The sequence below is a fragment of the Pseudomonas hydrolytica genome (assembly GCF_021495345.1).
GTDB lineage: Bacteria > Pseudomonadota > Gammaproteobacteria > Pseudomonadales > Pseudomonadaceae > Aquipseudomonas > Aquipseudomonas hydrolytica.
In genome coordinates this window covers 3,450,650-3,505,330 of the sequence record NZ_CP099397.1, presented here as the reverse complement: position 1 = coordinate 3,505,330, position 54,681 = coordinate 3,450,650, and the positions used below count along the sequence as shown (strand labels likewise).

The following is a 54,681-nucleotide window of genomic DNA, read 5'->3' as shown; positions in this document are numbered from 1 at the left end:
GGCCCGCCTCATACCGGGGTCCTGATGACCCCAGCAAGGATTCCACCATGGACCTTAAACTGCTCGACATTCTCGCCTGCCCGATCTGCAAGGGCCCGCTGCAGCTCTCCGAAGACAAGACCGAACTGATCAGCAGGGGTGCCGGTGTGGCCTATCCGATTCGCGATGGCATCCCGGTGATGCTGGAAAGCGAAGCGCGCACTTTGACCACCGACGAGCGTCTGGACAAGTAAATGAGCGCAGCCTTCACCGTCGTCATTCCCGCCCGTTACGCCTCCACCCGCCTGCCCGGCAAACCGCTGCAGGACATCGCCGGCAAGCCCATGGTGCAGCACGTCTGGGAGCAGGCGAAGAAAAGTTCGGCCAGCCGCGTGGTGGTCGCCACCGACGATGCGCGCATCGTCGAGGCCTGCAAGGTCTTCGGCGCCGAGGTGCTGCTGACCCGCGAGGATCATAACTCCGGCACCGACCGTCTCGCCGAAGTGGCCACCCAGCTCGGCCTGGCGGCCGATGCCATCGTGGTCAACGTGCAGGGTGACGAGCCGCTGATTCCCCCATCGATCATCGATCAGGTGGCGGCCAATCTGGCGGCCAACCCGCAGGCCGGTATCGCCACCCTGGCCGAGCCCATCGAAGACGTCACCGCGCTATTCAATCCCAATGTGGTCAAGGTGGTGGCCGACAAGAGCGGTCTGGCCCTGACCTTCAGCCGTGCACCACTGGCCTGGGCGCGCGACGCCTTTGCCAAGAGCCGCGATGTGCTGCCGGCCGGCGTGCCTTATCGCCGCCATATCGGCATCTACGCGTACCGCGCGGGCTTCCTGCATGACTTCGTCGCCTGGGGCCCTTGCTGGCTGGAAGACACCGAGTGCCTGGAGCAGCTGCGTGCGCTGTACAACGGTGTGCGTATCCATGTCGCCGATGCCCTAGAAGCACCGGCCGCCGGTGTCGATACCGCCGAAGACCTGGAGCGGGTGCGCCGCCTGCTGGGGGCCTGATGAAGGTCCTGTTCGTTTGTCTGGGCAACATCTGCCGTTCGCCCACGGCTGAAGGCGTTTTCCGTCACAAGCTGCGTGCGGCAGGGCTGGACGACCGGGTGCAGGTGGATTCCGCCGGCACCGGCGACTGGCATGTCGGCAAGGCGCCGGACAGTCGCACGCGCCAGGCGGCGCTGCGCCGTGGCTATGATCTGTCCGCGCAGCGCGCGCGCCAGGTCGAGGCCGCCGATTTCCAGCGCTTCGACCTGATCCTGGCCATGGATCAGAGCAATTTGCGCAACCTCAAGGCGCTGCGCCCGGCCGATGCCCGCGCCGATCTGGATCTGTACCTGCGCCGTTATGAACTAGCGCTGGATGAGGTGCCCGACCCGTACTACGGCGGCGAGGAAGGCTTCGAGCAGGTGCTGGACCTGATCGAGCAGGCCAGCGACGCCCTGCTCAACGAGATCAAGGGGCGCCTGTGAGCCTGAATCTGCAGAGCGACGTTTCGCTCAAGGCCTTCAACAGCTTTGGCGTCGATGTACACGCAAAGTGTTTCGCTGAAGCCCACAACGATGACGATGTGCGCGAGGCGCTGAGCCTGGCCGAGCAGCAGGGCTTGCCGCTGCTGGTGATCGGCGGTGGCAGCAACCTGCTGCTGACCCGCGATGTCGAGGCGCTGGTGCTGCGCATGGCCAGTCGCGGCATTCGCATTGTCGAAGAGGATGGCGAGCAGGTGCTGGTGGAGGCCGAAGCCGGCGAGCCCTGGCATCCGTTCGTGCAGTGGAGCCTGGCGCAGGGCCTGAACGGCCTGGAAAACCTCAGCCTGATTCCCGGCACCGTCGGCGCGGCGCCGATGCAGAACATCGGCGCCTACGGTGTGGAGATCAAGGATCTGTTCGCCGGCCTGACTGCGCTGGATCGGCATACCGGCGAGCTGCGCGATTTTGCTCTGGAGGAATGCGCCTTCGCCTATCGCGACAGCCTGTTCAAGCGCGAAGCCGGGCGCTGGCTGATCCTGCGCGTGCGCTTTCGCTTGAGTCGCCTGGCTTCGCTGCGCCTGGACTACGGCCCGGTGCGCCAGCGTCTCGCCGAGATGGGCGTGGAGGCGCCGACCGCCAGCGACGTCAGCCAGGCCATCTGCGCCATTCGCAGCGAAAAGCTGCCCAATCCCGCCGAGCTGGGCAATGCCGGCAGTTTCTTCAAGAACCCGGTGGTGTCGTTCGAGCTGGCCGAGCGCATCCGTGCCGAGCATGCCGATCTGGTCAGCTATCCGGCGGGTGATGGTCTGGTCAAGCTGGCCGCCGGCTGGCTGATCGAGCGGGCAGGGTGGAAGGGGGCGCGCGAGGGTGATGCCGGCGTGCACCGCCTGCAGGCGCTGGTGCTGGTCAACTACGGCCAAGCGACGGGGGCGCAGTTGCTGCAGCTGGCGCAGCGCATCCAGAGCGATATCCTGCAGCGTTTTGGCGTAGCGCTGGAAATCGAACCCAACGTACTTTGAGCTGTGAGCCGTGCGTGATCCGGTGACTGTCGTTCCCGGATTGCATCCGGGCTAAATGTGATGGACATGAAAAAGGGGATGCCTAGGCATCCCCTTTTTCGTTAGCGCCGGAAGAATCAAACCTGAGGTTTGACCTCTTCCTTGTCGTCTTGCGGCTCAGCCTCAGGCTGCGCCGGCTCTACCGCTTCGCCCGCCTCTTGCTCGCTGGCGATCGGATCAGCTTGCGCTTCAGTGACCGGCTCGGCTACAGGCGCTGTTTCGACCACGGCGGCTTCGGCTTCTGCCGGGGCGCTTGCTTCCACGGCAGGAGCGGCTTCGACAGCCGGAGCAGCGGCAGCCGCTTCGGCTGCTTCGCGCGCCAGGCGCTCGGCTTCACGCTGACGACGACGCACTTCGCGCGGGTCGTTCGGGGCGCGGCCAGTGGCATTGGCCGGAACCGCTGCGGCAGCAGGTGCTTGCTCGACCGGTGCCGGAGCAGGCTCCTGGGCAACTTCGACAGTCGGCTCAGCTTGAGCGACCGGTTCGGTAACTAGCGCTTCAACGGCAGCAGGGGTTTCGACTGCGGCCGGTTCTGCCTCAACTGCTTTCTCTGTGATCGGAGCGGCTTCGACCACTTCACTCACAGCAGCCTCGGCTTGCGCCTCGACCGGTTGAGCAGCAGGGGCTTCTTCAACCTGAACAGACGGTGCTTCGACGGCCGGGGCTTCGCTGACCGGAGCCTCGCTGGCGACGTTCTCGCTGCTGTCGACGCTTTCTGCAATCACGGCGGCGGCAGTAGCCACGGCAACCGGGGTGACGGCCTGAGCGTCGTTACCGGCAGCTTCGCTGTTCTCGGCGCTCTCGATCAGGTTGCCATCGGCATCACGCTGACGCTCACGGCGGTTGCTGCGACGACGCTGACCACGGGAGCGGCGGCGCGGGCGCTCACCGTCATTGTTGTCCTGCTCGTCATCCTGCAGCTGCTCTTCGTTCGGCAGCGCTTCGTCCTGTAGGGCCTCGGCCTGCTCGGCACGCGGCTGGCGCTCTTCGCGCGGCGGACGCTGACGTTCCTGGCGCTCGGCACGCGGCTGACGCTCGGTACGCTCTTCGCGTTGCTCGTTGCCAGCAGCATCCAGCGGCTCGCGCAGTTCACGTACGCGCTCTTCACGCGGGGCACGCTCTTCGCGCGGTTTGCGCTCGCGACGGTTTTCCTGGCCTTCGCGCGGCTCGCGTGGGGCGCGTTCTTCACGCGGAGCACGCTCTTCGCGCGGTTGGCGCTCTTCACGCGGCTCACGGGCCTGACGCTCTTCACGCGGGGCGCGTTCTTCGCGGGGCTTGCGCTCGTCATCGCGGCGACCGCCACGGTTACGGCTCTGCTGACGACCGTTGCGGCGCTCTTCGCGCGGCGGACGCTCGTTGTTCTTCTTCTCGGTGACCGCAGGCTGGGCTTCTTCTTCCTTGCCGGCGAAGAGGCTGACCAGGGACTTCACCAGGCCCTTGAACAGGCTCGGCTCAGGTGCCTTGGTCGGAGTCAGCGGAGCCGGTTGCGGCTCTGCGGCGACCGGAGCGCTGCTGCGCGGCGCAGCCTTGATCGCGGCTTCCTGGCGAACCAGGGTGCGCGTGGCGGCGGCCGGATGAGCGGCAGCTTCTTCGTTTTCCGCGGTGGCGGCGATTTCGTAGCTGGTCTGGCCGCTCAGGGCTTCCGGGCTGTCGTCACGCAGACGCTGCACTTCGAAATGCGGGGTTTCCAGGTGATCGTTGGGCAGGATCACGATGCGCGCACGGGTACGCAGTTCGATCTTGGTGATCGAGTTGCGCTTCTCGTTGAGCAGGAAGGCGGCGACCGGGATCGGCACCTGGGCGCGGACTTCGGCGGTGCGATCCTTCAGCGCTTCTTCTTCGATCAGGCGCAGGATGGCCAGCGACAGGGATTCGACGTCACGGATGATGCCTTGGCCGTTGCAGCGCGGGCAGACGATGCCGCTGGTCTCGCCCAGGGACGGGCGCAGGCGCTGACGGGACATTTCCAGCAGGCCGAAGCGCGAGATGCGGCCGACCTGCACGCGGGCGCGGTCGGCTTCCAGGGCTTCACGCACCTTCTCTTCGACGGCGCGCTGGTTCTTGGCCGGGGTCATGTCGATGAAGTCGATGACGATCAGGCCGCCGATGTCGCGCAGGCGCAGCTGGCGGGCGATTTCCTCGGCCGCTTCCAGGTTGGTCTGCAGGGCGGTTTCCTCGATGTCGCTGCCCTTGGTGGCGCGCGCCGAGTTGATATCGATGGAAACCAGGGCTTCGGTCGGGTCGATGACGATGGAGCCGCCGGACGGCAGCTTCACTTCACGCTGGAAGGCGGTTTCGATCTGGCTTTCGATCTGGAAACGGTTGAACAGCGGCACGCTGTCTTCGTACAGCTTGATCTTGCTGGCGTACTGCGGCATCACCTGCTGGATGAAGCTCAGGGCTTCTTCCTGGGCTTCGACACTGTCGACCAGCACTTCGCCGATGTCCTGGCGCAGGTAGTCGCGGATGGCGCGGATGATGACGTTGGATTCCTGGTAGATCAGGAACGGGGCAGGGCGGCTGGTGGAGGCTTCCTTGATCGCGCTCCACAGCTGCAGCAGGTAGTCAAGGTCCCACTGCATTTCTTCGCTGGAGCGGCCCAGGCCTGCGGTGCGCACGATCAGGCCCATGTCGGCCGGAGCGTTGAGGCCGTTCAGCGCCTCGCGCAGTTCGTTGCGCTCTTCGCCTTCGATGCGGCGGGAGATGCCACCGGCACGCGGGTTGTTCGGCATCAGCACCAGGTAACGGCCGGCCAGGCTGATAAAGGTGGTCAGGGCTGCGCCCTTGTTGCCGCGCTCTTCCTTCTCGACCTGGACGATGACTTCCTGGCCTTCCTTGAGCACGTCCTTGATATTGATGCGGCCGCCTTCAGGGGCTTTGGAGAAGTATTCGCGGGAGATTTCTTTGAGGGGGAGGAAGCCGTGGCGTTCTGAGCCGAAGTCGACGAAGGCGGCTTCGAGGCTGGGTTCTACGCGGGTGATGCGGCCTTTGTAGATATTGGCCTTCTTCTGTTCGCGGGCGCCGGACTCGATGTCCAGATCGTAGAGTTTTTGGCCATCTACCAGGGCAACACGCAACTCTTCAGGCTGAGTCGCGTTAATTAGCATTCTTTTCATGTGGTACCAATGGGTTCCGGGGCTAGCGGAAGCCACGTTAGGCACACACGACTCTCAGGGTCGGTGTCAGGCGCGTCAGAAACGGTCGTAAGTCGTTCCACTGTCGAGCGACGGCCTGCCATCAGAGGCTGCGGTCGCGACGGACGTCTCCTGCTTGCTGTGGTGACAGAAAGCACTCAGTCAGGAGGAGGAATCAACTGGCGGTAGCGGACGAGATGAGGCGTCTTTGATCAAGCGATATGCTGCGCAGTCCGACAGTTGTACATCTCCACCCTACACGTATCGCTGAAAATCGGGTGCCGCGCGCGGATTCCGCAGCGGTTGTCAGTTACCGCGACCGCCCAGCGGGCGAATCGCGCATCATACTCAAGGCTTTATTTCCGAAGTCTTCGTGGCCTTTTGCGGCTTTCCAAGCCGAAGAATCCGTCGGACGGCCTCACGTCCAAAAAGGTTTGCGCGGGCAGGGGATGGCAAGTTTGGCGATCATCCACAAGCCAGGCCGCTTTTGGCGGCGTTCGCGACTATAGCAGTAATGATTAAGTGCTTCAATTCCATAAAAAATTGTTATGATTGCGCGATGACTACTCCCGCCTCTCCAACCTCCGGCGTCCAGCTGATCGAGGTTGCACCGGATTTCGCCGGCCAACGCATCGACAATTTCCTCAGGACACAGCTCAAGGGCGTGCCCAAGACCCTGATTTACCGCATTCTGCGCAAAGGCGAGGTGCGGGTGAACAAGGGTCGGATCAAGCCCGAGTACAAGCTGCAGGCCGGTGACATCGTGCGCGTGCCGCCGTTGCGCCTGGCCGAGCGCGACGAGCCCGAGCCGGTCGCCCAGGGGCTGCTCGAGCGGCTCGAGGCGGCCATCGTCTACGAAGACAAGGCACTGATCGTGCTGAACAAGCCGGCCGGCATCGCCGTGCACGGCGGCAGCGGCCTGAATTACGGGGTGATCGAGGCCTTCCGTCAGTTGCGTCCCGATGCCAAGGATCTGGAGCTGGTGCACCGCCTGGATCGCGACACGTCCGGCCTTTTGATGATCGCCAAGAAGCGCAGCATGCTGCGTCACCTGCACGAGGCATTGCGCGGCGACGGCGTGGACAAACGCTACATGGCGCTGGTTCGCGGCCACTGGGCGACCGCCAAGAAGCAGGTCAACGCGCCGCTGCAGAAGAGTAACCTGCGCTCCGGCGAGCGCATGGTCGAGGTTGACGGCGAGGGCAAGGAGGCGCTGACGCTGTTTCGCGTGCTGCGCCGCTTCGGCGACTTCGCCACGCTGGTCGAGGCCAAGCCGGTGACCGGTCGCACCCATCAGATTCGTGTGCACGCCAAGCATGCCGGGCACTGCATCGCCGGCGACTCCAAGTACGGCGATGACGACTTTACCCGCGAGATTCGCGAGCTGGGCGGCAAGCGCCTGTTCCTGCACGCCTACGAGTTGCATGTGCCGCTGCCTGAGGGCGGCGTGCTGAAGCTCGAGGCGCCGGTGGACGAGATGTGGGCCAAGACCCTGGAGCGGCTGAGTGCCTGACTATCAACTGCTGATCTTCGACTGGGACGGCACGCTGGTGGACTCCATCGGCCGTATCGTCGAGGCCATGCATCGCGCGGCCGATGTGGCGGGCGTGCCGCGCTGCACGGATGTCGCGGTGCGCGGCATCATTGGGCTGGAGCTGGGAGTGGCGATTCGTACGCTGTACCCGGAACTCGATGAACCGCTGCGAATCGAAACCATCCGGCGCGCCTACAGCGAACAGTATCTGGCTCTGGAAACCGAGCCTTCGCCGCTGTTCGAGGGTGTGCGGGAGTCGCTCGAGGCATTTCGCGAGCAGGGCTATGGTCTGGCGGTTGCGACCGGCAAGGGGCGCAACGGGCTGCAGCGGGTGCTGGCGGACAAGGGCTGGCTGGATTATTTCGATGTCACCCGCTGCGCCGACGAGACGGCGAGCAAGCCGGATCCGCGTATGCTGCACGAGATTCTCGCGCATTGCGGTGTGCACCCTGAGCGGGCATTGATGGTGGGCGATTCTACCTTCGATCTGCTGATGGCGCGCAATGCCGGGATGGATTCGGTTGCCGTGGGGTTCGGTGCGCAGCCGCTGTCGGTGTTGCGTGAATGTTCGCCGCGTCTGGCGATCAACGATTTCAATGAGCTGCGCGCCTGGCTGGATGGGCGGGGCGCGCAGCGTTCTGTAGGGGTGAGTGAACATGTCGGATGAGTGGAAGTCATCGGCGAAGTCCGAGGGTGAGGATGCCAAAAGCTGGAAGCTGCTGGAGAAGGCGCTGCTGTCCAGTGTGCAGGAGCAGCGTCGTTCGCGGCGTTGGGGGATTTTCTTCAAGCTGCTGACGTTTCTTTATCTGTTCGGGGCGTTGGCGCTGTTCTTGCCGGCGCTCGATCTGAAGAAGGGTGCGTCGACCGGTGCGCATACGGCCCTGATCGAGATTCGCGGGATGATCGCCGATCAGGAGCAGGCCAGTGCCGACAAGGTGGTAGGCAGTCTGCGTGCAGCCTTCGAGGACGCCAACACCAAGGGTGTGATCCTGCGTATCAATAGCCCTGGCGGCAGTCCGGTGCAGTCCGGCTATATCTATGACGAGATTCGCCGCTTGCGCGGCGAGCATCCGCAGATCAAGGTCTACGCGGTGATTACCGATCTAGGCGCTTCCGGGGCCTACTACATCGCCAGTGCGGCCGACGAGATCTACGCGGACAAGGCCAGTCTGGTCGGCTCCATCGGTGTTACGGCGGCCAGCTTCGGCTTCGTCGAAACCATGGAGAAGCTCGGTGTCGAGCGTCGCGTCTACACCTCGGGTGAGCACAAGGCGTTTCTCGATCCGTTCCAGCCGCAGAAGGAAGAGGAAACCCGCTTCTGGAAAGGGGTGCTGGATACCACTCACCGCCAGTTCATCGAAAGCGTGAAGCAGGGGCGCGGTGATCGTCTCAAGGCAGATGCGCATCCCGAGCTGTTCTCGGGGTTGGTCTGGTCGGGCGAGCAGGCGCTGCAGCTGGGGCTGGTCGATGCGCTGGGAAGTGCCAGTTACGTTGCTCGCGAGGTGATTGGCGAGAAGGAGATGGTCGACTTCACCGTGCGAGACACGCCGTTCGATCGCTTCGCCAAGCGCCTGGGTACCAGCGTGGCTGATCGCATTGCGTTGTGGATGGGCTTCCAGGGGCCGACGCTGCGCTGACAGTTAAAAGGAAGGCCCGCTGAGCGGGCCTTCTTCTTTTTATGGGTGACTCAAGGGACTGCGATTCCCTCGTTCAGCAGCATGTCCACCAGGCGAATCAGTGGCAGGCCGATCAGGCTGGTGGTGTCTTCGCCTTCGGTGCTGCGAAACAGGCTGATGCCCAGGCCTTCCGATTTGAAGCTGCCAGCGCAGTCGAATGGCTGCTCGCGTTGCAGATAGCGCAGGATCTGCTCGTCGCTAAGTTGGCGGAAGTGCACGGTGAAGGGCACGCAGTCCACCTGGCACCTGCCGCTGCTGGTGTTGAGCAGCGCCAGGCCGGTCAGGAAGGTGACGCTGCTGCCACTGGCGGCGCGCAGCTGCTGCTGGGCTCTTGGCAGGTCGTGGGGTTTGCCCAGTATCTGCCCGTCGTCGAGTACGGCGACCTGATCCGAGCCAATGATCAAATGGTCAGGATGGCTGCTGGCGAGGGCGCGGGCCTTTTCTTCGGCCAGGCGTTTGACCAGGTCGATGGCGGCTTCGCCTTCGCGGCGGCTTTCATCGATGCTGGGTGACTGCCAGGTAAAGGGTAGTTGCAGGCGGTCGAGCAGCTCGCGGCGATAGGGTGAGCTGGAGGCGAGCAGCAGCGCGGGCATGTTCTCTTCCTTTATATAAGTGGGCGAAGAATTCTACTGATCGCCACCGCTTGAAGACAGGCCGAATTTCCTTTGACACGGGCAGGGTGCATCCCTAGAATGCTGCGCCTATGTTGAATGGGCCGATTCCACCTCACGTTGATCCGCGCAAGCTCGCCGACCGCGAAGCTACCCTCGAAGGGCAGCTCGAGCTGGCCAGCCTGCCGCGTCTCTGCGACCCGCTTGCCGATACGGCGGGCACGGTGCAGGCGAAATTTCATTTCGGGCGTGACGAGCAGAAAACTGTGGTGATCCGCAGTGAGCTCGAGGTTGAGGTCAAAATGGTCTGCCAGCGTTGTCTGGAGCTGGTCGCGCTACCCATCCGCAGCGAATGTGAATACGCCGTGGTTCGGGTTGGAGCGAACACTCAGTCCTTGCCGAAGGGCTACGACGTGCTGGAAGTGGGTGAAGAGCCGCTGGAGCTGCTCGGTCTGGTCGAGGATGAATTGCTTCTCGCCCTGCCGATCGTTCCTGCTCATGCCCCAGGTGATTGCCAGCAGCCGGACGGTCTCGATGAGCCCGAGCCGGGCGAGGACGAGGTATCGCGGTCCAACCCGTTCAGTGTATTGGCGCAGTTAAAGCGTGACCCAAACGTTTAGGAGTTAATGAGTTATGGCTGTTCAGCAGAACAAAAAATCCCGTTCCGCCCGCGACATGCGTCGTTCGCACGATGCTCTCGAGGCCAGCACCCTGTCCGTAGAGAAGAGCACCGGTGAAGTTCACCTGCGCCACCACGTTTCTCCGGAAGGCGTGTACCGCGGTCGCAAAGTGATCGACAAGGGCGCTGACGAGTAATCCTTGTCCGCCTCGATCATCGCGATTGATGCAATGGGTGGGGACTTCGGTCCCCACTGCATTGTTCCGGCCTGCATTTCTGCGCTGGCCGAATTCCCCTCGCTGCACCTGGCCCTCGTCGGCCAAGCCCCTCTTATCGAAGAACAGCTCGCTCGCCAGTCCGGCGTCGATCGCTCGCGCCTGCAGGTTCATCACGCCAGCGAAGTGATCGCCATGGACGAGCGCCCGGCTCAGGCCTTGCGCGGCAAGCCCGATGCCTCGATGCGCGTGGCGCTGGAACTGGTGCGTCAGCGCCAGGCGCATGCCTGCGTCAGTGCCGGCAATACCGGTGCGCTGATGGCGCTGTCGCGTTACGTGGTCAAGACGCTGCCGGGTATCGACCGGCCGGCCATGGTCAGCCCGATTCCGACCGAGCGTGGCCACTGCTACCTGCTGGATCTGGGCGCCAATGTCGACTGCAGTGCCGAGCATCTCTACCAGTTCGCGATCATGGGAGCAGTCGCGGCCGAGACGCTGGGTGTGTCTCGGCCGCGCGTGGCGCTGCTGAATGTCGGCACCGAAGACATCAAGGGCAATCAGCAGGTCAAGCTGGCCGCCAGCCTGCTGCAGCAGGCACGTGGGCTGAACTTCATCGGCTATATAGAAGGCGACGGGGTGTACCGTGGCGAAGCCGATGTCGTGGTGTGCGATGGTTTCGTCGGCAACATCCTGCTCAAGTCCAGCGAAGGCCTGGCGAAGATGATCACTGGCCGGGTCGAGACGCTGTTCAATGAGGGGTTGTTCGCCCAGGCGGTCGGTGCTTTGGCGATGCCGCTGCTGCGCCGCCTCAAGGCCGACCTGGCGCCGGCCAGGCACAATGGCGCGAGCTTTCTCGGGCTGCAGGGCATCGTGGTCAAAAGCCATGGCGCGGCCGGTCAGGAGAGCTTCCAGAGTGCCATTCGCTGTGCGCTGCGCGAGGTGCAGGAAAATTTGCCGCAGCGACTGCATGGTCGCCTCGAGGACTTGTTGCTGTAGACTCGTCGCGTTTTCAGGTGTGACCAGCGGCGGAATGTGACCGCGGCACGCGGCCTGTCATCCAACTGTCAGTTTGCTGCGCCAGGCTCGCCTGGCGTTGGTTTTTCGACTCAAGGGACTTATTCATGTCTGCATCCCTCGCATTCGTCTTTCCCGGTCAGGGTTCGCAAGCCCTGGCCATGCTCGCCGAGCACGGTGCCCAGCAGCAGCTGGTGCTCGATACCTTCGGCGAAGCCTCCGAAGCGCTCGGTTACGATCTCTGGGCGTTGACCCAGCAAGGTCCGGAAGAGCAGCTGAACCAGACCGACAAGACCCAGCCGGCCATCCTCACCGCCTCCATCGCCCTGTGGCGTCTGTGGCTGGCCGAGGGTGGCGCCAAGCCGGCGTTCGTCGCCGGTCACAGCCTGGGTGAGTACTCCGCGCTGGTCGCCGCGGGCAGCATCGGCTTCGCCGACGCCGTGAAGCTGGTGGAGCGCCGCGGTCAACTGATGCAGCAGGCCGTTCCGGCCGGGCAGGGCGGCATGGCCGCCATCCTCGGTCTGGAAGATGCCGACGTGCTGGCTGCCTGCGCCGAAGCCGCGCAGGGTGATGTGGTCAGTGCGGTGAACTTCAATGCCCCTGGTCAGGTGGTGATCGCCGGTAGCGCGGCTGCCGTCGAACGCGCCATCGAGGCGTGCAAGGCGCGCGGCGCCAAGCGCGCCATGGCGCTGCCGGTCAGCGTGCCGTCGCACTGCGCGCTGATGAAGCCTGCTGCCGAGCGTTTCGCCGAGTCGGTCGAGGCATTGAACTGGCAGGCGCCGCAGATCCCGCTGGTGCAGAACGTCAGCGCCGCCGTGGTGTCCGACCTGGCCACCCTGAAGGCCGACCTGCTGGCGCAGCTGTACAGCCCGGTTCGCTGGGTAGAGTCCATGGTGCGTCTGTCCGAGCAGGGCGTAACCGATCTGGTCGAGTGCGGCCCCGGCAAGGTGCTCAGCGGCCTGAACAAGCGCTGCGTCAAAGGCATCAACACCCACAATCTGGATACCCCCGATGCTTTCGCCGCTGCTCGTGCTGCGTTGGCTTGAGAAAGGAGAACGAACATGAGTCTGCAAGGTAAGGTCGCGCTGGTCACTGGCGCCAGCCGTGGTATCGGCCAGGCAATTGCTCTGGAGCTGGGCCGTCAGGGCGCCATCGTCATCGGCACTGCCACTTCGGCATCCGGTGCCGAGCGCATCGCTGCCACGCTGAAAGAACACGGCATCAGCGGTACCGGCATGGAACTGAACGTGACCAGCGCCGAGTCCGTCGAGGCCGTGCTGGGTGCTATCGCCGAGCAGTTCGGTGCGCCGGCCATTCTGGTCAACAACGCCGGTATCACCCGCGACAACCTGATGCTGCGCATGAAAGACGACGAGTGGTTCGACGTCATCGACACCAACCTCAACAGTCTCTATCGCCTGTCCAAGGGCGTGCTGCGCGGCATGACCAAGGCGCGCTTCGGCCGGATCATCAACATCGGTTCCGTGGTTGGTGCCATGGGCAATGCCGGACAGGCCAACTACGCTGCCGCCAAGGCCGGTCTGGAAGGTTTCAGCCGCGCTCTGGCGCGTGAAGTCGGTTCGCGCGGCATTACCGTCAACTCGGTAGCCCCGGGTTTCATCGACACCGACATGACCCGCGAGCTGCCGGAAGCACAGCGCGACGCGCTGCTGACGCAGATTCCGCTGGGCCGTCTGGGCCAGGCCGAAGAGATCGCCAAGGTCGTCGGTTTCCTGGCTTCCGATGGCGCAGGCTACGTCACTGGGGCTACTATTCCGGTGAACGGCGGTATGTACATGAGCTAAAAAGGGCGCCTCCGACTGTCCGGAGGTTCTCGAATGTGACGCGAGCCATCAGAAAACTGTCATAGTGGCTGTCTAAAATCCGTTATAAAGCTGCAACAGGTTTATAGACAGATCGTTGAAGTGTTCCTGGGGGCTCCCCGGCATTCAGCTTGAAATGCTAAAAACCCTTTCTATACACTTGGCCGCTACCAGCTGCCTGGATTTGTCCAATAGGAGTGAAAACAAGGTATGAGCACCATCGAAGAACGCGTCAAGAAAATCGTTGCTGAGCAACTTGGCGTCAAGGAAGAGGAAGTAACCAACAGCGCTTCCTTCGTTGAAGACCTGGGTGCCGACTCTCTTGACACCGTTGAGCTGGTGATGGCTCTCGAGGAGGAATTCGAGACCGAGATCCCGGACGAGCAAGCTGAGAAGATCACCACCGTTCAGGAAGCCATCGACTACGTGACTGCCCACGCGCAATAAGTCACAGTCAGCTTTCTGACCGAGAAAAGCCGCACTCCCTAATCAGGCGTGCGGCTTTTCTTTACGTGCAAGGCGCATGTGGCGCCTGAGTAGAACAAGAGGAGATTGCTGTGTCGCGTAGACGCGTCGTGGTTACCGGTATGGGCATGTTGTCGCCGCTGGGTAACGATGTGCCGAGCAGCTGGCAGGGCATTTTGGCCGGGCGCAGTGGCATCGGTCTGATCGAGCACATGGACCTGTCCGCCTACTCCACCCGTTTTGGCGGGTCGGTCAAGGGTTTCAACGTCGAGGAGTACCTCTCCGCCAAGGAGGCGCGCAAGCTCGACCTGTTCATCCAGTACGGTCTCGCTGCCTGCTTCCAGGCCGTGCGTGATTCCGGACTGGACATCACCGACGCCAATCGCGAGCGTATCGGTGTGGCCATGGGCTCCGGTATCGGCGGCCTGACCAATATCGAGAACAACTGCAAATCGCTGCACGAGCAGGGGCCGCGGCGCATTTCGCCGTTCTTCGTGCCGGGCTCGATCATCAACATGATTTCCGGCTTCCTGTCGATCCACCTGGGGCTGCAGGGGCCGAACTACGCCATCGCCACGGCGTGCACCACCGGCACTCACTGCATCGGCATGGCCGCGCGCAACATCGCCTATGGCGAAGCCGATGTGATGGTCGCCGGCGGCGCCGAGATGGCGGCCTGCGGTCTGGGCATGGGCGGCTTCGGTGCTGCGCGTGCGCTGTCGACGCGCAACGACGAGCCGACCAAGGCCAGCCGTCCGTGGGACAAGGGCCGTGACGGCTTCGTGCTGTCCGATGGCTCCGGCGCCCTGGTACTGGAAGAGCTGGAACACGCCAAGGCGCGTGGCGCCACCATCTATGCCGAGCTGATCGGTTTCGGCATGAGCGGCGACGCCTTCCACATGACCTCGCCGCCCGAGGATGGCGCCGGTGCGGCGCGCTGCATGGCGGCAGCCTTGCGCGATGCCGGCATCAATGCCGATCAGGTGCAGTACATCAACGCCCACGGCACTTCGACTCCGGCGGGCGACATTGCCGAAGCTGCGGCGGTGAAGAGCGTGTTCGGCGATCACGCCTACAAGCTGGCGGTTAGCTCGACCAAGTCCATGACCGGTCACCTGCTGGGTGCTGCGGGTGCGGTGGAAGCGATCTTCAGCGTGCTGGCGATCCGCGACCAGGTCGCGCCGCCGACCATCAACCTGGACGAGCCGGACGAAGGCTGCGACCTGGACTTCGTCGCGCACCAGGCCAAGGCCATGCCGATCGAGATCGCCCTGTCGAACTCCTTCGGCTTCGGCGGCACCAACGGCTCGCTGCTGTTCCGTCGGTACCACGGCTGATGCTGAGCTGGGTCAACGGCGCGCCCGGCGAGCAGTTGTCGGTTCGCGACCGTGGCCTGGCTTACGGCGATGGTCTGTTCGAGACCATCGCCGTGCGTGGCGGGCGCATCCCCTTGCTGGCGCGGCATATGGCGCGCCTGGCCGAAGGTTGCCGGCGGCTGTCCATTCCTCTCGATCTGGTGTTGATGGAAAGCGAGTTGCAGGCGTTTGCCGGGCAACTGGGCGAGGGTGTGGCCAAGCTGATCGTCACCCGCGGTGCGGGCCAGCGCGGCTATGCGCCGCCACAGCCCTGTCAGCCGCAGCGTATTCTGCAGGCCGCGGCGTTGCCACAGTATCCTCCAGCCCACGCCGAGCAGGGCGTGCGCCTGTTTCCCTGTACGACCCGCCTGGCAGAGCAGCCCTTGCTTGCCGGACTCAAGCATCTCAACCGCCTGGAGCAGGTATTGGCCCGTGCCGAGTGGCAGGGGGCCGAGTACGCCGAGGGCCTGATGCTCGACGCCAGCGGGCGGGTGATCGAAGGGGTCTACAGCAATCTGTTTCTGGTGCGTGGCGGCGGGCTGGTGACCGCGGACCTGTCGCGCTGCGGCGTCGCCGGCGTGATGCGCGCCGAGATCCTGCAGCAGGCTCAGCTGCTCGGTTTGTCCATCGAGTTGCGTGATGTTTCCTACGACGAACTGCTGAGCGCGGACGAAGTCTTTCTCTGCAACAGCCTTTACGGCATCTGGCCGGTAACGGCACTGCAGGAGCGACACTGGCCGGTCGGGCCGCTCACCCGTAAACTGCAGGCCATCGTCTGCGACCTACTGAGTAAATAACTGGTGCTACGCAAGATCTTGGTGCTGCTTGAGTGCGGCGTGCTACTGGCTGCGCTGCTGGTGGTCGGTGCCGCCTGGCTGCAGCAGAGAGCCCTGGAGCAGCCTCTGCAGCTCGAGGAGGAAATGCTGCTGGAGGTGCCGTCCGGCGCCACGCCGAGTGGCCTGCTCAATCGTCTGGAAGCGGAGGGCGTGATCGACAACGCCTTCTGGTTGCGTCTGTACTGGCGCTTCAACCTGCGCGCTCCCGCTTTGCACAGCGGCGAGTATCGTCTGCTGCCCGAACATACCGCTCAGCAGATGCTGGGGCTCTGGCAGCGTGGCGAAGTGGTGCAGTACAGCCTGACGCTGGTCGAGGGCTGGAACTTCCGTCAGGTGCGCGCGGCCCTGGCCCGTCAGGAGCGCCTGGAACAGCGCCTGGCCAATCTGAGCGACGCGCAGTTGATGGAGCGTCTCGGCCTGGCCGGGCAGAATCCCGAGGGACGCTTCTTCCCCGATACCTACCGCTATGTGCGCGGCATGAGCGACGAGGACCTGCTCAAGCAGGCCAATGCCCGCCTCGAGGCCGTGCTTGCCGAAGAGTGGCAGAAGCGTGCCGAGGGCTTGCCTTATCGCACGCCTTACGACGCGCTGATCATGGCTTCGATGATCGAGAAGGAAACCGGTGTGCCCGAGGAGCGCGGCGAAATCGCCGGGGTGTTCGTGCGCCGCTTGCGCATCGGCATGCGCCTGCAGACCGACCCCACCGTGATCTACGGCATGGGCGAGCGCTACAACGGTCGCATCACCCGTGCCGACCTGCGTACACCGACGCCTTACAACACCTACACCATCGACGGCATGCCGCCGACGCCGATCGCCATGGTCGGGCGTGAGGCGATTCACGCCGCGCTCAACCCGCTCGATGGCACCACCCTGTATTTCGTCGCGCGAGGCGACGGCAGCCATGTGTTCTCCAACACCCTGGCCGAGCACAACCGCGCCGTGCGCGAATACCAGCTCAAGCGTCGCGCCGACTACCGCTCCAGCCCCGCGCCCCGTGCGGCGGCCGAAACTGAATAAGGGCAATCCGTGACCGGTCTGTTTATTACCCTGGAAGGCCCGGAAGGCGCTGGCAAAAGCACCAACCGCGAGTATCTGGCCGAGCGCCTGCGCGAGCGGGGCGTCGACGTAGTGCTGACCCGTGAACCCGGCGGCACACCGCTGGCCGAGCGTATCCGCGAGCTGCTGCTCGACCCCAGCGACGAGCCGATGGCGGCCGATACCGAGCTGCTGCTGGTGTTCGCCGCGCGTGCCCAGCACCTGCAGCAGGTCATTCGCCCGGCTTTGGCCAAGGGCTGTGTGGTGCTATGCGACCGTTTTACCGATGCCACCTATGCCTATCAGGGCGGCGGGCGAGGACTGTCCATCGAGCGCATTGCGCAGCTGGAGCAGTTCGTCCAGGGCGAGCTGCGTCCCGACCTGACGCTGATTTTCGATCTGCCGGTGGAAGTCGGTCTGGCTCGCGCCGCGGCGCGCGGGCGCCTGGACCGTTTCGAGCAGGAAGGCCGTGGCTTCTTCGAAGCGGTACGCCAGGCTTACCTGCAGCGCGCCGCGCAGGCGCCACAACGTTATCGCGTGCTGGATGCCGGACAGACCCTGGCTCAGGTGCAGGCCGATATCGACGCCTTGCTGCCGAGCCTGCTGGAGGCCTGCCGTGGCTGAGATCTACCCCTGGCAGCAACCGCTCTGGCAGCAGCTGGCCGGGCGCAGTCAGCATGCCCATGCCTACCTGCTGCACGGTCCCACCGGCATCGGCAAGCGCGCGCTGGCCGAGCGCCTGATGGCATATCTTCTCTGCCAGAGCCCGAGCGGCCTGGACGCCTGCGGCAACTGCAAGTCCTGCCATCTGCTGGCTGCCGGTACTCACCCGGACAACTTCGTGCTCGAGCCCGAGGAGACGGACAAGCCGATCAAGGTCGATCAGGTGCGTGAGCTGGTCGATTTCGTGGTGCAGACCGCTCAGCTTGGCGGGCGCAAGGTGGTGTTGCTGGAGCCGGCCGAGGCGATGAACCTCAATGCCGCCAACGCGCTGCTCAAGAGCCTGGAAGAGCCGTCCGGCAATACCGTGCTGCTGCTTATCAGCCATCAGCCCAGCCGCCTGTTGCCGACCATCAAGAGTCGCTGCGTGCAGCAGGCCTGTCCGCTGCCGAGCGAGGCGACTAGCCTGGCCTGGCTGGCCCAGGCGCTGCCCGAGCTGGGCGACGATGAACGAAGCGATCTGCTGACCCTGGCGGCGGGCTCGCCACTGGCCGCCGTGCGCTTGCAGGCGCAGGGCGTGCGCGAGCAGCGCGCGCAGGCGGTAGAGGGGGTGAAGAAGTTGCTCAAGCAGCAGGTTTCGCCAAGCCAGTTGGCGGAAAGCTGGAACGCGCTGCCGCTGAATCTGCTCTTCGACTGGTTCTGCGACTGGGCGCAGCTGATGCTGCGTTACCAGCTGACCAGGGACGAGGAGGGCCTGGGCCAGGCGGATATGCGCAAGGTGGTGCAATACCTGGCGGACAAGACGCCGCAGGCCAGGGTGCTGGCCATTCAGGAATGGCTGCTTGGCCAAAGGCAGAAGGTGATCGGCAAGGCCAACCTCAATCGTGTGCTGCTACTGGAAGCCTTGCTGGTGCAGTGGGCCGCTCTGCCCGAGCAGGGGCGCGGCTGACAAAGGTCGCATCGGGATTCGGCAAGGCGTCACATTCTGCTGGCTGCCTGCCACCCGCTGGTTTGCGTGAGAGTATGAACAGGCCCTAGAATCAAGCATTAAGCAATAAACGCCAGGAATGCGCTGATGAGCCTGCCACCCAATCTGGGTCCCCGTAACGGAATTCTGTCCCTGACCATCAAGGACAAGTCCGTGCTGTACGCGGCCTACATGCCCTTCATCAAGAATGGCGGTCTCTTCATTCCCACCAACAAGAGCTACAAGCTCGGTGACGAAGTGTTCATGCTGCTCAACCTGATGGACGAGCCGGAGAAGATTCCGGTAGCCGGCAAGGTGGTGTGGATCACCCCGAAAGGGGCCCAGGGCAACCGCGCCGCCGGTGTCGGTGTGCAGTTCAACGACGGTGACAACACCGCCCGCAACAAGATCGAAACCTACCTCGCCGGCGCACTGAAGTCCGACCGCCCGACGCACACCATGTAATCCGCTGGCCGCGAGCGAACTCTGCTCGCGGCCAATGTATCTCCGTCGTCCAGGCACCTGCCGCTTTCGATTACAATTCGGGCTTTCCCTTTGCCCGAGTTCTCCCGCTGTGCTGATCGACTCCCATTGCCACCTTGATCGTCTCGACCTGGCTGCCCATGGCGGTTCGCTGGATGCTGCCCTGGATGCGGCGCGCGCCGCCGGCGTCGGCCATTTTCTGTGCATCGGCGTCAGCGCCGACAACGCGGCCACGGTCAAGGGCCTGGCCGAGCGTTATGCCGATGTCGACTGCTCGGTGGGTGTGCATCCGCTGGACCTCGAGCCGGGCGCCGAACCGGCGCTGGACTGGCTGCTGGGCGAGCTGGCGCACCCGAAGGTGGTCGCCATCGGCGAAACCGGCCTGGATTACCACTACGAGCCGGAATCCGCCGCGCTGCAGCAGGCGTCCTTCCGTCTGCATCTGGAAGCGGCGCGCATCACCGGCAAGCCGGTCATCGTGCATACCCGCGAGGCTCGCGCCGATACCCTGGCGCTGCTGCGCGAGGCGGCGCTGCCGCAGGCCGGGGTGCTGCACTGCTTCACCGAAGACTGGGAGATGGCCAAGGCCGCGCTGGATATCGGGTTCTACATCTCGCTGTCCGGCATCGTTACCTTCCGCAATGCCGAAGCGCTGCGCGAGGTGGCGCGCCAGGTGCCGGCCGACCGCCTGCTGGTGGAGACCGACTCGCCTTACCTGGCGCCCGTGCCGCACCGTGGCAAGCCCAATCTGCCGCAATACGTGCGTGAAGTGGCCGAGTACCTGGCCGTACTACGTGGCGTCAGCTACGAGACCCTGGCCGAGCAGACCTCGAGCAACTTCAAGCGCCTGTTCCCGTTGGCTGGTGTGGCCGACGCATAACAGCCCGTAGGGTGCGCCGCGCGCACCAGGCGATGTGGGGCGTTGCAGCCATGGTGGGTTACGCCGCACCCAGATCCAGCGAAGCAATCTACGACTCGTGACGGGCGGCTAACCCAGCCTACGGAAACGCCGATCCGCTGAGCAAAAAAAACCCGGATTCTGGGGGATGAATCCGGGTTAAGACCATTAGGAGTAAATCAAGGTACGCGGTCCACGGTACCTTGGCTGGCGGGGCACTTGGGGGGAGATGCCGCACACCAGTAAGTTCCAGTATTGGTCATGTTGGGCGAGCGTCCAGGCAAAATCGTGTGTTTTTTAAACAGATTTGGAATACCGCGGACGCTGTTGAGTCCTCACCCTTTTGCCAGCTGGGTTAGCAGACCCAGCGTTTCCTCGATCACTTGCTCTTGGGTGTAGAAGTGTGGCGAAAGCCTTACTCCCGGCCCTCGCTGCACGCAGATCACCTGCTCCTCGCGCAGGCGCTGATACAGCGCGGCATTGTCCCAGCCGGTCAGGCTGAAGTTGAGGATGCCGGCGCGGCGTTGCGTAGCCAGCGGACTGTGCAGCGTAGCGCCCGGTAGCCTGGCAATGCCGTCGGTCAATTGCTGCACACGCTCTTCCAGCAGCGCGCCGACGCGCTCCATGCCCACTTCCTCGAGCAGCGACAGGCTCGCCTCCAGGGCGAAGGCGCCGAGCATGTTCGGGCTGCCGCATTCGAAGCGCCGCGCACTGCGCGCCGGTTGCCAGTCCTGGCGGGTGTAGTCGCCGGCATGCTCCAGCATGTGCCAGCCGTATTCGTGCAGCTTCAACTGTTCGCGTACCGCGGTGCGGCAATAGAACACGCCCAGACCTTCCGGGCCGAGCATCCATTTGTGGCCGTCGGCCATGGCGAAGTCGCAGTCATAGGCCTGGACGTCGAAGGGCAGGGCGCCGAGCTGCTGGATGGCATCCACACAGAACAGCACGCCGTGCTGACGGCAGCCGCGGCCGAGGCGCGGCAGATCCAGGCGCAGGCCGCTGGCGAACTGCACCGCACTGATCGACAGCAGGCGCGTACGCGGCGTGAAGGCGGCGAGCAGGGCTGCCTCCGGATCATCGCCCTTGAGGCTAACTTCGACCACCTCCACGCCTTGGGCGGCGAGCGCCAGCCAGACGATGCGGTTGGAGGGGAATTCCTCGTCGCTGATGATCACCTGGTCGCCGGGGCGCCAGTCCAGGCCGAAGGCCACGAACGAGAGTGCCTCGGAGGTGTTCTTGACCAGTGCGATGTCGCCGGTGCTTGGTGCGTTCAGCAGGCGCATCAGGCGTTCGCGTAGGCTACGCTCCAGTTTCAACCAGTCGGGATAATCACGTGCGCCGCTGGTCACGTTCGCTTCCGAGAACCGCTGCACCGCTTCAGCGCTGCGTTTCGGCCAGGGGGCGACCGCCGCATGGTTCAGATAACGCAGTCCACTTTCTTGGGGAAACTCATCATGAAACACGTACATGGTCGGATGATCCGTGCAATTTGGCTACATTTGGGCATAATAGGCGGCTTCGATTTTTGACCCCGCAGTCCCTTTATGCAGAAAGAACCCCGTAAGGTCCGCGAATTCCGTCGCCGCGAGCAAGAAATTCTCGACACCGCGCTGAAACTCTTCCTCGAACAGGGTGAAGACAGCGTTACCGTCGAGATGATCGCTGATGCGGTCGGTATCGGCAAAGGCACCATCTACAAGCACTTCAAGTCCAAGGCGGAGATCTACCTGCGCCTGATGCTCGACTACGAGCGCGATCTCAACGAGCTGCTGCATTCGGCCGACGTGGATCGTGACAAGGAAGCGCTTTCGCGCGCCTACTTCGAATTCCGCATGCGCGACCCGCAGCGCTATCGCCTGTTCGACCGCCTGGAAGAGAAGGTGGTCAAGGGCAATCAGGTGCCGGAGATGGTCGAGCAGCTGCACAAGATCCGCGCCTCCAACTTCGAGCGCCTGACCCAGCTGATCAAGGGCCGCATCGCCGAAGGCAAGCTGGAAGACGTGCCGCCGTACTTCCACTACTGCGCCGCCTGGGCGCTGGTACACGGCGCCGTGGCGCTGTACCACTCGCCGTTCTGGAGCAACGTGCTCGAGGATCAGGAAGGCTTCTTCCAGTTCCTCATGGACATCGGCGTGCGCATGGGCAACAAGCGCAAGCGCGACTGAGGCCCGGCGGGGCTCGCTACCGGGGCGACACCGACCCCCGGCAAATGCGACCCCGCTCATTCAGCCGGTCGATGGTCCATGTGCCACGGCCGGTTACGGCGATATACTCCCGTTGTCCCTATCGGAGTCCGCCATGATCGTCGACCGCCAGGGCAGGCGTTTTCGCAACCTGCGTATCAGCCTGACCGCCGCCTGCAACTACGCCTGCACCTACTGTGTGCCTGACGGCAAGCGCCTGGTGGCGGCACAGGACGAGCTTTCCGCCGAGGCCATGGCCCGCGGCGTCGCCTACCTGATCGAAGCGGCCGGTATCGAGCGCCTGCGCATCACCGGCGGCGAGCCGCTGGTCAGCACGCGCCTGGATCCCTTCCTGCGGCAAGTCAGCCAGCTCGGTCTCGATGACATCAGCCTGACCACCAACGGCCAACTGCTCGAGCGCAAGCTGCCGCTGCTGGTCGAGTGCGGCATTCGCCGGCTCAACGTTTCGCTCGATACCCTCGACGCCAGTGCCTTCCGCAGCATCGCTCGCGGTGGTGACCTGGCTACCGTCCTGGCCGGCATGGCAGCAGCGCGCGAAGCGGGGATGAAGATCAAGGTCAACATGGTGCCGCTGCGCGGGCAGAACCTCGACCAGGTTCTGCCGCTGCTCGACTACTGCCTGGAGCGCGGTTTCGAACTGCGCTTCATCGAGCTGATGCGCATGGGCCATCTGGCGCGCGATGGCAACGCGTTCAACCAGCAGTTCGTTGGCCTGGCGCAGTTGCTGGAGCTGATCGGCAGTCGCTACCAGTACGTCCAGGCTGATGCGCCGGTGGATGCCACGGCGATGCGCTATGCCATTCCCGGCCTCGGCCACTTCGGCGTGATCGCCAACGAAAGCGTGCCGTTCTGCCGCACCTGCTCGCGCCTGCGCCTGTCGTCCACCGGCTGGCTGCATGGCTGCCTGTCGTCGAGCAATCGTCACTATGTCGGCGATCTGCTGGACAAGCCGCGTCACCAGGCCCTGCCAGCGCTGCAGCGGCTGCTGGTCAAGGCCCTTGGCGACAAGCAGGATCTGGCCTTCTCCGGCGGCGTGACGGTGATGAAGATCATCGGCGGCTGATCCGCAGGGGGCGCCATGCGCACCCATTTCCCGACGCTTGCGGTCCTCGGTGCGCGCGGCGCACCTAACATGCGCCTGCCCTACACCGATCCCCGAGGGTGCGCCATGGGCACCGCAGGCGGTGAGATGGCTCGCGCGATGCACGCTCGCCGCGATAGTCCGCGTGGCTCGGCAGTCACGTCCGCTCCGGATACACTGCCGGGGCGTCAACCAACCGAGTGTCCTTCCGCATGTCCGCCACCTTTCCCATCGCCTATATCGAGCCGGTGTTCCGTCCGCCGAGCGAGGCCCAGTCGCTGATTCTGCCGGTCACCAACGGCTGCTCCTGGAACCAGTGCACCTTTTGCGAGATGTACACCGCCCCGCAGAAGAAATTCCGTGCCCGTGACGAGGCGCAGGTGCTGGAAGAGATTCGTCGCGCCGGCGAGCAACTGATCGTCAACCGCGTATTTCTCGCCGACGGCGATGCCCTGGTGCTGCCGACTCGGCGTCTGCTGGCCATCCTGCAGGCGATCCGCGAGCACATGCCCGAGGTCCGTAGGGTTTCCAGTTACTGCCTGCCGCGCAACCTGCGCAAGAAGTCGGTGGACGAGCTCAAGGAGCTGGCCGATGCCGGGTTGAAGATGGCCTATGTCGGCTGCGAGTCGGGCGATGATGAGGTGCTGGCGCGGGTCAACAAGGGGGAAACCTTCGAGTCCAGCCTCAGCGCTCTGGACAAGCTCGGCCAGGCCGGCATCACCCGCTCGGTGATGATTCTCAACGGGCTCGGTGGCCAGGTGTTCAGCGATCAGCATGCCGACAATTCGGCGCGCCTGATGAACGAAGCCCAGCCCGAATACCTTTCCACTTTGGTGGTCAGTTTCCCCATGGGGGAGGCGCGCTTTCGCCAGCAGTTCGCCGATTACCAGCCGCTGACGCAGCTGCAGCTGTTCGCTGAGGTCGAGCGCCTGCTGCAAGGCCTCGAGCTGCAGCAGACGGTGTTTCGCAGCGATCACGCGTCCAACTACCTGGTGCTCAAGGGCAACCTGGGGCGTGACAAGGCGCGTCTGCTGGCCCAGGTGCGCGCGGCCATCGAGCAACCGCAGCAGGCGAACCTGCGGCAGGAGTGGCAGCGCGGGCTTTGACCAGGCTGGCGCAGAATCTGCATCTGTGCCTTATCCGCCGGTTTTCCGTCACCGGCACGAGGAGGATGGATTCATGCGTAACCTGCTTCTACTGGTGGCGCTGCTGGGGCTGGCTGGCTGCATGAAGGTCAGCGATCTGGCCAGCGGCGCCGAGTACCACCTGCGCGACGCCGGTTTTCTCGACCACGGGCGCACCGAGCGCATGGCCTCGCGGCGCCTGCAGCAGGACTCCTTCATCTACATCGCCCAAGGCCATTTCGTGCCGCCGGGCCACGGTTACCCGCGGCCCAACGTGGTGGCGGAGGAGGCCTTCAAGGGCTTCGTCGAATACTTTCCCCTGGTGCGCCGCGCCCGCGAGCCGGCCGGGCTGGATGAAGCGATGGCCGAGGCTCGCGCTGCCGGGGCGCACTATTTGCTCTACGGCCGCTTCGCCTACAGCGACGATCGCATCGGCACGGTGGAGGAGTGGGAGGATCAGGAAGCGCTGGATCGTCTCGGCACCGACCGTGCGGTGATTCAGCTGATGCTGATCGAGACCAACACCCGCTATCTGGTGGACACCGCGCGCATCCGCAGCCGTGGCGGCTTTCTCACCTTCTACGACGCCCAACCCCAGGACCTGATCGGCCCGCCGCTGCGTGACTACGCGCGCAGCCTGCTGGGCGTGGGGCGCTGAGCGACTGCCCGGAAGGATCGAAGCCCGCGCCTGTCCACGCCGCGCTCGGCTCGGCCAGGAGGTGCTTTGGCGGCGATTGGGATCTGCCGCCTCCTGTCGCGGCCAAAGCCCTGGTCAGGGTGTATCCTCTTCGGTTCGCAGCAATGGACGAGGAGAGAGCATGAGCGATCCAGGCAAGGCCGGCGACCTGCTGGCGCAGATCCCCAAGGGCGAAGGCAAGGGCCTGCCCCCCGTGCACCTGTGGAACCCCGATTTCTGTGGCGATATCGACATGCGCATCGCCCGCGACGGCACCTGGTATTACCTGGGCACACCCATCGGTCGCAAACCCATGGTGCGGCTGTTTTCCACCATCATCCGCCGTGACGGCGACGACTACTTCCTGATCACGCCGGTGGAGAAGGTGGGCATCAGGGTGGACGACGCACCCTTCGTCGCCGTGACTCTGCAGGTCGAGGGCGAGGGGGAAGCGCAGGTGCTGCGCTTTACCACCAACGTCGAGGACGAGGTGGTGGCCGGCGCCGAGCATCCGATTCGGGTGGAAATCGACCCTGCGACACTCGAACCCTCGCCCTACATTCTGGTGCGGCGTAACCTCGAAGCGCTGATACACCGCAACGTGTTCTACCAGCTGGTGGAGCTGGCGGTGGAGCGCGAAGTGGACGGCAAGCCCTGGCTTGGGGTGTGGAGTGCCGGGCAGTTCTATCCCATCGGGCCTTCCCCGGTCTGAGCGGGCGCTTCAGGAGCAACGCCGCTGCGCGCAGCGCACCCTATGGATCTGACAGGAGACGCAAATGGATGAGCATCGCATCGAAACCGAACGCCTGACGCTGCGCCCACCGCAGCCGCAGGATGCCGACGAGGTGCAGCGTCTGGCCGGCGATTTCCGTATTGCCGATGTCACCCGCAGCATTCCCCATCCCTATCCGCCCGAGCTCGCGCAGCAGTGGATCGAGCGCTGCACGCAGGACTGGCATGACGGCAAGGCGGCCAGCTTCGTGATCATCGAGACGGGCAGCGGCCAGCTGGTCGGCAGCATCACACTCAAGGACATCGGCCGCGGCGAGGCCGAGGTGGGTTACTGGATCGGCGTGCCGTACTGGAGCCGTGGCTATGCCAGCGAGGCCTGCAATGCACTGGTGGAGTTCGCCTTCCGCCACCTGCGTCTGCGCCGGTTGCACGCCAGCCACCTGGCGCGCAACCCGCAGTCCGGGCGCGTGTTGTTCAAGGCCGGCTTCCGCCATCTGGGTCTGGGGCATAGCGAATGCGGCTGCCAGGGCAAGCTGGAGCCGGTCGAACTCTACGAGCGGGTTTCTGGCGATTGATCCGCGCACTGTTCATCAGCAGTCGCAACCGCTTGCGCAGCCCGACCGCCGAGCAGCTGTTCGGCTCCTGGCCAGGTGTCGAAACCGATTCCGCCGGCTTGGCGCCGGACGCCGAGGTGCGTCTGTCGGCCGAGCAGGTCCAGTGGGCCACGCTGATTCTGGTGATGGAGAAGCGCCACCGCAGCCGATTGATGCGCCAGTACCGCCAGGCGCTGGCGGGCAAGCGCGTGATCTGCCTGGATATCCCCGATGACTACGCCTACATGCAGCCAGAGCTGATCGAACTGTTGCAGCGCAAGGTGGCCGGGCTGCTGCGCTGATCGCCTCGCCTCAACGCACCCGATCCAGGCTCTGCACCGCCAGGTCCAGTGCCTTCTGCATATCCAGCCGGGCCGAACGGCCCACGTCCTTGTCGCTCAGTTCGTAGTTGCGTTCCGACGGCAGGATCGGAGCGGTCAGGTCTTCGGCATCCATGGGTTCGAAGTCGTAGTCGCCGCCGATGGTCATGGCGCTGCGGCGCAGCAACATGCGCACCTGTTCCGGTTGCAGCTGCGGGTTGATCGACAGCATGGCGGCGACGATGCCGGTGACCAGCGGCGTGGCGTAGGAGGTGCCGCAGTGCACGTCGCCGCTGGCATCGACTTGCCGGGTGGAGGCACGGGCGCAGGCGGCGGCGGTGATGTCCACGCGCATGTCGACATTCGACGAGTCGCGTTTGACCGCGTAGGCGGGGTCGTCGATGGCCAGGTTCTCGCGCTCGCTGCGCTGGTGCCCACCGACCACCAGCAACTGCTCGGTGATGAAGGAGGAGGGCAGGCGGTACTCGTCGCGGCCGGAATAGGACGAGCCGTTGCCGGCGGAGTTGATCACCAGCACGTCCGGGTGTTCGTTGCGCAGCCAGAGGAAGAATTCTTCCAGCAGCTCCTCGTAACCGCTCATGGCGATGTTCGAGCGCACCAGCGAATCGATCTCGTCGCCCTCGATATTGCGGGTGCCGACGCGATGAATGCCCCAGCTCCAGTTGAGCACGCGCACGCCGTCTTCCACCAGGTTGACCGAGGCGGCGATGTTGGCAGTGATGCCGGCATCCGAATTGCGCTCGACTATCACCTCGAAGCCGTTGCTGGCCTTGTCCAGCCCGCGCAGGAAACCGGTGTTGCCGCCCTTGTCCCAGTGCGCGGCGAGGATGCCCGCCACCGTGCTGCCGTGGTTGTCCGGCTCGTCGGCGTCGCGGGCATAGAGGCAGGTGCGCGGTTTGCCGTCAGGGCAGGCGCCCAGGTAGTCGGCGAAGTCGGGGGCGTCGAAGTCGACGTTGCGCTCGATCACGCCAATGCGCACCGGCTGGGTCTCGATGGGCGAGTCGCTGGCGGGAATGCGTCGCTGGTAGTAGTTCACCGCGTCCATGAAACGGTTGGCCGCCCATTCCTCGGAGTTCTTCTGCGGCTTGCGCGCAGGCTGGCGCGCCGCTTCGGCTTCCTCGCCGCGTTCGGGCGCGCTTTCTTCCACCACCACGGCATCGACGCTGGTTTCACTGCCGATGCGCAGCACCAGGGCGTCGCGCTCCGTCAGGTTCTTCACTGGCAGACGCAGCTGGTAGACGTTCAGTGGGGCAATGGCGCCAACCACCTCGGCATCGTATTTCTGCGCCAGGCGCCTGGCCTCCTCGAGACCGTCGTGGCTCTCCTCGATCAACAGGCTGATCAGGTCGAGATAGGTGGTCAGCCCATCCATGTTCTTCGCCACTTCATCCGGGCCGGCGGCCAGTACGTGGCTGCCGTTGAGCGACAGCCACACCGGGTTGCTGACACGCGAGCCGTCTTCCAGCCACAGGGGCGCGCTGCGATTTTCATCGCGGCTCAGTTGCAGGCGCAGGCCGCCCTCGCTGCGCTGCACCGCCTTTGCCGGCAGCGTCTTGTCGCCGAGTCGCAGCCGGGGCACCTTCTCGCCGAGGCCGCGGACCTGCAGGCACCATTCCTGCCGGTCGGTGGCGAGCAGGTCGCCGCAACGTTGCAGGCTCTTGATGCGCAGGGCTTGCTCGGCGTGAGCCAGCGGGCTGAGCAGGGCCAGGGTGAGAACGCACAGAAAGGCGCGGTTCGGCAGCATGGGATGGGGCCTCCGTGGCAGTCGTTCTGCTTTTCCGACTGCCGTTGCCGTGCATCGTTCAGGTGGGTTCGAGGACGTCGTAGGGTGCGCCGTGCGCACCGCGTGTTTACGAGGCCGCAGCTGGTGCGCGCGGCGCACCCTACGGCTTGGCGCGTCCGTGTGTGCAGCTTTCCGCTGATCGGGCCGGCGAAAGCATGGAGGCTGGAAGAGGCAGCGTGAAGGCTGATTCTGCTGGCAGGACCCAGCCTGGCGAGGAACGATTAGACGTCGTCACATTAATGGCGTATCAATATCACGCAGCGCTCCTATCCTCGCCCAGCCAGATGCCTATGCAGCCCCTGTGTTCGACCAATGCGCCCGTCAGCGCCAACGATGAGCGGCTCGACGGGCTCGTACGCCTGCTCGGCCGCCACTTCGCGGTCGCGGCTGCCGTGCTCGTGGTCGGCGCGGGCGGCGCGCGGCGCATTCTGTCCAGCGCCGTCCTCGGCGAACTGCAGCGGGCGCAGATCATCGAAGCCGAAGACGCCGGTGCAACGCGCCATGCGGCCGTTGACCCAGGCCAGCAGGCGAGTCCGCGGGGCGTTGGCAGCCCTCTGCACCTGATTGCGCGCTACCCGCTGCTGGCGAGTCAGGGCCGCAGGCTCGGCGCCCTGTACCTGCTCGACGAACGACCGCACGAACTGGACGCCGGCCAGCGCCAGGCGCTGCAGGACTTCGCCACCCTGGCGCTCGAGCTGCTGGCGCGGGAGGCGGACGAAGCCCGGCAGCGCCATGAGATCGCGGCCCTGCGCGATAGCGAGCGGCGCATGGCGCTGGCCATCGCCGGCAGCGGAACCGGCATCTGGGACCGCAACGTCGCCACCGGCGAGATTCATTACTCCAGCGGCTGGAAGGCGCTGCTGGGTTACGCCGAGCATGAGGTCGGCAATCGCATCGAAGAGAGCTACACGCGGGTGCATCCCGCCGATCTGGAGTACGTCAAGGCGACCATCCAGGCGCATCTGGATCAACGTACCGCGGCCTACGAAGTCGAGCATCGCCTGCGCTGTCGCGATGGCCAGTACAAATGGGTGTGCAGCCGCGGCAAGGTGGTCGAGCGCGACAGCCAGGGCAGGCCGCTGCGCATGATCGGCACCACTACCGACATCACCGCCATGCGCATGCTGGCCGAGCGGGTGCGGCAGACCGCGGACCTGATGACCGATCTGACCAACGAAGTTCCCGGCATGGTCTTCCAGTATCGGCGTGCGGCCAGCGGCGAGTCGTGCTTCACCTATGTCAGCGCCGGTGCCCAGGCCATCTGTGGGCTGAGCGCCGCGCAGCTGATGGAGGATGCCCAGGCGCTGACGGCCATCGTCCATCCCGAGGATCGCCGAGCCTTTATCGAGTCCTTCGAACACTGCGCCGAACGACTGTCGCCCTGGCACCTGGAGTTTCGCGTGCAAGCGCCGGGGCGCGACATCGCCTGGTGTCAGGGCGAGGCCCGCCCGCGGCGCCAGGACGATGGCAGCGTGCTCTGGCACGGGTTCATGACCGACATCACCGCGCGCAAGCAGATCGAAGGCGAGCTGCAGGCTCTGGCCACCACCGACTTTCTCACCCAACTGGCCAACCGCCGGCACTTCATGGCCCAGCTCGAAGCCGTACTCGCGCGCCTGCAGCGCAGCCCAGGGCAGAGCGCGGCCATCCTGATGTTCGACCTGGACCATTTCAAAGCCATCAACGACCGCTGGGGCCACGACGTGGGCGACCAGGCGCTGCGCCACTTCGCGGCCATCCTGCGTGGCCAGTTGCGCAAGACCGACACGGCCGGACGCCTGGGGGGCGAAGAATTCGCCGTGGTACTCAGCGAAGCCGATCTGCCAAAGGCCATGCAGTTCGCCACGCGCGTCCAGGGCGAACTGGCCAGAACGCCGATCCTGCATGACGGTGAGCAGATCTTCCTCGCCGTCAGCGTCGGCATCTCATCGCTGAGTAGCTGCGACGCCAGCGTCGAAGCCGCCCTGTCGCGCAGCGATATGGCCCTGTATTGCGCCAAGCGCGGCGGGCGCAATCGCATCGAGCATCACTGAGCTCAGGCCGCCGCGCCCTCATCGCTGCGCGCGAAGTGCGCCGACAGGCTTTACGCTGCCTGCAATGCCTGGCTCAGCGCTTCGTTGAAGGCTGGCAGATCGTCCGGGGTGCGCGAGGTGATCAACTTCCAGTTCTGCCCGGGGCAAACCTTGACCTGGGCATCCACCCAATCGGCGCCGGCGTTCACCAGGTCGGTGCGCACGCTGGAGTAGGAGGTCAGCGCCTTGCCGGACACCACTCCGGCATCGATCAGCAGCCAGGGGCCATGGCAGATCGCGGCCACCGTCTTGCTCGCTTGGCGAAACTCCTGCACCAGGCGCTGGGCATCGCTGTCCTGACGCAGGGTGTCGGCATTCACCGTACCCCCGGGGATCACCAGCAGGTCGTAGTCCGCCGCGCTCAGGCCCTTGAGCTGGGTGTCGGACTGCACGGTAACGTCCTTCTCGCTGTCCTTCAGCCAGGTCTCGGCCTCGCCACCCTTGACGCTGGCATGGGTGACGCTTGCGCCCTGATCCTTCAATGCCTGCATCGGCTTGAGCAACTCGTCGCGCTCGATGCCGCTGTTGGCAGTGATGAACAGCACCTTCTTGCCTTGCAGATTCGAACTCATGGGAAATACCTCCGCTGATGCGCCGTTGGGCGCAGTGATTGATCGCGTTCGCGAACGCGGCATGCATCAGGGTTGAGGGGTGGGGCGCGCAGAAGTTCGAACTGATTGGCCGCTAGTCGCATCGCTGGGGCTGCTCGTACGGCATTGGCACCGGGTCTTCAGCGGGCTGGCGTGCCAAGCCCCGGCAGGGCAGGTTCACAGATGGGCGGAGGGTAACTGCAACCAGAGGGAGAACACCCCCAGCGCGGCCCAGAACACGATGAACAGCCAGGGCGAACGCAGAAAGAACAGCAGGGACTTGTAGGTGCTTTCACGGCTCGCCTCCTGCTCGCTGAACAGTGGCGAGTCGTCATAGGCATGGCCGAACTTGGGGTCACTGCGCAGCAGCTGCTCCTGCTTGTAGTGCCAGTGCTCGACGATGGTGGCGGAGGCCCTGATGCCCGGCCAGGCGTGCAGTGAGTTGATGATGCCCAGCAGCGTCAGCATGGCGGGGACCACCAGGGTGAACACTGCACCCCAGTTTTCGTTGGAGTTGGCCATGGACGAGGCGTAGGCGATCACCAGAAACGACTGCGCCGTCAGATAGGCATTGGTGCGCCCGGCGAGCAGACTCGTTTCGTACTGAATTTCCCGTCGATAGAAATCGAGCCGCTCCTTCGGCGTGCCGAAAATCAGCAATTCCGCCTGCTCCTCGCGCGGCGCGCCATGGGTTTCAGTGGTAATGATTCGCGAGGTTTTCATCGCCTTTGCTCGACTGTAGGTGGGCTTTGCCGCTCGGCCAGCGGCTGCCAGGGGAATGAGGCTTTAGACTGCGGGCCTTGCGGTCATTCACTGTTTTTCTCCCGTGAACGTGCCCAGGTGCAGGTGACAAGATGCGCAAGCCGGCGGACAAGCGACGCCCACCCGGCTTTGCAGGGCTGCTCCAGCTGCAGCTCCGAGCGCCTGGTCTGATGCCCGCCACCGGGCGACAAACACATCAACGTGTCTCGGATTTTTTGCTGCGCCTTCGCAATGGCATCTAGCGCGTGCGCGCAGGGGGAGATTGACGGTGAATTAAGTTTCGGAGTGTCAGAAAGCTGAAGTTCCAACACCCGGTAAAAGCTCTGGCCGCGTAATAGCGAATAGCTAGTTCGCCAGTTTTCGTCAGCGCAGTTGATCTTTCCAGGTAACGATGGAATTGCAGTCCACACGATAGCCTTATGCCGGCTATTGCATTTTGCACGCCAGTTCTAAGCTCGCAGCCCCTGGCCACCCTAGAAAATTCAACGGCTTACAACTCAGAAACTCTTGGCATACATCCTGCCCTATGAGCTCACACTAATCGCGATGGAGTTCAAATGTCATGGATCACGTCATTCGTTACCTGAGCAAACAATTGCCTGGGCACGAGGTTGCGCTCAAGTCGCGCCCCGACGGGAAGTTATTGATGTCACTTAGCCAGAATGGCAAGAGCATTTACATGAAGGTTTTTGATCCCTGCACCTTGATGCGAGAGAAGGATTTGAGTTCGATAGTTTATGAATTCAAACTCAACCAGAAGATAATCAAGGGAAATGTTCATCGGGAAGATATTGGCAATCAGCTACTCCAATATTCCCTTCCCACCTTTAGCGGTAGCCCGATCAATCCCACCGCGGCCAAGATGCTTTGGAAGAAACGCCAGGCGATGCCTTGCGCAACCCGCTAGAGCCCGGTTTCCATCATCAAGGAACTCCGTGACGCCAGACCGGCTTTGCATGGAAGTGTCGGGCTGGCGTCAGGCACACAACGTATCGACCACATTCAATCCCGCCCCGGATCGCGGTAGGCGCTCGGCGTTATGCCCACTTCGCGGCGAAAGACCTGCGAGAAATGGCTGGCGCTCGAGTAGCCCACCTCCATTCCGATATCGATCACGCTGCGGTCGGTTTCCAGCAGCAGTTGCCGGGCACGTGCCATGCGCAGGCGAATGAAGTAGTGCGACGGCGACAGCCCGGTGGCGCGTTTGAACAGCCGGCTGAAGTGGTATTCGCTCAGTTGTGCGGCTTGCGCGAGGCTGGACAGGGAAAAGTCTTGCGCCAGATGCTGGTTCATCAGGTCGACGACGCGCCTCAGTTTGTAGGCCTGCAGGGCGTTGCTGCGTCTGCCTGTGGCCGGTGGGGCGCGATAGGTTCGCACCAGATGAATCGCCAGCGCCTGGGCCAGGCTGTGCACGAGCAGCTGACTCGGCGTGCGGCTGCCGGTGAGCTCCGTACGCAACTGTTCGAGCAGCATGCGTACCCAGTCGTCACGGCCACCGGAGACGTCGACGAAGCTTACCGTCCCGGCCTGTTGCAGCCCCAGGTCGTGCGCGGCGCGGTCGATCAGCGTAGGCGCGAGATACAGATGCATCACTTCGAAGCTGTCGCCCGCTCTGGTTTGCCAGCGCATTTCATAGGGTTGCGTGGTGCTGGTGAGGAAGAAGTCGCCAACGCGCACCTCGGTTTGCTCCCATTCGCCGCCCGCCACGCGCTCTTCGACGATGGCCGACCCTGCCAGCACCATCACCAGCAGCGGTTCGGCCACCGCCGGCACAAGGATCGGCTCGGCGATGCTGCGGTGCGTGAACAGGTGCAGCACCACGTCCTGCGCGGCAGGCGGCTGGGGCTGTGCCGGGCGGCCATCCGGCATGTATTGCCACATGGCCTCGGCCGGAATCCGCAGGGCGTCAGTAGAGGCGACAGGTTCGGATTGGCTCACCAGCAAGGCTTCCATCAATGGTGCCCGGTATCAGGGCGGCGCTGGACAGGTTAGCGCAAGGGCGCCGGGCATGTCTCAGCGGCTGCTCAGGCGGATTGAGCGCAAGATCGCGACAGCCAGCGCAAGGCGGCGAAAGCCCGCCATGGCCAATCGGGAGAGGATGAAGCCGTCTTCGAACGCACCCCACGGGGTTGCATGCAGACGAAGGTTTCGTTTCGCCCAATTGAGGAGTAGTCACCATGGCTGACATCAAGAACATCATCACCCAGGAAGTCGAGGGCAAGGTTGCCCTGGTTACCGGCGCCGCCAGCGGTATCGGCAAGGCCACCGCGCTGTTGCTGCATGCGCGCGGGGCCAAGGTCATCGCGGAGGACATCGATCCCGCCGTGGAGGAACTGGCCCAGCCGGGGCTGGCGCCCCTGGTGGCCGACATCACCGCGGACGGAGCCGCCGAGCGCGCGGTGGCTTTGGCAGTCGAACAGTTCGGTCGGCTCGACATCCTGGTGAACAACGCGGGCATCATCATCAACAAGGCGGTGGTGGACATGACCCGGCAGGATTGGGAACGCATCCAGGCCGTCAACGCCACCGCGGCGTTTCTGCATTGCCGCGAAGCGATGAAGGCGATGATGCCGAACAAGTCCGGCGCCATCGTCAATATCGCCTCCTACGCGTCGTACTTCGCCTTTCCCACCATCGCGGCCTACGCCGCTTCCAAGGGAGCGCTGGCCCAGCTCACCCGTGCGCTGGCGCTCGAGGCCATCGAGCATGGCATTCGGGTAAACGCCGTCGGTTCGGGAGATGTGGTGACCAACATCCTCAACGATGTGGTGGAGGACGGCCCGGCCTTCCTGGCCCAGCACGGCGAGGCCGCGCCGATCGGCCGTGCGGCTCAGCCGCAGGAGATTGCCGAGGTAGTGGCATTCCTCGCCTCCGAGCGGGCCAGCTTTATGGTTGGCGCGGTGGTCATGGCCGATGGCGGCATGACGGTGACGGCCGGCTGACCGGCAATGGGATGCGTTTGCGCCCAGGGCATCTGGCGCAAATGCATCGCTTGTGGCGCATGAGAGGCAGAGGAAAAGAACCTGCCTGCCGGACTGTCACTGCGGCAGCTGAACCGTCTTTTTCCGGCTGCCAAACAGATTCCAGCTGGCGACGAACAGTGCCGCCACCAGCGGGCCGATCACGAAACCGTTGAGGCCCAGCAGGGCCAGGCCGCCGAGGGTGGAGGTCAGGATCAGGTAGTCGGGCATGCGCGTGTCCTTGCCGACCAGGATGGGGCGCAGGATGTTGTCCACCAGGCTGATCACCAGCACGCCGAATACGCTCAGCGTGACCCCTTGCCAGACGCTGCCGCTGAGCAGCAGGTAGGCGGCCATCGGCGCCCATACCAGGCCGGCGCCGACTGCCGGCAGCAGGGACAGAAAGGCCATCAGCGCTCCCCACAGCAGCGGGCTGGGCAGGCCCAGCACCCAAAGGATCAGGCCGCCGAGGGCGCCCTGGACGGCCGCCACGACGATATTGCCTTTCACTGTGGCGCGTACCACACGGGTGAACTTGATCTGCAGGCGGCGCTTGGTGGTGTCCCCCAGCGGCACCGCGGTGCGGACGTCGCGCGCCAGGGTCCGACCATCGCGCAGCAGGAAGAACAGCAGGTACAGCATGATGAAGAAGCCGATGAGAAACTCGAAAGTCATCTGGCCGATGACGAACACCTTGGTCGCCAGGTACTGACTGCCGGCCATGGCGCCCTTGGAGATCTGCTCGCGCAGGCCTTCGAGGTTGCTCATGCCGAAGCGGTGGAGCTGGTCCTGCATGAACGGCGGCAGCATTTCGATGGTGTTGGTGACGTAGGCACCGATATCCAGTTCCCCCGATTCCAGGCGCTGGTAGAGGCTGGTGCCTTCGGCCACCACCGCCGAGATGACGAAGATCACCGGCAGAATCGCCACCAGCAGGCAGACGATCAGCGTCAGCAGCGCCGACAGGTTGCCTCTGCCGCCGAAGCGGCGGGCCAGGCGCTGTTGCAGCGGCGCGAACACCACGGCCAGCACGATGGCCCAGAACACGGCGCCATAGAAGGGCAGCAGTATCCAGAAGAAGGCGATGGTCACCAGGGCGAGCAGCAGGATGAAGGCTTTGTGTTCGACGGATGGGCTGGGCATGGTCGGTTCGCAGGGTTGGCTCATGCCTGTTAGTCCCCCGTGCCGCGAACAAAGTGCGGAAAAGTTGCCCTGCCTTCAGAGTGGAGGGGCTTGACAGCTCTGGGATACTGGATGAAACGCCGCGCTCGGCGCGGCCGTCCTCAAACTGCAAAGGAAGGTGCTGCATGACCGAAGAAGAACTCAAGGCGCTGTTCGATCAACAGGCCGCAGGCTACGACAAACAGTGGGCGGGTATGGCGCCCATCCGCAATACCCTGTACTTCCTGCTCGATTCGCTGTTCGTCGGCCTGCCGCAAGAGGCGCGGATTCTCTGCGTCGGTGCCGGTACCGGAGCGGAGATCGCCCATCTGGCCGAGCGCTTCCCCAACTGGCGCTTCACCGCCCTCGATCCCTCTGGCGCGATGCTGGACGTGTGCCGCCAGCGCGCACGGCAAGGCGGCTTCCTCGACCGTTGCGATTTTCATCAGGGCTATCTCGAAACGCTGGAGGCAGGTCAGGCCTATGACGGCGCCACCTGCTTTCTGGTGTCGCAGTTCTTCACCGACGCACAGGCGCGTACCGGCTTCTTCCGGCAGATCGCGCAGCGGCTGAAGCCTGGCGGGCTGCTGGCCAACGCGGACCTCGCGGCCGACACTCGGTCGCCTGCCTACGAACGGCTGCTGCACAGCTGGATGACCCTGATGTCTTCGGCCGGCGTCGACCCGCAGATGCTGGAGCGGGCACGTGCGGCCTATGCCACGGACGTGGCAGTGCTGCCGGCGCAGCAGGTGGCCGACATCATCCAGGCGGCCGGTTTTGCGGCGCCGGTGCAGTTTTTCCAGGCCGGGCTGATGCATGCCTGGATCTGCTGGGCCGATGGTGCGGGCGAGGCGTAGCGCGCGGCGCTAGCCTTCGAAGCGCTGGCTCTCGTCACGATCCCGTTGATAGTGACGCTGCAAGGGGAAAGGCGGCAGCCAGGCCTCGCGGCGGATGGTCCACAGCTCGTAGGTGGGGGCGAACTGGTCGGGGGCGTCCAGCGTGCCGAGGTTCACTTCGATCTCGTCCGCCGTGCGCCCGAACACCGATGAGCCGCAGTGCGGGCAGAAGTGCCGGCCGGCGTAGTGAGCGGTTTCGCCCTCGATCTTTACCGCGCTCTGCGGAAAGATCGCCGAGGCATGGAAGAGGGCGCCGTGGTGCTTGCGACAATCCATGCAGTGGCAGACGCCAACCCGGTAGGGCTGGCCGGTGGCTTCGAGGCGTATCTGGCCGCAAAGGCAGCCGCCGGTGACCTGGGACATGGCGTTGTTCTCCCGTTTCGCGTTGAGCAGTTGAACATAGCAGGGGACTGGCCAGTGTTCAGGTGAACGACTTTCCCATGGTTGCGGTGGTTTGCCTGTCGGGCAGCTACGCTTGGCTGGTACGGAGCCGGCTGGCGGCGCCTATCTTCTTTATCGGCACAGGGATGCGTGATGAAACCTTTGCACATTCTTCTGGCGTTGGGCTTTGCCTGGCTGCCCGGCTGCGGCCATGGCGTTTCCGAGCGGGTGATCCATGAGCAGGGCGGCGACTGGTCGATCCGCCAGGTGACGCAGCAGCATGCGTCCATCGGCCCGCGCACGCACTACCGCCTCTACTACCGGGGCGAGCTGGTGCGCTTCGCGCCTCCGCTGGTGCGGCGGGAAACGGTCGAGCTGCTCTCGGTGGGGCACTTCAACCCCGGGGTATCTCCCTATCCGGACCTGATCGTGCTGGTGCATGACCGTTTCACCAACGAGCGCGGCTTTGGCGATGCGCAGGTGCGCGCGTTCCAGCTGATCGCCCGCGCGGGGCGGGTGGACATCGTGCCCATCGCCATTCCCTGACGGCCCGGCGCCCGGTTACCCGGCAAGCGGGGGGATGTATCATCTGGCCCATGTTTGGTCGTGCGCCGACCTGCGAACGGCGGCGGCGATGAAACGCCTTCTTCCCTGTTTCGGGCTGCCCAGGCCGGCAGCCCGCCATCTGCGAGTGATGACACCATGATCGAGGTAACCGAAGTTTCCATCGCCGAGCTGCGTGCCGCGCTGGAGTCCGGCCGCACCACGGCGGTCGAACTGGTCAAGGCCTATCTGGCGCGTATCGATGCCTATGACGGGCCGAACACGCCGACCCGACTCAACGCGGTGGTGGTGCGCAACCCCGATGCGCTGAAGGAGGCCGAGGCCTCCGATGCGCGCCGCGCCCGTGGTGAAACGCTCGGCCCGCTCGATGGCATCCCCTACACCGCCAAGGACAGCTACCTGGTCAAGGGCCTGACGGCCGCCTCGGGCAGCCCGGCGTTCAAGGATCTGGTGGCGCAGCGCGACGCCTTCACCATCGAGCGTCTGCGCGCGGCCGGCGCCATCTGCCTGGGCAAGACCAATATGCCACCGATGGCCAACGGCGGCATGCAGCGCGGCGTCTACGGCCGTGCGGAAAGCCCGTACAACGCCGATTACCTCACCGCGCCGTTCGCCTCGGGTTCGTCCAACGGCGCCGGTACGGCGACCGCCGCCAGCTTCTCCGCCTTCGGCCTGGCCGAGGAAACCTGGTCCAGCGGGCGCGGCCCGGCCTCGAACAACGGCCTGTGCGCCTACACGCCTTCGCGCGGGGTGATCTCGGTGCGCGGCAACTGGCCGCTGACGCCGACCATGGACGTGGTGGTACCCTACGCCCGCACCATGGCCGACCTGCTGCAGGTGCTCGACGTGGTGGTCGCCGACGATCCGGACACCCGTGGCGACCTGTGGCGTTTGCAGCCCTGGGTGCCGATCCCGAAAGCCTCCGAGGTGCGTCCCGCGTCCTACCTGGCGCTGGCAGCCAAGCCCGAAGCGCTGGCCGGCAAGCGCCTGGGCGTACCGAAGATGTTTATCAACAAGGACGAGCTGGCCGGTACCAGCGAGAACCCGGGTATCGGCGGGCCGACCGGCCAGCGCATCCACACCCGGCCGACGGTGATCGCCCTGTGGGAGGCGGCGCGCGAGGCGCTGGAAGCGGCCGGCGCCGAAGTGGTGGAAGTGGACTTCCCGCTGGTGTCGAACTGCGAGGGCGACCGCCCCGGCGCGCCGACGGTGTTCAACCGCGGCATCGTCAGCCCGGAATTCCTCCATGACGAGCTGTGGGAGCTGAGCGGCTGGGCCTTCGACGACTTCCTGCGCGCCAATGGCGACCCGAAGCTCAATCGCCTGGCCGATGTGGACGGCCCGCAGATCTTCCCGCACGACCCCGGCACGCTGCCGAACCGCGAGGGCGACCTGGCGGCGGGCATGGACGAGTACGTCAACATGGCCAAGCGCGGCATCAAACCCTGGGATCAGATCGCCACGCTGCCCGACGGCCTGCGCGGCCTGGAGCGCACCCGCAAGATCGACCTGGAAGACTGGATGGACGAGCTGGGCCTGGACGCGGTGCTGTTCCCCACCGTGGCCGACGTCGGCCCGGCCGATGCCGACGTCAACCCGGCATCGGCGGACATCGCCTGGAGCAATGGCGTATGGGTGGCCAACGGCAACCTGGCGATTCGTCACCTGGGTGTGCCGACCGTGACCGTGCCGATGGGCGTGATGGCCGACATCGGCATGCCGGTGGGGCTGACCTTCGTCGGCCGCGCTTACGACGACTCGGCGCTGCTGCGACTGGCGGCGGCCTACGAGTCCACCGGCAGCAAGCGCCTGATCCCGCCGCGCACCCCGCCCTTGGCGTGAACGCCGCTCGTGACGCCTGAGCCGCGGTTCAGGCGTTCACGGTTGGATCAGCGCAGCATCTGCTCCACCAGACGTTTCTCTTCGGCCAGTTCGCGCTGGCGCGCGTCGATGCGCGAGGCCATCTGGAAGTTGTTGCTGGCGCGGCGCTTGGCGAAGTCGAGCTGTTCGATGGCCTGGTTGTAGTCCCCCACCAGAGCGAAGAACTCGGCGCGGGCCTGGTGCAGGCCGACGGTGTTGCCGCTCAGGCCGCGTACCTCGGCGACCTGATACCAGACGTCCGGATCCTTCGGCCGGCTCTTGAGCAGGTTGTCCAGCGCGCGTTCGGCGTCGCGGGTGCGCTGCTGCTTGAGCAACAGGTCGATGCGCGTCTGCTGCAGCGGGTAGTTGCTGGGGTAGAGGGTGAACATGCGCTCCTGCCGGCGCTCGGCGGCATCCAGGCGGTTGGCGGCCATGTCCAGTTCGATCTGCGCCAGGTTGTAGACGATGTCATCCGGCGCCTTGCTTAGCAGCGGGGCCAGGGTCTGCGCGGCTTCGCCAAGCTGGCCGGTTTTCATCTGCGCCAGCACCAGGCCGTAGCGGGCGGCGTCCAGGCCCGGGTTTTCGTCGAGCATGGCGCGGAAGCGCTTGGCTGCCACCCCCGGGGTTTCCTCGTAGGTCAGCTGCACGCGGGCGCGCATCAGCTGGTAGCGCAGGCTGTCTTCGCGGCCCTTGGCCGGGTACTGCTCGGCACGGTTGCGGGTGTCGGCGATACGCGATTCGGACACCGGGTGAGTCAGCAGGAACTCCGGCGGCTTGGCGTCATAGCGGTACTGGCGCATCAGCCGTTCGAACATCATCGGCATGGCGCGTGGGTCGTAGCCGGCCTTTTCCAGGTTGACCAGGCCGATGCGGTCGGCCTCCTGTTCGTTCTGCCGGGAAAAGCGCCGTTGTTCCTGAATCGCGGCGGCCTGGGCGGAGAAGATGGTGGCCATGCCGGCATCGCCGGCGCCTGCCGCGGCGGCGACGATGCCGGCGAGCATGGCGGCCATCACCGGCAGTTGCATGCGCTGCTGGGCCTCTACGCCGCGGGCGAAGTGGCGCTGCGACAGGTGCGCCAGTTCGTGCGCCATCACCGAGGCGTACTCGGCTTCGGTCTGGGCATAGAGGAACAGGCCGCCGTTGACCCCGACGATGCCGCCTGGTGCGGCGAAGGCGTTCAGCTGCGGGCTGTTGAGCAGCACGAATTCCAGGCGGCGGTCCTGCAGCTGGCTGGTTTCCGCCAGGCGGTAGACGCTGGATTCGACGAAGTCCTTGAGCTGCGGGTCGTCCAGTTGGGACACCTGGCCGCGCAGCAGGCCGAGCCAGGCGCGGCCGAGCTGATGCTCCTGTTGCGGCGAGACGATCGAGGAACTGGCGTCGCCCAGCGACGGCAGGTCACTGGCACCCGTGTGGGCGGCGAACAGGCAGGCGAGCGTCAGCAGGGTGGGGCGCAGAAATGTCATGCACTCAAGGCTCTCGGGCGGCAAAGGAGATACTGTAGCCGGCCAGCTACCGCGCTGGCCAGGGTTGCAGCGGCTTGGGTATCCTAGCCCTCTTTATGGAGTAGACGATGACAGACGTACCGGCCTTCGATGCCGAACTGGACGCCTGCGGGCTGAGCTGCCCGCTGCCGTTGCTCAAGGCCAAGCTCGAACTCAATCGCCTGGGCAGCGGTGCCGTGCTCAAGGTCAGCGCCACCGATGCCGGTTCGCAGCGGGATTTTCGCGCCTTCGCCAGCCTGGCAGGGCATGCGCTGCTGCATGAAGAGGTCGAGGCGGGCGTCTACCGCTACTGGCTGCGCAAGGCCTGAGCGGCTGTCGCAGCTTGAAACACATCCCAGTGGTCATTCATTCACGGCGTGCGCCATTTTTCACATGGCTGGCGTAGTGAAAGAGCCGGTTTCTCCCCGTTAAGGAATTCTATGGTCAAGGTTTTGCGTAGTTGGCTGCATCGTTACTTCTCCGATGAGCAGGCGGTGGTGCTGGCGGTGCTGTTGGTGCTGGGGTTCGCCGTGGTGCTCACGCTCGGCGGCATGCTCGCGCCGGTGCTCACCGGTTTGGTGCTGGCCTTCCTCATGCAGGGGCTGGTCAATGGCCTGGAGCGCCTGAAGGTGCCGCAGATTCTGGCGGTGTGGCTGGTCTTTGCGCTGTTTCTGGGAGGCTTGACCATGTTCATGCTGGTGCTGATGCCGCTGCTCTGGCATCAGCTGAGCACTCTGTTCAACGAGCTGCCGCGCATGGCGGCCGAGTGGCAGGCGGTGTTCCTGCTGCTGCCGGAGCGCTACCCGAGCCTGATCACCGACGAGCAGGTGGTGCAGCTGATCGACAGCATGCGCGGCGAGGCCGGCAAGTTCGGCCAGTGGGCGCTGTCGTTCTCGCTGTCCAGCCTGCCGATGCTGGTCAGCATCATGATCTATCTGGTGCTGGTGCCGATTCTGGTGTTCTTCTTCCTCAAGGACCGTGAGCAGATCGGCCAGTGGTTCCGCGGCTATCTGCCGCGCGAGCGCGCGCTGATTACCCAGGTCGCGCAGGAGATGAACCAGCAGATCGCCAACTACATCCGTGGCAAGTTCATCGAGATCATCATCTGCGGGGTGGTGACCTACATCGCCTTCGCCTTCCTCGGGCTCAATTACGCCGCGCTGTTGGCGCTGCTGGTCGGCCTGTCGGTGGTGGTGCCCTACATCGGCGCGGTGGTGGTAACGGTGCCGGTGGCGCTGATCGGCCTGTTCCAGTGGGGCTGGAGCGATCAGTTCCTCTATCTGATGGTGATCTACGGCATCATCCAGGCGCTGGACGGTAACGTGCTGGTGCCGCTGCTGTTCTCCGAGGCGGTCAATCTGCACCCGGTGGCGATCATCTGCGCCGTGCTGCTGTTCGGCGGTTTGTGGGGCTTCTGGGGCGTGTTCTTCGCCATCCCCCTGGCCACCCTGTTCAAGGCGGTGCTCAATGCCTGGCCGCGCGCCGAGCCGGAAGCCATCGAGTTGAACTAGGGACGCACAAAAAAAAGGCCGCAATTGCGGCCTTTTTTCTGGCGGTGCGGGGTCACGCCTTGTTCAGGGCTTCTGCGGCTTCCAGCACCTTGTCGACATGGCCGGCGACCTTCACGTTGCGCCATTCCTGGCGCAGCACGCCGTTCTTGTCGATCAGGAAGGTGCTGCGCACGATGCCCATGTATTCCTTGCCGTAGTTCTTCTTCAGCTGATACACGCCGAACTGCTCGCACAGCTTGTGCTCCTCGTCGCTGATCAGCTCGAAGGGGAACTCCTGCTTGCACTTGAAGCTTTCGTGCTTCTTCAGGCTGTCCATGGAAACGCCGAAGATCAGCGTATTGGCGGCCTGGAACTGGGCGAAGCGGGCACGGAAGTCCATGCCCTCGGTGGTGCAGCCCGGGGTGGCGTCCTTGGGGTAGAAATACAGCACGACCTGCTGCCCCTTGAGGTCGGACAGCTTGACCTGCTTGCCGCTGGTGGCCTCGGCCTGGAAGTCGGCAACGGGTTTGTCGAGTTCAACGGACATGAAAACTCCTTCATTTAGAGGTTGTCGGCGATCTCGCGAGCTAGAGCCATGCAAGGCAGAAGCAGGTGAGGCCGCGGAGTTTACGAGTTGTAAATGAGCAGGCCGAACCTGTTTCTAACGCAGCAGGGCCGACGCGCAGCAGATCGTCATGGATTCTGCGGGCGCCAGGGTTCGATCAGCGCATCCAGATTCAGCGCATCGGCGAAATCGAGGAACTGATCGCGCAGCCAGCTGATCTGGGTGCCGGCCGGCAGGGTCACGGTCAGCGTGGCGTTGAGCATGGTGCCGCCGGTCTGCGGGGCCTGGTAGGTATCGCAGGTGAGATTCTCCAGCTCGACGCGATGGTCGATGAAGAACTGACACAGCTCGTTGAGGATGTCCGGGCGATACACGGCGCTGACGTAAGCCACGTAGGGCAGCGCCTGCGGGCGGGCCTCGGCGGCGGCGCTGCGAATCATGCTGACCGAAAAGTCGCTCTTCTTGGCCAATAGCGGCAGGCTCGACTCCAGGCGCGCCAGAGCGTCCCAGCTGCCGGAGACTTGCAGCACCAGCGCACTGTATTCGCCATGACGGCTCAGGCGGGTGCTGATCACCGCGCAACGGTTCTCGTGACAGGCGCGGCTGAGCAGGTTGGTCAGGGCCATGGCGTCGGGGCCGAGAGCGCTGATGACGAGGAATTGTTCGCGAACGGGGGGGGTGGACATGCAGCCTTCCTAAAGCGATGAACGGTCTGCGCACGACACACCGCAGACCAAAGACAGCAGGTTAGCGAAAAGCACCGCCGAGGGGAATGCCGGGGACCATGCGCATGGGCCGACAAGCCGAGCCGTTAGGGCCTTGTCCGTTGCTTGTGCCGGACTGGTGGCACCAGTACCATTACGGCTCAATTTTTCCGGCAGGAGCGGTTGCATGATTGCGGGCAGTATGGTGGCACTGGTCACGCCCATGGATGCACAGGGTGGTCTGGATTGGGAGGCCCTGAGCAAATTGGTGGATTTCCACCTGCAGGAGGGCACCAATGCCATCGTCGCGGTCGGCACCACGGGTGAGTCCGCCACGCTGGACGTGGGTGAGCACATCGAAGTGATCAAGCGCGTGGTCGATCAGGTGGCCGGGCGCATCCCGGTGATCGCCGGCACAGGCGGCAACTCCACCCGCGAGTCGGTGGAACTGACCCGCGCAGCCAAGGAGGTCGGCGCCGATGCCTGCCTGCTGGTGACCCCGTACTACAACAAGCCGACCCAGGAAGGCCTGTACCTGCACTTCCGCCACATCGCCGAAGCCGTCGCCATTCCGCAGATCCTCTACAACGTGCCGGGCCGTACCGTCTGCGACATGCTGCCGGAGACCGTCGAGCGTCTGTCGAAGATCGACAACATCATCGGCATCAAGGACGCAACCGGCGACCTGCAGCGCGCCCAGGAAGTGCTGGATCGCGTCAGCAAGGATTTCCTCGTCTACTCCGGCGATGACGCCACCGCCGTCGAGCTGATGTTGCTGGGCGGCAAGGGCAACATCTCCGTCACCGCCAACGTAGCGCCGCGCGCCATGAGCGATCTGTGCGCCGCCGCCATGCGTGGCGAAGCCGCCATCGCCCGCGCCATCAATGACCGCCTGATGCCCCTGCACAAGGCGCTGTTCCTCGAGTCCAACCCGATTCCGGTGAAATGGGCGCTGCACGAAATGGGCCTGATGGGCGACGGCATCCGTCTGCCGCTGACCTGGCTCAGCCCGCGCTGTCACGAACCGCTGCGCCAGGCCATGCGCCAGTGCGGCGTATTGGCTTAACCTAAGGATTCTACGCATGAAGCGACTGGCCGGATTTTCCGCCCTTGCTCTGATCGTCTCCAGCACCAGCGGTTGTGGCTGGCTCTGGGGTGACAATGGTTACTTCCGTGATCGCGGCAGCGACTACCTGGAGGCGCGCCAGACCGCGCCGATGCAACTGCCGGCCAACGTTCAGGCCAAACGTCTCGACCCGCTGCTGCCGGTGCCTGCGCAGGTAGCCAGCACCAGCGAAACCTCCGGCAAGTTCGAAGTGCCGCGCCCGCAGAGCCTGCAGGTGCGTGCCGACGAGCGTGAGTTCAGCCTGCAGCGCAGTGGCGATTCGCGCTGGGTGGTTGCCCAGCGTGTACCGGCCGAGGTCTGGCCGCTGGCGCGTCAGTTCTTCGAGGACAACGGTTTCCGCATCGCCAGCGAGCGTCCGCAGACTGGCGAATTCACCACCTCCTGGCAACGTTTCGATGAGCTCTCCGCCAGCATGGCGCGCCGCCTGAGCAGCCGCGTCTCCGGCGTCGCGCCGGACGCCGAGACCCGTGTGCGCGTGCGCATCGAGCCCGGCGTGCAGCGCAACACCAGTGAGATCTTCGTCACCAGCGCCGAGCGTCCGGCCGGCAGCACTGCCGATGTCGATTTCGCCGCGCGCAGTGGCAACGCCAGCCTGGAGGCGGCGCTGCTCGACGAAATGCTGGTGAGCATGGCGCGTGGCGTGGAGCAGGGCGGTTCCGTATCGCTGCTCGCTGCCCGCGATTTCGATGCGCCCAGCCGCGTCAGCCTCAGCGAAGACGGCAACGGCAACCCGGTGCTCAACCTCGGCGCCGACTTCGACCGTGCCTGGTCCGGCGTTGGTCGTTCGCTCGAGCTTGGCAACGTGCGCGTCGACGACCTCAACCGCAGCCTTGGCCTGTACTACATCAACCTGGCCGAAGGTGCCCAGGTCAACGAGCAGAAGCCCGGTTTCTTCGGTCGCATGTTCGGCAGCGAGCCGAGCAAGGAAGAGATCGAAGCCCGCGCCGAGCGCTACCAGGTGCGTCTGACCCCGGTGGGCGATGGCGTCCAGGTCACCGTGGAAAAGGATCTCAACACCGTTGCCCCGGCCGATGTGTCGCGCCGCGTGCTGAGCCTGATCCAGGATAATCTCGGCTGATCAGCGCAGCGCGCTCCAGCCGTTAATCGATGGGCGAAACCCGCAAAGGTTTCGCCTGTTTTGTTTGCCAGAAACGGAAATGCCGACATGAGCACACCCACCACCCTGAGCCTGAAGAAGATCTACTCGGGCAAGGTCCGCGACCTCTACGAAATCGACGACAAGCGCATGCTGATGGTGGCCACCGATCGTCTGTCGGCATTCGACGTCATCCTCGAACAACCGATTCCGGAGAAGGGCAAGATCCTCACCGCCATCTCCAACTTCTGGTTCGACAAGCTGGCCGGCCTGGTGCCCAACCACTTCACCGGTGACAAGGTCGAAGACGTGGTGCCGGCAGCCGAGCTGCCACTGGTCGAAGGCCGTGCGGTCGTCGCCAAGCGCCTCAAGCCTGTCGCCGTGGAAGCCATCGTGCGTGGCTACATCGTCGGCTCCGGCTGGAAGGAGTACCAGAAGAGCGGCACCGTCTGCGGTATTGCCCTGCCGGCCGGTCTGAAGGAGGCGGCCAAGCTGCCGCAGCCGATCTTCACCCCCTCGACCAAGGCTGCTGTAGGCGACCACGACGAGAACATCAGCTTCGAGCAGTGCGAAGCCATCATCGGTGCCGATCTGGCCGCCAAGGTGCGTGACACCGCGATCAAGCTGTACACCACAGCTGTCGAGTACGCCGCTACCCGCGGCATCATCATCGCCGACACCAAGTTCGAATTCGGCCTGGACGAAGACGGCACCCTGACCCTGATGGACGAGGTGCTGACCCCCGACTCCAGCCGCTTCTGGCCGGCCGACAGCTACGCCGAAGGCAGCAACCCGCCCAGCTTCGACAAGCAGTTCGTGCGCGACTGGCTGGAGTCCACCGGCTGGAACAAACAACCCCCGGCCCCGGCCGTGCCGGCGGACGTCGCGCAGAAAACCGCGGACAAATACCGCGAAGCGCTGACCCGGCTGACCGCGTAAGCGGCAGAGCCTGCCCAAGCGGCCAAAAAACGCCTCCCCTTTAAGGGGCGGCGTTTTCGTATGGGGCATGCGGAGTTTGAATGGCTTGACTGAGGTATGAAAGCAAAAGCCCCGGACCGCATTGCGATCCGGGGCTTTTCCATGAATGGCGGGAAGATAAGGATTTGAACCCGTTTTTACGGGTGCCTGTTGCTGCCCAAAGCCAGCAAAATCGAGCCTTGCGCCTCATGCCTTCTGCCCATTGCGGCACTCTTTCGCCCGTTGATTTCGACACTTTTTCGACACTCGGCTAGACAGCATTAGGGGCTCCGGGTAGCGTCTAGCCATCACAACGCCCTGGATCGTCTGAATTCTGGATGCTTTGCGTGTCGCTTTTCCTTCTGCCCAAGTTCCTTTCCTCATTTTTAGCTTGATTAAAATCAAGGGCTTAGCGAAATTCCAGGCAGGTTATCAGACGCCAGCGGGTATTTTATGCGACAGCAATGTCGCCTAATTAATAGTTAGAGGCTTTCATGGAAATTCGTGACGCTTTAAATCTTATTCACCGAATCGAAAACCTTCCAGAAATATATAATAAAATTGAAATGGCGGTATGTTCAGTCATACACAGCTACTTTGATGAGATGCTTGAGGTTGAAAAAAAAGAATCTGCAGTCATGGGGCGCGAAAATTACAGCTCCGATGAATTGAATTCATTTCTTGACCAGAAACGATCTATATATGATAAGTACTGGTCTAATCATTCCGCATATTATCAACCCTGCTCATCTAGTAGCGAGCCCCGGCATGTTTGGGCACACCTTTGCGACATTGAAGTGCTCCAGAATGGTGATGATGAAAATCCACTATTTATCTTTAAGGCGAACTACAAAAAACCAGATAGCAGCACAAAAATAGCTAAAGCGTTTATTTTAAAAGAATCTGGTTCATCACTTAAAATTGAACATGAGTTCTTTGGGTAGGCCTCTAACAAATGGTTCAAACCGTTCGCTTCGCTCACTGGGACGGGCTAAAGCCCGCCCCTTAACCAAACGTTAGGTCACACGATGAATTGGCGCCCACTTGCAAACTGCAAGAAAAAATCTTTTGGAAGAGGTGTGGTATTCCGTTTCCCGGCAAAAGCTCCATTTGAGAAAATCGTCGACTTCATGATTATCGAAGAACATGATTCACCAACGTTTTATAAGCTGATATGTTCATCTGGCCATCATGCCGGACAAACCGAGTTGGTGTTTCCTGCCGAAGCAAAGCATGAAACTGGCGCAGTGTCAGTGGCTTGGCTAAAGAAAAATTGGCAAACCTGGATTTATCCCGAGTGCGAAGTTGAAGCCGTCAGTTACGTGGACTGTTATCCACCGGGCCACGGCGTGAAACCTAACTAGTGGTTCAAACCGTTCGCTGCGCTCACTGGGACAGGCTAAAGCCCGCCCCTTAACCAAACGTTAAGAGCCACAAGGAAGTACCATGAAAAGACCACCAACAGATCGCAAAATTTTGCAGAAAATCCATGACCGGTATTTAAAAGAATTCGGCGATTTCAAAAAAAGGCGATCCGAAATCCGAAAGGCAAACGAAAATTTACGTGCCTATTGATTGTAAGGCTATAGCGAACGATCTTAAGGTCGATCCGGATATAGTATTTTGCCGCCTCTATTATCATCTAGATAAAAAATATGGATACCGCCAAGACGATGGATCTAAAGTGCACTTGTTCGCCTTTGCCTTAGGAAACGAACGACACGCCGTAAACTTTCCGCTACTCTCAGCTGTTTTGGCGGAGCTCAAACAATCTTGGTTTCAGTTTGCAGCTCCACTCGTCATATCAGTCATCGCCTTATTAGTTTCTCTAGTGAGCTTGCTGTGCGGCTCTTATCGCTCGCTTTGCTCGCTGGGACGGGCTAAAGCCCGCCCCTTAGCCAAACGTTAGGAGCCTTTGTGGAGTCTGTGCAGCTCAATCAAGCGTTCCTTAGCCATACGCCGATTTCTGGTGTGGCCTATCAGCATAATGATTTCGTGCTTGTCGTAAGTGGCGCGCACGCCGGCAGCAAAGGCTCGCTAGCTTCTCTTATATCTCTCAGCCCAGAACCAACATTTATTCTGGAGCTGGAATCCGGTCTTGATGTAGAAATCAAACAATCGGAGCTTGCGCATGCAGTCTCCTAACAATGCGCTCAAAGCGCTCACTTTTTTCGCTGGGACCGCGTTCCGCGGCCCCTTAGCTTAATCGTTAGGCAATAAAATGTTCGATCTCGATTATCAGCCTCTTCGTTACCGTACCCGCTGGTTCGCCTATCTGGACTTGTTGGGATTTACAAATTTGGTTAATTCAAAGGCTATTGAAGAGGTCATCCCAGTGTATTCTGAAGCACTTAGCCGAATGCGTTCGGCGTGTAAGCTAGGGATAAAAGAATCTGGATTGCTAAGTTACTGGTTTTCCGACACATTTATCATCTACACAGGGTCGGATAGCTTGGAGGACTTCGCTCACCTTGAAAGCGCTGCAAGGAATTTTTTCCAGCTACTTATTACGAAAAACATTCCGGTTCGAGGGTGCATTAGCCATGGGAAGCTTTACTCTCAAGCAAAGAAGAATATTTTCATTGGGCCAGCGCTGATAGAGGCTCATACTTATGGTGAGGCTCTGGACTGGATAGGCTTCTGTTTAGCTCCAAGCGTGGAAGAAAAGCTTAAGAGCGACTTGCCGCTAGATCAAAGGTATTGCTACAGGCAGGTTTCAGACAGGGCTATACTAAGAAAAGCTCCTGTAGATTATCTGTATGCTTATGCGTTCAACAACGGGTCCGTCAATGGGAAGAATCACTTCCGAACAGCGCTGACCAAAATGAAGCAGGACTCTCCGGTGAGTGCGCAAATTAAGTATGAAAATACGCTTGGATTCATCGATAAGCATGCCTAACTATCGCGTCAAATGCGACGCTCGTACCTCGCGCGCTTTACGCGGGCGTTAGCCAGCCTAGTCGCCATGCGGCATAACTTATGAAACTAGAAGAATTCGCAACCGAGTGGGTAAGAGCGATTGAACACTTTGATCAAAGTACAGAGGTTCCATGGACTGAGTCATTTCTGACCGATCTGTGGCTCAAAGGTAAGCACGAGCAACTCTGGGAATTTATCGTTTACACATCCCAGCTGGATCTTCCCGAGAATGTGGCAGGCTACTTGGCTGCAGGGCCACTAGAAGATCTATTGGCAAGTGCTGGGCCAGTTTTCATTGAGCGCGTTGAACTCCTTGCGGGCTCAAGTCCAAAATTTAAATCTCTGCTCCAAGGTGTTTGGAGAAATGAAATCGAAGAAGCCGTTTGGCTACGTATGCAAGCAATTCTTGCAAGCGGCTAACAAATGGTTCAAATCGTTCGCTACGCTCACTGGGACGGGCTAAAGCCCGCCCCTTAACCAAACGTTAGGCTTTTCAATGCATATATCGCGCTCAAATGACATTTTGCTCGCAGCAATCGTATCACTTGCAGTTGTCTGGCTTGCCTTGATCAATGGGGATGCACTGTACTTAGGTATTTGGTATTACTTTGCTGTTCCAATTGTCCTTTTAGGTGCCTGTGCAGCTCTTAACCCCGCGCCCCTTTTCCTAACAGGCACATCACTTGGCATTGCCATATCGCTGCTTTGTGTAATGTCTGTTAACTGGGGAGCCTCACGCCCCGAAGGTCTGCTTGGGCTAGGTCATTTATTCTCACTACCAGGTGCTATTATTAGCGCAATTCTTACAGCATCTCTGGTAAAAAGAAAATTTGGAAACCGGCCGCTTATGGCTTTATCCCTAGGTCTGAGCGGTCTACTTATTGGCTATTTCATCAACCAAATAATTGTTTGCAACTCTGTAATGTGGTGCGGGACACTTTCCCTGTCTGCCAAATGAAAAGCCTAGCAACAGGTTCAAATCGTTCGCTTCGTTCACTGGGACGGGCTAAAGCTCGCCCCTTAACCAAACGTTATTTCATGACATAGATATGATTGCTCGAATCACCGTAGCGTTCATCCTGATTGTGGCTATAGGCGGTATTTATCTAAATTTCACAACGCCTCATGCAAAAGAACAATTGTTTGACTCCGACTTGTGGATTAATCTCAATGGAGAGTCAATGCTGAGCGATCCTGGCTGCGTTAGGGGTGGAATGGCTCTATCTCTTATACGAAATGACAGGTTAATTGGCCTTCATAATACTGAGGTATTAGCACTTTTAGGCGACACTAAAGATCCAAATTCTTCTACCGAATTTCGCTATAGTCTCGGACAGTGTCATTGGGATTGGAAGCACAGCTCAATGGTAGTGCGCTTCAATGCCAGCGACATAGTGACGGATACTTTTATTGAGGCAGAGGAGTTTACTGAAAACTAATGTAGATCTGAATTTCTTAATCGATCTAAGTGCTACATAATTGCCTGTTGCTTAATTAAGTGGTTCTCAAAAAAATGAAATCGAAGCCATTTCTAATTGTTGGGGCGGTCGGGCTGCTATTTTTGTTCTTGGGGGCGAGTTTCATTATTGGGCTTAAAGTATTGCCGACTTCGGTTGATCCAAGCTGTAGGGCCATCTGTGGTCTAGGCCTGCTTTTCTCTACTTTCTTTGGCCCCGAGGTAGGTTCTTATCTCATTGGTCTTATATGGTCAGCGATTGGCATTTCCTTACTTGCTGCGGTTTATCGATTGTCACGATAGACGGAGCTTAATCAATCACTAGTCCCGGTAGTTAAGTCCAACATGCGACCTGCAATTTCGTCGCTCAATGCTTCCTTCTTTTCCTCCGCAGAAATCCTCCAGCTTTCTTTCTTCCTTGATTCCAGTAACTCGCAACTTCTCTTGCGGTCGCACTTGAATCACAGGCTTTGGAATTTCTCTAGAGCTGAGCACATTGTCAGCCCCTCTCGGGGTGTAGTTCTGATCGTTGAATACGGTTTGTTTGACTGCAGGGCTATCTGAGCCAGTGGGCTGCTCAGGTTGCTGCGTAGACATTGCGTCTCGCCTTGCCTGCTCTTCCACGATCTTGTCCCAGTCGTTCCTGGGCGCTGGTTCTGCTCGGCTGATTTCGGCAACCGGTGTGGGTTTCGGCTGCTGCCTGTTCTCGGCTTCAGCAATTGCCTGAACAGCTTCGACAAGGCCCTGGGTGAGTCTCGCTTGCCGGTGCCTGCTGGCCAGTCATCGCACGTGCTGCGGCACACCTTCGCCAGCCATTTCGTCATGAACGGTGGCAACATCCTGACCCTGCAGAAAATCCTGGGCCATACCACCTTGACCATGACCATGCGCTACGCGTACCTGGCTCCTGATCACCTGCAGGATGCCGTCAGGTTCGGACCAGCTAGCGATCACCAACGCTTTTTCGGCATCATCACTCCATAGCCATATCCGATGACGCGTGCTTTCCGGTGCCGCAAGCATTGCTTAGCATGTACACAACGTATATACGTTGTAGTTACGAATTGACTGATAGGTGACGACCATGGCCAAAGAAGCCGTTTTCAATCTGAAGCTTGAGCCCGAACTGCGCGAAGGCTTCATGGCAGCCGCCCAAGCTGCACACCGGCCGGCCTCACAGGTCATGCGCGACCTCATGCGCGACTTCATTCGCCAACAGCAACAGGCCAAAGAGCATGAGGAATTCGTGCAACGCAAGGTCGCTGCTGCCAGGGCATCGGTAGAGGCAGGTCGTGGCCGCTCCAATGATGATGTAGAAGCTGAATTCGCCGCTCGCCGTGCTAAGGCTCTGGGTCACTGATGCAGGTCATTTGGACACCCGAGGCACTGCAGGATCGTCTGGATATCTGGGAATACATCGCAACCGACAACCCACGCGCTGCTGTGCACCTGGACGAGCTATTCAGTGCTGCGGCCGCCAGTCTGGCTGACTTCCCCGACAAGGGCAGGTTGGGAACGGTGGCCGGTACTCGCGAACTGATCCCCCACGAGAACTACCGCCTTGTCTATCAGGCTGAGCCTGACGCCGTCTGGATTCTCGCCCTGGTGCACGTCGCCAGAATGTGGCCGCCGATCCAGAGCTAGCAGCAGTCTCAACCCGCTTTCGACACCTTGTATGTCGCAGATAGCAAAAGCCCCCGAAACTCTAGGAATTTCAGGGGCTTAGGCTTGAGATATGGCGGGAAGATAGGGATTTGAACCCTAGGTGCCATTGCTGACACAACGGATTTCGAATCCGTCCCGTTCGACCACTCCGGCATCTTCCCAGGCGGCGCGCATAATAACAGCTCAATGCGCTTTGGCGAAGCATATTTTGAAAAATTTTCTTGTTCTATCAGGTGGTTGAGTAAACGACGCGCACCGTGGCGCTCCCTTCTCTGCCTGCGCGTGGGTTCAGGCGAAACCACGTGCAGGTACTCCTGATGCGTGGCGTCTCAGAACGCCATGCTGAACCCGATGGTCGGGTTGAAGTGGAAGCGCGGGTCTGCGACGAACAGCTTGTCGTCACCGACTTTCTTTGCCACACGGACAATGTAAGGCGTGTCCTGCTGAATTTTTTCTAGCGAGTTTCTCCCAGCGACCTCAAGCAGCTCGGGACTTCTGGCCCAGTCTTCCAGATTGCTGGGGACGAACCTAAGCGATACATACCAAGCGCCCGACAACGCTGGCGGGAGGTCTTTCTCAGGCTCGCTTTTCTCGACTTTGATGTCAGTGATTTCGTAGCGGTTGGTAAAGCAGAAGCCAGGCATCTGTTCATCATGGACAGCTTTGCCCTTTGCAGTCAGCTCGTACTGTGCACCTGAGAGAACCACCAAGCCGGTGCTTGTGAAAGGTGCAAGAATTCTCTCGTTACCCTCGGCGCGTTTGGCATCCAGTGGGAATCTGAACAATGGCGATACTGCGCAGCCCTTCCTCCCTTGGTAGTTAGCCAGCGCACTCTTTATCTCCTCGTTGGACGGGGCGTTATCGCCACAGCCAATCAGGGCAAGTGCCAGAGGAAGTGTGATGGTGAAATTTTTCATATCGAGTCCTTTCGTTGGGGGCAGCGCCAAGGCACTAAGCATGACCAGTTCCTTTGGCGGCAGCTAAGGTGGGAGCGATAAATGTATCCGATCGCTTGGCAAGACTACCATTGCCATAGTTTCTGTCAGTGGCGTGGAGGCGCATATGTGAAGCCTGTCTTTTCTTGCGTCTGCGCCGATGCGTGCCTCAGGTGGGGCTCTGAGCCATCTGCCTATGGATGTGATCGAAACCGTAAAAATGAGGCTTGGCACAATGCCACTGCCTGGACTACTCTCCGGTCACCGGGCTAACGAAGTGGCCAACAGGCAGGACGCCGACCCCATACACTTCGTTAGCTCGGTATCCCAATCGCTCGCCGTGCGCGGTCATGCGGACGGAAAACGACAAAGCCCTCCGAGAGAGGGCTTTGTCGTTTCTGAGGCGTGAGGGCTGTGCGGAAGAGTAAAAAAGCGTCCCTGCTGGGTTTTCCCTTCCCGCCCTGTCTGCTGCTTAGCATAGGCGAAGCATGGCGCTCTGCCATGTCCGCTTGTGCATTTGACTGGAGAAGAGGGTGGCGCAGGCCGGGGAGTGCGCCGGTCTGCGCTGAGTTGCTGGAGGAGCCCCCGCCGTCCGGCGGGGGCGCTCAGTGGTGATGCTGCAGATGCGCCCTGTCGGGCTTGGCGGCGATCAGGTGCTCGGG

61 protein-coding genes, 1 tRNA gene and 1 pseudogene (2 of these 63 only partly in view) are annotated in these 54,681 nt (G+C 62.5%); 48 read left to right on the top strand and 15 right to left on the bottom strand.

Features of this window, described 5'->3' with window-relative positions; translation table 11 throughout:
• The 5 genes in view from lpxK to murB are tightly spaced (at most 22 nt apart) and all read left to right on the top strand, a layout consistent with a single transcriptional unit that may run on beyond the window.
• A protein-coding gene (gene lpxK, locus L1F06_RS16340; RefSeq protein WP_129481444.1) for a tetraacyldisaccharide 4'-kinase crosses the window boundary here: on the top strand, window positions 1–25 show its final stretch. The gene continues 977 nt to the left of window position 1, outside the view; the window shows 25 of its 1,002 coding nt (coding positions 978–1,002); its start codon lies off the left edge, out of view; the stop codon is at window positions 23–25.
• Between the two features lie 22 nt (window positions 26–47).
• On the top strand, window positions 48–233 hold the full coding sequence (locus tag L1F06_RS16335) for a Trm112 family protein (protein ID WP_129481443.1): 186 nt from the start codon (window positions 48–50) through the stop codon (window positions 231–233).
• A complete protein-coding gene (gene kdsB / locus L1F06_RS16330) occupies window positions 234–998 on the top strand; it encodes a 3-deoxy-manno-octulosonate cytidylyltransferase (RefSeq protein ID WP_129481442.1) in 765 nt (254 codons plus the stop codon). It begins immediately after the preceding gene.
• Window positions 998–1,462 carry a low molecular weight protein-tyrosine-phosphatase gene (locus L1F06_RS16325; protein WP_003245200.1) on the top strand — a complete coding sequence of 155 codons (465 nt, stop codon included), beginning with the start codon at window positions 998–1,000 and terminating at the stop codon, window positions 1,460–1,462. The genes kdsB and L1F06_RS16325 overlap by 1 nt, the downstream gene beginning before the upstream one ends.
• Window positions 1,459–2,478, top strand: coding sequence for a UDP-N-acetylmuramate dehydrogenase (gene murB / locus L1F06_RS16320; RefSeq protein WP_129481441.1), 1,020 nt, complete (start codon window positions 1,459–1,461; stop codon window positions 2,476–2,478). The genes L1F06_RS16325 and murB overlap by 4 nt, the downstream gene beginning before the upstream one ends.
• A gap of 116 nt (window positions 2,479–2,594) precedes the next feature.
• On the opposite strand, the gene rne is transcribed toward murB, so the two are convergent.
• Complete coding sequence (gene rne, locus L1F06_RS16315; protein WP_129481440.1) at window positions 2,595–5,633, bottom strand: ribonuclease E; 3,039 nt, start codon at window positions 5,631–5,633, stop codon at window positions 2,595–2,597.
• Window positions 5,634–6,210: 577 nt separating this feature from the next.
• On the opposite strand from rne, the gene rluC reads away from it, so the two are divergent.
• Genes rluC through sppA form a run of 3 tightly spaced genes read left to right on the top strand, consistent with a single transcriptional unit; the run spans window position 6,211 to window position 8,822 of the window.
• Window positions 6,211–7,164: a 23S rRNA pseudouridine(955/2504/2580) synthase RluC gene (gene rluC, locus L1F06_RS16310; protein WP_129481439.1), complete on the top strand. Its 954-nt coding sequence runs from the start codon at window positions 6,211–6,213 to the stop codon at window positions 7,162–7,164.
• Complete coding sequence (locus L1F06_RS16305) at window positions 7,157–7,852, top strand: HAD-IA family hydrolase (RefSeq protein WP_129481438.1); 696 nt, start codon at window positions 7,157–7,159, stop codon at window positions 7,850–7,852. Before rluC ends, L1F06_RS16305 begins: the two co-directional genes overlap by 8 nt.
• Window positions 7,842–8,822 carry a signal peptide peptidase SppA gene (gene sppA, locus L1F06_RS16300; protein WP_003245191.1) on the top strand — a complete coding sequence of 327 codons (981 nt, stop codon included), beginning with the start codon at window positions 7,842–7,844 and terminating at the stop codon, window positions 8,820–8,822. Before L1F06_RS16305 ends, sppA begins: the two co-directional genes overlap by 11 nt.
• A gap of 50 nt (window positions 8,823–8,872) precedes the next feature.
• On the opposite strand, the gene L1F06_RS16295 is transcribed toward sppA, so the two are convergent.
• Window positions 8,873–9,454, bottom strand: a complete 582-nt coding sequence (locus L1F06_RS16295) for a Maf family protein (protein WP_129481437.1) — start codon at window positions 9,452–9,454, stop codon at window positions 8,873–8,875.
• A 110-nt stretch (window positions 9,455–9,564) separates the two neighbouring features.
• Between L1F06_RS16295 and L1F06_RS16290 the strand changes: the two genes are divergently transcribed.
• The 13 genes from L1F06_RS16290 to L1F06_RS16230 all read left to right on the top strand — a co-directional run bounded on the left by L1F06_RS16290 (window position 9,565) and on the right by L1F06_RS16230 (window position 19,827).
• Window positions 9,565–10,092: a YceD family protein gene (locus L1F06_RS16290; protein ID WP_003245186.1), complete on the top strand. Its 528-nt coding sequence runs from the start codon at window positions 9,565–9,567 to the stop codon at window positions 10,090–10,092.
• Window positions 10,093–10,105: 13 nt separating this feature from the next.
• Window positions 10,106–10,288, top strand: a complete 183-nt coding sequence (rpmF, locus tag L1F06_RS16285) for a 50S ribosomal protein L32 (RefSeq protein WP_003245185.1) — start codon at window positions 10,106–10,108, stop codon at window positions 10,286–10,288.
• Between the two features lie 3 nt (window positions 10,289–10,291).
• Window positions 10,292–11,302 (top strand): phosphate acyltransferase PlsX, encoded by a 1,011-nt coding sequence (gene plsX, locus L1F06_RS16280; protein WP_129481436.1) that lies wholly within the window; start codon window positions 10,292–10,294, stop codon window positions 11,300–11,302.
• A gap of 125 nt (window positions 11,303–11,427) precedes the next feature.
• A complete protein-coding gene (gene fabD / locus L1F06_RS16275; RefSeq protein ID WP_129481435.1) occupies window positions 11,428–12,366 on the top strand; it encodes an ACP S-malonyltransferase in 939 nt (312 codons plus the stop codon).
• A 15-nt stretch (window positions 12,367–12,381) separates the two neighbouring features.
• Window positions 12,382–13,125, top strand: coding sequence for a 3-oxoacyl-ACP reductase FabG (gene fabG, locus L1F06_RS16270; protein ID WP_013714817.1), 744 nt, complete (start codon window positions 12,382–12,384; stop codon window positions 13,123–13,125).
• 228 nt (window positions 13,126–13,353) lie between these two features.
• A complete protein-coding gene (gene acpP / locus L1F06_RS16265) occupies window positions 13,354–13,590 on the top strand; it encodes an acyl carrier protein (protein ID WP_003245177.1) in 237 nt (78 codons plus the stop codon).
• A gap of 110 nt (window positions 13,591–13,700) precedes the next feature.
• Window positions 13,701–14,945, top strand: coding sequence for a beta-ketoacyl-ACP synthase II (fabF, locus tag L1F06_RS16260; protein ID WP_012018160.1), 1,245 nt, complete (start codon window positions 13,701–13,703; stop codon window positions 14,943–14,945).
• On the top strand, window positions 14,945–15,760 hold the full coding sequence (gene pabC / locus L1F06_RS16255) for an aminodeoxychorismate lyase (protein ID WP_129484156.1): 816 nt from the start codon (window positions 14,945–14,947) through the stop codon (window positions 15,758–15,760). The genes fabF and pabC overlap by 1 nt, the downstream gene beginning before the upstream one ends.
• Before the next feature lie 3 nt (window positions 15,761–15,763).
• Window positions 15,764–16,819: an endolytic transglycosylase MltG gene (mltG, locus tag L1F06_RS16250; RefSeq protein ID WP_129484157.1), complete on the top strand. Its 1,056-nt coding sequence runs from the start codon at window positions 15,764–15,766 to the stop codon at window positions 16,817–16,819.
• Window positions 16,820–16,828: 9 nt separating this feature from the next.
• Entirely contained in the window at window positions 16,829–17,461 is a 633-nt protein-coding gene (gene tmk, locus L1F06_RS16245) for a dTMP kinase (protein WP_129484158.1), read from the top strand.
• Window positions 17,454–18,446 (top strand): DNA polymerase III subunit delta', encoded by a 993-nt coding sequence (locus tag L1F06_RS16240; protein WP_129484159.1) that lies wholly within the window; start codon window positions 17,454–17,456, stop codon window positions 18,444–18,446. Before tmk ends, L1F06_RS16240 begins: the two co-directional genes overlap by 8 nt.
• A gap of 126 nt (window positions 18,447–18,572) precedes the next feature.
• Complete coding sequence (locus tag L1F06_RS16235) at window positions 18,573–18,929, top strand: PilZ domain-containing protein (RefSeq protein ID WP_003245164.1); 357 nt, start codon at window positions 18,573–18,575, stop codon at window positions 18,927–18,929.
• Window positions 18,930–19,038: 109 nt separating this feature from the next.
• On the top strand, window positions 19,039–19,827 hold the full coding sequence (locus L1F06_RS16230; protein ID WP_003245162.1) for a TatD family hydrolase: 789 nt from the start codon (window positions 19,039–19,041) through the stop codon (window positions 19,825–19,827).
• Window positions 19,828–20,180: 353 nt separating this feature from the next.
• Here the strand turns inward: L1F06_RS16230 and L1F06_RS16225 are convergent, their stop codons facing one another.
• Window positions 20,181–21,314 (bottom strand): aminotransferase class V-fold PLP-dependent enzyme, encoded by a 1,134-nt coding sequence (locus L1F06_RS16225; protein ID WP_129484160.1) that lies wholly within the window; start codon window positions 21,312–21,314, stop codon window positions 20,181–20,183.
• Between the two features lie 75 nt (window positions 21,315–21,389).
• Between L1F06_RS16225 and L1F06_RS16220 the strand changes: the two genes are divergently transcribed.
• The 7 genes from L1F06_RS16220 (at window position 21,390) to L1F06_RS16190 (ending at window position 26,557) form a co-directional block, all read left to right on the top strand.
• Window positions 21,390–22,010, top strand: coding sequence for a TetR/AcrR family transcriptional regulator (locus tag L1F06_RS16220; RefSeq protein ID WP_003245158.1), 621 nt, complete (start codon window positions 21,390–21,392; stop codon window positions 22,008–22,010).
• A 133-nt stretch (window positions 22,011–22,143) separates the two neighbouring features.
• Window positions 22,144–23,112 (top strand): GTP 3',8-cyclase MoaA, encoded by a 969-nt coding sequence (locus tag L1F06_RS16215; protein WP_129484161.1) that lies wholly within the window; start codon window positions 22,144–22,146, stop codon window positions 23,110–23,112.
• Between the two features lie 230 nt (window positions 23,113–23,342).
• Window positions 23,343–24,236, top strand: coding sequence for a radical SAM protein (locus L1F06_RS16210; protein ID WP_129484162.1), 894 nt, complete (start codon window positions 23,343–23,345; stop codon window positions 24,234–24,236).
• 73 nt (window positions 24,237–24,309) lie between these two features.
• Complete coding sequence (locus tag L1F06_RS16205) at window positions 24,310–24,912, top strand: DUF4823 domain-containing protein (RefSeq protein ID WP_003245152.1); 603 nt, start codon at window positions 24,310–24,312, stop codon at window positions 24,910–24,912.
• Window positions 24,913–25,072: 160 nt separating this feature from the next.
• The gene (locus tag L1F06_RS16200; RefSeq protein ID WP_012018169.1) at window positions 25,073–25,642 is read left to right on the top strand and encodes a DUF1285 domain-containing protein; all 570 of its coding nucleotides are present in this window, start codon (window positions 25,073–25,075) and stop codon (window positions 25,640–25,642) included.
• A gap of 64 nt (window positions 25,643–25,706) precedes the next feature.
• Window positions 25,707–26,237 (top strand): GNAT family N-acetyltransferase, encoded by a 531-nt coding sequence (locus L1F06_RS16195; RefSeq protein WP_003245149.1) that lies wholly within the window; start codon window positions 25,707–25,709, stop codon window positions 26,235–26,237.
• Entirely contained in the window at window positions 26,234–26,557 is a 324-nt protein-coding gene (locus L1F06_RS16190; protein ID WP_129484163.1) for a low molecular weight protein tyrosine phosphatase family protein, read from the top strand. Before L1F06_RS16195 ends, L1F06_RS16190 begins: the two co-directional genes overlap by 4 nt.
• A 10-nt stretch (window positions 26,558–26,567) precedes the next feature.
• On the opposite strand, the gene L1F06_RS16185 is transcribed toward L1F06_RS16190, so the two are convergent.
• Complete coding sequence (locus L1F06_RS16185; RefSeq protein ID WP_129484164.1) at window positions 26,568–28,340, bottom strand: S8/S53 family peptidase; 1,773 nt, start codon at window positions 28,338–28,340, stop codon at window positions 26,568–26,570.
• A 329-nt stretch (window positions 28,341–28,669) separates the two neighbouring features.
• Here L1F06_RS16185 and L1F06_RS16180 point away from each other — a divergent pair, with 329 nt between their 5' ends.
• Entirely contained in the window at window positions 28,670–30,412 is a 1,743-nt protein-coding gene (locus L1F06_RS16180) for a sensor domain-containing diguanylate cyclase (RefSeq protein ID WP_129484165.1), read from the top strand.
• A 50-nt stretch (window positions 30,413–30,462) separates the two neighbouring features.
• Here the strand turns inward: L1F06_RS16180 and L1F06_RS16175 are convergent, their stop codons facing one another.
• A complete protein-coding gene (locus tag L1F06_RS16175; RefSeq protein ID WP_003245142.1) occupies window positions 30,463–31,023 on the bottom strand; it encodes a type 1 glutamine amidotransferase domain-containing protein in 561 nt (186 codons plus the stop codon).
• 195 nt (window positions 31,024–31,218) lie between these two features.
• Entirely contained in the window at window positions 31,219–31,764 is a 546-nt protein-coding gene (locus L1F06_RS16170) for a hypothetical protein (RefSeq protein WP_012018174.1), read from the bottom strand.
• Window positions 31,765–32,365: 601 nt separating this feature from the next.
• On the opposite strand from L1F06_RS16170, the gene L1F06_RS16165 reads away from it, so the two are divergent.
• Window positions 32,366–32,710: a hypothetical protein gene (locus tag L1F06_RS16165; RefSeq protein WP_012018175.1), complete on the top strand. Its 345-nt coding sequence runs from the start codon at window positions 32,366–32,368 to the stop codon at window positions 32,708–32,710.
• A gap of 95 nt (window positions 32,711–32,805) precedes the next feature.
• On the opposite strand, the gene L1F06_RS16160 is transcribed toward L1F06_RS16165, so the two are convergent.
• Window positions 32,806–33,756 carry a helix-turn-helix domain-containing protein gene (locus L1F06_RS16160; RefSeq protein WP_129484166.1) on the bottom strand — a complete coding sequence of 317 codons (951 nt, stop codon included), beginning with the start codon at window positions 33,754–33,756 and terminating at the stop codon, window positions 32,806–32,808.
• 224 nt (window positions 33,757–33,980) lie between these two features.
• On the opposite strand from L1F06_RS16160, the gene L1F06_RS16155 reads away from it, so the two are divergent.
• Window positions 33,981–34,745, top strand: coding sequence for an SDR family NAD(P)-dependent oxidoreductase (locus L1F06_RS16155; RefSeq protein WP_129484167.1), 765 nt, complete (start codon window positions 33,981–33,983; stop codon window positions 34,743–34,745).
• A 96-nt stretch (window positions 34,746–34,841) separates the two neighbouring features.
• On the opposite strand, the gene L1F06_RS16150 is transcribed toward L1F06_RS16155, so the two are convergent.
• Window positions 34,842–35,906 (bottom strand): AI-2E family transporter, encoded by a 1,065-nt coding sequence (locus tag L1F06_RS16150; RefSeq protein WP_041772846.1) that lies wholly within the window; start codon window positions 35,904–35,906, stop codon window positions 34,842–34,844.
• A 164-nt stretch (window positions 35,907–36,070) separates the two neighbouring features.
• Between L1F06_RS16150 and L1F06_RS16145 the strand changes: the two genes are divergently transcribed.
• Complete coding sequence (locus L1F06_RS16145) at window positions 36,071–36,781, top strand: class I SAM-dependent methyltransferase (RefSeq protein ID WP_129484168.1); 711 nt, start codon at window positions 36,071–36,073, stop codon at window positions 36,779–36,781.
• 9 nt (window positions 36,782–36,790) lie between these two features.
• On the opposite strand, the gene L1F06_RS16140 is transcribed toward L1F06_RS16145, so the two are convergent.
• The gene (locus L1F06_RS16140) at window positions 36,791–37,183 is read right to left on the bottom strand and encodes a GFA family protein (RefSeq protein WP_012018181.1); all 393 of its coding nucleotides are present in this window, start codon (window positions 37,181–37,183) and stop codon (window positions 36,791–36,793) included.
• Window positions 37,184–37,354: 171 nt separating this feature from the next.
• On the opposite strand from L1F06_RS16140, the gene L1F06_RS16135 reads away from it, so the two are divergent.
• Window positions 37,355–37,747, top strand: a complete 393-nt coding sequence (locus tag L1F06_RS16135; RefSeq protein ID WP_129484169.1) for a hypothetical protein — start codon at window positions 37,355–37,357, stop codon at window positions 37,745–37,747.
• 156 nt (window positions 37,748–37,903) lie between these two features.
• Window positions 37,904–39,607, top strand: coding sequence for an amidase (locus L1F06_RS16130; protein WP_129484170.1), 1,704 nt, complete (start codon window positions 37,904–37,906; stop codon window positions 39,605–39,607).
• 47 nt (window positions 39,608–39,654) lie between these two features.
• Here L1F06_RS16130 and L1F06_RS16125 read toward each other — a convergent pair whose 3' ends face one another.
• On the bottom strand, window positions 39,655–41,088 hold the full coding sequence (locus L1F06_RS16125) for a M48 family metalloprotease (RefSeq protein ID WP_003245122.1): 1,434 nt from the start codon (window positions 41,086–41,088) through the stop codon (window positions 39,655–39,657).
• Window positions 41,089–41,195: 107 nt separating this feature from the next.
• Between L1F06_RS16125 and L1F06_RS16120 the strand changes: the two genes are divergently transcribed.
• Window positions 41,196–41,435, top strand: coding sequence for a sulfurtransferase TusA family protein (locus tag L1F06_RS16120; protein ID WP_003245121.1), 240 nt, complete (start codon window positions 41,196–41,198; stop codon window positions 41,433–41,435).
• Window positions 41,436–41,546: 111 nt separating this feature from the next.
• Window positions 41,547–42,617 carry an AI-2E family transporter gene (locus L1F06_RS16115; protein ID WP_096826133.1) on the top strand — a complete coding sequence of 357 codons (1,071 nt, stop codon included), beginning with the start codon at window positions 41,547–41,549 and terminating at the stop codon, window positions 42,615–42,617.
• Between the two features lie 52 nt (window positions 42,618–42,669).
• Here L1F06_RS16115 and L1F06_RS16110 read toward each other — a convergent pair whose 3' ends face one another.
• On the bottom strand, window positions 42,670–43,143 hold the full coding sequence (locus tag L1F06_RS16110; RefSeq protein WP_012018185.1) for a peroxiredoxin: 474 nt from the start codon (window positions 43,141–43,143) through the stop codon (window positions 42,670–42,672).
• Window positions 43,144–43,289: 146 nt separating this feature from the next.
• The gene (locus tag L1F06_RS16105) at window positions 43,290–43,847 is read right to left on the bottom strand and encodes a glycine cleavage system transcriptional repressor (protein ID WP_012018186.1); all 558 of its coding nucleotides are present in this window, start codon (window positions 43,845–43,847) and stop codon (window positions 43,290–43,292) included.
• A 205-nt stretch (window positions 43,848–44,052) separates the two neighbouring features.
• Between L1F06_RS16105 and dapA the strand changes: the two genes are divergently transcribed.
• The 12 genes and pseudogenes from dapA to L1F06_RS16045 all read left to right on the top strand — a co-directional run bounded on the left by dapA (window position 44,053) and on the right by L1F06_RS16045 (window position 53,063).
• Window positions 44,053–44,931, top strand: a complete 879-nt coding sequence (gene dapA, locus L1F06_RS16100; RefSeq protein WP_129484171.1) for a 4-hydroxy-tetrahydrodipicolinate synthase — start codon at window positions 44,053–44,055, stop codon at window positions 44,929–44,931.
• A gap of 16 nt (window positions 44,932–44,947) precedes the next feature.
• A complete protein-coding gene (gene bamC, locus L1F06_RS16095; protein ID WP_003245111.1) occupies window positions 44,948–46,069 on the top strand; it encodes an NlpB/DapX family lipoprotein in 1,122 nt (373 codons plus the stop codon).
• A gap of 87 nt (window positions 46,070–46,156) precedes the next feature.
• Window positions 46,157–47,026: a phosphoribosylaminoimidazolesuccinocarboxamide synthase gene (locus L1F06_RS16090; protein WP_129484172.1), complete on the top strand. Its 870-nt coding sequence runs from the start codon at window positions 46,157–46,159 to the stop codon at window positions 47,024–47,026.
• A 512-nt stretch (window positions 47,027–47,538) separates the two neighbouring features.
• Entirely contained in the window at window positions 47,539–47,988 is a 450-nt protein-coding gene (locus L1F06_RS16085; RefSeq protein WP_129484173.1) for a hypothetical protein, read from the top strand.
• Between the two features lie 84 nt (window positions 47,989–48,072).
• On the top strand, window positions 48,073–48,408 hold the full coding sequence (gene imm45 / locus L1F06_RS16080; protein ID WP_252576672.1) for an Imm45 family immunity protein: 336 nt from the start codon (window positions 48,073–48,075) through the stop codon (window positions 48,406–48,408).
• A 553-nt stretch (window positions 48,409–48,961) separates the two neighbouring features.
• Entirely contained in the window at window positions 48,962–49,189 is a 228-nt protein-coding gene (locus L1F06_RS16075) for a hypothetical protein (RefSeq protein ID WP_129482044.1), read from the top strand.
• A 76-nt stretch (window positions 49,190–49,265) separates the two neighbouring features.
• A complete protein-coding gene (locus L1F06_RS16070; RefSeq protein WP_129482045.1) occupies window positions 49,266–49,943 on the top strand; it encodes a hypothetical protein in 678 nt (225 codons plus the stop codon).
• Window positions 49,944–50,023: 80 nt separating this feature from the next.
• Window positions 50,024–50,383, top strand: coding sequence for a DUF6869 domain-containing protein (locus L1F06_RS16065; protein WP_129482046.1), 360 nt, complete (start codon window positions 50,024–50,026; stop codon window positions 50,381–50,383).
• Between the two features lie 629 nt (window positions 50,384–51,012).
• Window positions 51,013–51,402, top strand: coding sequence for a hypothetical protein (locus tag L1F06_RS16060; protein WP_129482048.1), 390 nt, complete (start codon window positions 51,013–51,015; stop codon window positions 51,400–51,402).
• Window positions 51,403–52,130: 728 nt separating this feature from the next.
• A pseudogene (locus tag L1F06_RS16055) lies at window positions 52,131–52,403 on the top strand (tyrosine-type recombinase/integrase); the annotation flags it as partial.
• Between the two features lie 100 nt (window positions 52,404–52,503).
• Window positions 52,504–52,779, top strand: coding sequence for a hypothetical protein (locus L1F06_RS16050; protein ID WP_003245104.1), 276 nt, complete (start codon window positions 52,504–52,506; stop codon window positions 52,777–52,779).
• Window positions 52,779–53,063 carry a type II toxin-antitoxin system RelE/ParE family toxin gene (locus L1F06_RS16045; protein ID WP_129482050.1) on the top strand — a complete coding sequence of 95 codons (285 nt, stop codon included), beginning with the start codon at window positions 52,779–52,781 and terminating at the stop codon, window positions 53,061–53,063. Before L1F06_RS16050 ends, L1F06_RS16045 begins: the two co-directional genes overlap by 1 nt.
• A 92-nt stretch (window positions 53,064–53,155) precedes the next feature.
• Here the strand turns inward: L1F06_RS16045 and L1F06_RS16040 are convergent.
• The 3 genes from L1F06_RS16040 to L1F06_RS16030 all read right to left on the bottom strand — a co-directional run.
• Window positions 53,156–53,245 (bottom strand) — tRNA-Ser (locus L1F06_RS16040).
• 168 nt (window positions 53,246–53,413) lie between these two features.
• A complete protein-coding gene (locus L1F06_RS16035; protein WP_129482051.1) occupies window positions 53,414–54,001 on the bottom strand; it encodes an acyltransferase in 588 nt (195 codons plus the stop codon).
• A 623-nt stretch (window positions 54,002–54,624) separates the two neighbouring features.
• Window positions 54,625–54,681, bottom strand: partial view of an efflux RND transporter permease subunit gene (locus tag L1F06_RS16030; RefSeq protein ID WP_129482052.1) — the 3' portion only. It continues 3,090 nt past the right edge of the window; the window shows 57 of its 3,147 coding nt (coding positions 3,091–3,147); its start codon lies off the right edge, out of view; it ends in the stop codon at window positions 54,625–54,627.

Coding starts and splice junctions, on each gene's coding strand:
- L1F06_RS16335 (WP_129481443.1), top strand. CDS start 48: ATGGACCTTAAACTGCTCGACATTCTCGCCTGCCCGATCTGCAAGGGC.
- kdsB (WP_129481442.1), top strand. CDS start 234: ATGAGCGCAGCCTTCACCGTCGTCATTCCCGCCCGTTACGCCTCCACC.
- L1F06_RS16325 (WP_003245200.1), top strand. CDS start 998: ATGAAGGTCCTGTTCGTTTGTCTGGGCAACATCTGCCGTTCGCCCACG.
- rne (WP_129481440.1), bottom strand. CDS start 5,633: ATGAAAAGAATGCTAATTAACGCGACTCAGCCTGAAGAGTTGCGTGTT.
- rluC (WP_129481439.1), top strand. CDS start 6,211: ATGACTACTCCCGCCTCTCCAACCTCCGGCGTCCAGCTGATCGAGGTT.
- sppA (WP_003245191.1), top strand. CDS start 7,842: ATGTCGGATGAGTGGAAGTCATCGGCGAAGTCCGAGGGTGAGGATGCC.
- L1F06_RS16295 (WP_129481437.1), bottom strand. CDS start 9,454: ATGCCCGCGCTGCTGCTCGCCTCCAGCTCACCCTATCGCCGCGAGCTG.
- L1F06_RS16290 (WP_003245186.1), top strand. CDS start 9,565: ATGTTGAATGGGCCGATTCCACCTCACGTTGATCCGCGCAAGCTCGCC.
- rpmF (WP_003245185.1), top strand. CDS start 10,106: ATGGCTGTTCAGCAGAACAAAAAATCCCGTTCCGCCCGCGACATGCGT.
- fabD (WP_129481435.1), top strand. CDS start 11,428: ATGTCTGCATCCCTCGCATTCGTCTTTCCCGGTCAGGGTTCGCAAGCC.
- fabG (WP_013714817.1), top strand. CDS start 12,382: ATGAGTCTGCAAGGTAAGGTCGCGCTGGTCACTGGCGCCAGCCGTGGT.
- acpP (WP_003245177.1), top strand. CDS start 13,354: ATGAGCACCATCGAAGAACGCGTCAAGAAAATCGTTGCTGAGCAACTT.
- pabC (WP_129484156.1), top strand. CDS start 14,945: ATGCTGAGCTGGGTCAACGGCGCGCCCGGCGAGCAGTTGTCGGTTCGC.
- L1F06_RS16235 (WP_003245164.1), top strand. CDS start 18,573: ATGAGCCTGCCACCCAATCTGGGTCCCCGTAACGGAATTCTGTCCCTG.
- L1F06_RS16225 (WP_129484160.1), bottom strand. CDS start 21,314: ATGTACGTGTTTCATGATGAGTTTCCCCAAGAAAGTGGACTGCGTTAT.
- L1F06_RS16220 (WP_003245158.1), top strand. CDS start 21,390: ATGCAGAAAGAACCCCGTAAGGTCCGCGAATTCCGTCGCCGCGAGCAA.
- L1F06_RS16215 (WP_129484161.1), top strand. CDS start 22,144: ATGATCGTCGACCGCCAGGGCAGGCGTTTTCGCAACCTGCGTATCAGC.
- L1F06_RS16210 (WP_129484162.1), top strand. CDS start 23,343: ATGTCCGCCACCTTTCCCATCGCCTATATCGAGCCGGTGTTCCGTCCG.
- L1F06_RS16205 (WP_003245152.1), top strand. CDS start 24,310: ATGCGTAACCTGCTTCTACTGGTGGCGCTGCTGGGGCTGGCTGGCTGC.
- L1F06_RS16200 (WP_012018169.1), top strand. CDS start 25,073: ATGAGCGATCCAGGCAAGGCCGGCGACCTGCTGGCGCAGATCCCCAAG.
- L1F06_RS16195 (WP_003245149.1), top strand. CDS start 25,707: ATGGATGAGCATCGCATCGAAACCGAACGCCTGACGCTGCGCCCACCG.
- L1F06_RS16185 (WP_129484164.1), bottom strand. CDS start 28,340: ATGCTGCCGAACCGCGCCTTTCTGTGCGTTCTCACCCTGGCCCTGCTC.
- L1F06_RS16180 (WP_129484165.1), top strand. CDS start 28,670: ATGCAGCCCCTGTGTTCGACCAATGCGCCCGTCAGCGCCAACGATGAG.
- L1F06_RS16175 (WP_003245142.1), bottom strand. CDS start 31,023: ATGAGTTCGAATCTGCAAGGCAAGAAGGTGCTGTTCATCACTGCCAAC.
- L1F06_RS16170 (WP_012018174.1), bottom strand. CDS start 31,764: ATGAAAACCTCGCGAATCATTACCACTGAAACCCATGGCGCGCCGCGC.
- L1F06_RS16165 (WP_012018175.1), top strand. CDS start 32,366: ATGGATCACGTCATTCGTTACCTGAGCAAACAATTGCCTGGGCACGAG.
- L1F06_RS16160 (WP_129484166.1), bottom strand. CDS start 33,756: ATGGAAGCCTTGCTGGTGAGCCAATCCGAACCTGTCGCCTCTACTGAC.
- L1F06_RS16155 (WP_129484167.1), top strand. CDS start 33,981: ATGGCTGACATCAAGAACATCATCACCCAGGAAGTCGAGGGCAAGGTT.
- L1F06_RS16150 (WP_041772846.1), bottom strand. CDS start 35,906: ATGCCCAGCCCATCCGTCGAACACAAAGCCTTCATCCTGCTGCTCGCC.
- L1F06_RS16145 (WP_129484168.1), top strand. CDS start 36,071: ATGACCGAAGAAGAACTCAAGGCGCTGTTCGATCAACAGGCCGCAGGC.
- L1F06_RS16140 (WP_012018181.1), bottom strand. CDS start 37,183: ATGTCCCAGGTCACCGGCGGCTGCCTTTGCGGCCAGATACGCCTCGAA.
- L1F06_RS16135 (WP_129484169.1), top strand. CDS start 37,355: ATGAAACCTTTGCACATTCTTCTGGCGTTGGGCTTTGCCTGGCTGCCC.
- L1F06_RS16130 (WP_129484170.1), top strand. CDS start 37,904: ATGATCGAGGTAACCGAAGTTTCCATCGCCGAGCTGCGTGCCGCGCTG.
- L1F06_RS16125 (WP_003245122.1), bottom strand. CDS start 41,088: ATGACATTTCTGCGCCCCACCCTGCTGACGCTCGCCTGCCTGTTCGCC.
- L1F06_RS16120 (WP_003245121.1), top strand. CDS start 41,196: ATGACAGACGTACCGGCCTTCGATGCCGAACTGGACGCCTGCGGGCTG.
- L1F06_RS16115 (WP_096826133.1), top strand. CDS start 41,547: ATGGTCAAGGTTTTGCGTAGTTGGCTGCATCGTTACTTCTCCGATGAG.
- L1F06_RS16110 (WP_012018185.1), bottom strand. CDS start 43,143: ATGTCCGTTGAACTCGACAAACCCGTTGCCGACTTCCAGGCCGAGGCC.
- L1F06_RS16105 (WP_012018186.1), bottom strand. CDS start 43,847: ATGTCCACCCCCCCCGTTCGCGAACAATTCCTCGTCATCAGCGCTCTC.
- dapA (WP_129484171.1), top strand. CDS start 44,053: ATGATTGCGGGCAGTATGGTGGCACTGGTCACGCCCATGGATGCACAG.
- bamC (WP_003245111.1), top strand. CDS start 44,948: ATGAAGCGACTGGCCGGATTTTCCGCCCTTGCTCTGATCGTCTCCAGC.
- L1F06_RS16090 (WP_129484172.1), top strand. CDS start 46,157: ATGAGCACACCCACCACCCTGAGCCTGAAGAAGATCTACTCGGGCAAG.
- L1F06_RS16085 (WP_129484173.1), top strand. CDS start 47,539: ATGGAAATTCGTGACGCTTTAAATCTTATTCACCGAATCGAAAACCTT.
- imm45 (WP_252576672.1), top strand. CDS start 48,073: ATGAATTGGCGCCCACTTGCAAACTGCAAGAAAAAATCTTTTGGAAGA.
- L1F06_RS16070 (WP_129482045.1), top strand. CDS start 49,266: ATGTTCGATCTCGATTATCAGCCTCTTCGTTACCGTACCCGCTGGTTC.
- L1F06_RS16065 (WP_129482046.1), top strand. CDS start 50,024: ATGAAACTAGAAGAATTCGCAACCGAGTGGGTAAGAGCGATTGAACAC.
- L1F06_RS16060 (WP_129482048.1), top strand. CDS start 51,013: ATGATTGCTCGAATCACCGTAGCGTTCATCCTGATTGTGGCTATAGGC.
- L1F06_RS16050 (WP_003245104.1), top strand. CDS start 52,504: ATGGCCAAAGAAGCCGTTTTCAATCTGAAGCTTGAGCCCGAACTGCGC.
- L1F06_RS16045 (WP_129482050.1), top strand. CDS start 52,779: ATGCAGGTCATTTGGACACCCGAGGCACTGCAGGATCGTCTGGATATC.
- L1F06_RS16035 (WP_129482051.1), bottom strand. CDS start 54,001: ATGAAAAATTTCACCATCACACTTCCTCTGGCACTTGCCCTGATTGGC.